Source organism: Klebsiella sp. JN_Kp127, from assembly GCF_040062505.1.
In the GTDB taxonomy this organism is placed as follows: Bacteria; Pseudomonadota; Gammaproteobacteria; order Enterobacterales; family Enterobacteriaceae; genus Klebsiella; species Klebsiella quasipneumoniae.
In genome coordinates, this window is sequence record NZ_JBEAHS010000003.1 from 1 (window position 1) to 57,671 (window position 57,671).

Below are 57,671 nucleotides of genomic sequence, written 5' to 3' on the forward strand. Positions count from 1 at the left end.
CGCTTTCCTCTTTCAGAGTCAACCCGTTTTTCAGGATTTTTCTCTTCAACCGAACCGGCTGTTTGTGTGAAGTGATTCACATCTGCCGTGTCAGTGGGAGCGCATTATAGGGAGTTCGTCGGAAGTAGCAAGGGTTAAAATAGAAAAATCTTATCGACCGCTCATTATTTGAACTTTTCGCTTATTCCTCTTCCTACCATTAAAGCCGCCATCCCAGTGTTCATGCGGCCTGCAGCGTAGCTAACTCGAAAATTGGTTTTTGGCAAAAATGTGATTATTCTCTCTTACCCAACGCCATTATCGCGCCGATGGTGAATTAAGCGCCACTCTTGACCCACGACAAAGCGCCCGCCCAGCCCCCGTTTCTATAATCAGGCCCGTTTCTTCTTACTGGTAATAATCGATGGCTTATCAACTCAACATTAACTGGCCCGAGTTTTTAGAGAAATACTGGCAAAAGCAGCCGGTGGTTTTAAAAAACGCGTTTCCGGACTTCGTCGACCCGATTACCCCGGACGAGCTGGCCGGGTTAGCCATGGAGCCGGAAGTCGACAGCCGGCTGGTCAGTCTGGCCAACGGTAAATGGCAGGCCAGCAATGGACCTTTTGAACATTTCGATGGCCTGGGCGAGACCGGCTGGTCGCTGCTGGCCCAGGCGGTAAACCACTGGCATATGCCGGCCGCCGAGCTGGTGCGACCGTTCCGCGTACTGCCGGACTGGCGTCTGGACGACCTGATGATCTCCTTCTCCGTCCCCGGCGGCGGCGTCGGGCCGCATATCGATCAGTATGACGTCTTTATTATTCAGGGCATGGGCAGCCGCCGCTGGCGCGTGGGCGATAAGCTGCCGATGCGTCAGTTCTGCCCGCATCCCGCGCTGCTGCACGTCGACCCGTTCCCGCCGATTATTGATGAGGATCTGCAGCCGGGCGATATCCTCTATATTCCACCTGGATTCCCGCACGATGGTATCACCCACGAAACCGCGCTGAACTACTCCGTGGGTTTCCGCGGGCCAAACGGGCGCGACCTGATCAGCAGCTTCGCCGACTATGTGCTGGAGAACGATCTCGGCGGCGAGCACTATAGCGATCCGGACCTCACCTGCCGCGAGCATCCGGGCCGGGTTGAAGAGTATGAACTCGAACGTCTGCGCGGCATGATGATCGACATGATTCGCCAGCCGGAAGACTTCAAGCAGTGGTTCGGCAGTTTCGTCACCACCCCGCGTCACGAGCTGGATATTGCGCCGGCGGAACCACCGTATGAAGAAGAGGAAGTCGTCGATGCGCTGCTGGGCGGCGAAAAACTTTCTCGCCTGAGCGGCCTGCGCGTTCTGCATATTGGCGACAGCTTCTTCGTGCATAGCGAACAGCTGGACACCACCGATGCCGAAGCGCTGGATGCATTATGCCGCTATACCTCATTAGGCCAGGAGGAGCTCGGCAGCGGCCTGCAAAACCCGGCGTTTGTGAGCGAACTGACGCGCCTGATTAATCAAGGCTACTGGTACTTCGAAGAGTAAGCCGCGGTACGACTACGGGCAGCCGCCTGGCGCTGCCCGCTGGCTATCAGCCGTTATTGCGCCTGTTTCGGCAGCACCACAATAAACCGCGTCGAGCGCAGATCGGACTGCGCCGCCACGCTGCCGTGGTGGGCGCTGACGATGGATTTCACAATCGCCAGGCCGATGCCGCTGCCCTCCCCTTTGCGCTGGCGCGAGGGGTCGACGCGATAGAAACGGTCAAACAGCCGCGGCAGATGTTCGGCGGCAATCGGCGTACCGGGGTTCTCCACCACCAGGCGGATCGTCTCCGCGCTTTCGCTCAGCGCGATCGTCACCGCCTGGCCAGCCGGGGTGTAGCGGATCGCGTTCGACAGCAAGTTGCTGATCGCCCGCCGCAGCATCAACGGATCGCCCGTCACCCGGCAGGGGCTGCCGTCAAAGCGCAGCGCTACCGCTTTCTCTTCCGCCCACGCCTCGAAAAACTCAAACACCTTATGCACCTCCTCAGCCAGATCCAGTTCCCGCTGTTCGGGGATCAGCTGGTTGTTATCGGCCTGGGCGAGGAACAGCATATCGCTGACCATCCGCGACATGCGCGAGAACTCTTCAAGATTGGAGTAGAGCACCTCTTCCAGCTCCGGCTGGCTGCGGCTCTGGCTTAAGGCGATTTCGGTTTGCGTCACCAGGTTGGTGATCGGCGTGCGGATCTCATGGGCGATATCGGCGGAGAAGTTCGACTGGCGGGTAAAGACATCCTCCATTCGCTCCAGCATATGGTTAAAGGACAGCGCCAGCCGCTCCAGTTCGATAGGCACCGCCTGCGGGTCGAGGCGCACGTCGAGATCCCGCGAGGTAATATTCTGGATCTGCCGGCTGATCTGGCGGATAGGCTTATGCCCCTGATAGACCACAAACAGCACGATGGCGATGATCAGCAGGCTGATTATCGACGCGGCGGAAATCAGCTTCGCTTTCAGCTCATTAATATAGTGCAGGTGAAAATCGATGGATAAGGCCATCAGCAGATGGTACGCCGGCTTGCCATCCGCCTGCTTGCCCAGCGGCAGCATGATCAGCCGCCAGGCACGGGTCTCCATTTGATGATTATCGTGCGCCATTGCCCGCGGCTGCGGGTCGGTCCATGAAATCACATTCCCGTCGCGGAGCTGCATCGCCAGGCCTGGCGTACTCAGCATATGGCTGAGATCCGGCCCGTTGGGTGACTGGAACAGAATATTGCCCTGCCCATCGTCCAGGCAGATAAAGACGTTGGCGTAGCCCGCAATGATATTCTTCACGATCTCCAGCCGCCGCGCCTGCGGGTAGTCAGCGTGGTCGAGGACCGTCTCCAGGGTGGTGCTGAGCTGCCTGAGATCGTGAACGTCGCGCTCTTCAAAATGCGCCTTCACCGAATGGATCATGATCCAGGTGAAGGCAAAGAAGGCGATGATGGTGGCGAGGCTAATAAAGAAACTCAGCCGGGTAGCCAGGGAAAAGGGGCGCTTAGCGACCATCCGGCACCTCAAGCATATAGCCGACGCCGCGCACAGTCTGGATCAGCTTCGGCTCGAAGTCGTTATCGATTTTGGCGCGCAGCCGCTTCACCGCCACATCTATCGCGTTGGTATCGCTGTCGAAATTCATATCCCACACCTGCGAGGCAATCAGCGAACGCGGCAGCACTTCGCCCTGATGGCGCAGGAAGAACTCCAGCAGAGTGAACTCCTTGCTGGTCAGGGTGATGCGGGTGGCGCCGCGCGTCACCTTACGGCTGACCAGATCGACGCTGAGATCCGCCGCCTGAAACTGGCTTTCGACAATGACCGCCGCCCCGCGACGCAGCAGCGTCCGCACCCGCGCCAGCAGTTCCGCAAAGGCGAACGGCTTCACCAGATAGTCGTCGGCGCCCAGCTCCAGCCCCTTCACCCGATGCTCAATGGTGCCCAACGCGGTAAGCAGCAGGATCGGCATGCCTTTCCCGGCGGCGCGCAGCATGCGCACGATATCCCAGCCGTTCACGTCCGGCAGCATGATGTCGAGGATAAGCAGATCATAGTCGCCGGTCATCGCCAGGTGATAGCCGTTAAGGCCGTTATCGGCCAGGTCGACGACGAAGCCAGCCTCGGTAAGCCCTTTGGTCAGGTACTCCCCGGTTTTCTTCTCATCTTCGACAATCAAAATCTTCACCGCCGGCTCCTTCACGCGCGTTCTGTGCGGGTATTCAATTTTAGAGGAGCGCCTCCGGATAGCAATGAAATATCAGGAAAATGACAGCTTTGTCATTTTCCTGTCACGTCCTGAACAGAGGCCGCTACGTAAAGTAGCCGCCATGGATAAATCGTCGAAAACGTCTGCCGCCATGCGCCCAATAACGCTTCTTACCCTCAGCGTGATACTCGCCTTAACCGGCTGTGTCTCGCTCGCTCCGGACTACCAGCGCCCCGCCGCGCCGGTACCGCAGCAGTTCTCTCTCAGCCAGAACAAGCTGGTTCCCGCAACCGCGAGCTATCAGGAGACCGGCTGGCGAACCTTTTTCGTCGACCCGCAGGTGAAAAGCCTGATAGGCACCGCGCTGACCAACAACCGCGATCTGCGGATGGCGACGCTGAAAGTGCAGGAAGCCCGCGCCCAGTATCGGGTGACCGATGCCGACCGCTACCCGCAATTGAACGGTGACGGTAGCACCACCTACGGCGGCAAGCTTAAAGGCGACACCACCACCAGCAACGATTACGCCGCCGGGCTGAATCTCAACTATGACCTCGACTTCTTTGGCCGGCTGAAAAACCTCAGCGAGGCCGACCGGGAGAACTTCTTCGCCAGCGAAGAGGCACGGCGCGCAGTGCATATCCTGCTGATTGCTAACGTTTCACAAAGCTACTTCAACCAGCGGCTGGCGGCAGCGCAGCTGCAGGTGGCCAACGACACCCTGCAAAACTATCAGCAGTCTTACGCGTTCGTTGAAAAACAGCTGCTGACCGGCAGCACCACCGTCCTGGCGCTGGAGCAGGCGCGGGGGATGATCGAGAGCACCCGCGCCGAGATCGCCAGGCGGCAGGGCCAGCTGGCGCAGGCTAATAACGCTCTGCAGCTGTTGCTCGGTAGTTATCAACATCTGCCGGACGATAGCGCCAGCAGCGCCGTCGACCTGCAAGGCGTAACCCTGCCGCCGTCGCTCTCTTCAGCGATCCTGCTGCAGCGGCCAGATATTTTAGAGGCCGAACACAGCCTGCGGGCGGCCAACGCCAACATCGGCGCCGCGCGGGCGGCCTTCTTCCCGTCGATCACCCTGACCAGCTCGCTCTCCGGCAGCAGCAGCGAGCTCACCAGCCTGTTTAACGCCGGCAGCGCGATGTGGAACTTCATCCCCAAAATCGACATTCCGATTTTCAACGCCGGGCGCAATCAGGCCAACCTCGATCTGGCGGAGATCCGCCAGCAGCAGCAGGTGGTCAACTACGAGCAAAAAATTCAGTCCGCTTTTAAGGAAGTGGCCGACGCGCTGGCCCTGCGCCAAAGCCTGGCCGATCAGATCGCCGCCCAGGAGCGCTATCTCGCTTCACTCAATATCACCCTGCAGCGCGCCACCGCGCTCTATCGCCACGGCGCGGTCAGCTACATCGAAGTGCTGAGCGCCCAGCGCGACATTTTCACCACCCGACAAACCCTGCTGGAACTCAACTATTCCCGTCAGGCAAATGAAATCACCCTGTTCACCGCCCTCGGCGGCGGCTGGATGGAATAACCCGAGGAGTCTTGATTATGAATTCACTGTCTAAAGTCGCCCTGTTCACTCTGATTTCTGGCGCGGTGTTCGCCGCCCAGGCCGCCGACCCGCACACCGGCATGGCGATGCACGAACAGCCCGCCGCCGCGCAGACGCAAAGCATCAGCGGCAAAGGGGTCATTAAAGCCATTGATATGGATAGCAAAAAAATCACCATTGCCCACGAAGCCATCCCGGCGGTGAACTGGCCGCCGATGACCATGCGCTTCACCATCACCCCGCAGACCCAGCTCAACAATGTGAAGGACGGCGACAGCGTGGACTTCACCTTCGTTCAGCAGGGCAATCTGTCGCTGTTACAGGATATCCGCGCCCACTAATGGCCCGGCGACGGTAGGCTCCTCAACAACTGAATGGACGACACATGGCATCCCTGACACTGAAAAACACGGCGCTGATCCTCGGCAGCATGGCGATCGGCGGCGCGCTCACCGCAGCGCTGTATACCCGGATGGCGCCGCCCCTCGACGCTGCCGCCGCCGCCCCGGCGGCCGAGCAGCAGCGAAAAGTGCTGTTCTGGTACGACCCGATGTACCCGAACACTCGCTTTGATAAACCGGGTAAATCGCCGTTTATGGATATGGACCTGGTGCCGAAATACGCCGATGAGGAGAGTGCCGCCGCCGGTGCGCCGGGGGTGCGTATCGACCCGACGCAGACTCAGAATCTCGGGGTGAAAACCGCCGCCGTCACCCGCGGGCCGCTGCGCTACGCCCAGACCTTCCCGGCCAACATCAGCTACAACGAGTACCAGTACGTGATTATGCAGGCGCGGGCGGCGGGCTTTATCAATAAAGTCTATCCCCTGACCGTCGGCGACAAAGTGCAACAAGGTACGCCGCTGCTGGAACTGACCATCCCGGACTGGGTGGAAGCGCAGAGCGAATACCTGCTATTGCAGGAGACCGGCGGCACCGCCACCCAGGTCGAGGGGATCCTCGAGCGGTTGCGTCTCGCCGGAATGCCGGACGACGATATCCGCCGCCTGAAAGCCACGCGCAAGATCCAGACCCGCTTCACCCTCAAGGCGCCCATCGACGGGGTGATCACCGCCTTCGATCTGCGCGCCGGAATGAACATCGCCAAAGATAACGTGGTGGCGAAAATTCAGGGCATGGACCCGGTGTGGGTCAGCGTGGCGGTCCCCGAGTCCATCGCCTGGCTGATTAAAGACGCCTCGCAGTTCCGCATTCAGGTTCCCGCCTGGCCGGACAAAACCTTCCGCATCAGCAAATGGACGATTCTCCCCAGCGTCGATAGCGCCACCCGCACCCTGCAGCTACGCCTGCAGGTGAACAACCCGGATGAAGCGCTGAAGCCGGGGATGAACGCCTATCTGCAGCTGACCAGTGACAGCGAACCAATGCTGCTGATCCCCTCCAAAGCGCTGATCGACAGCGGCAGCGAGCAGCGGGTGATCACCATGGATAACGAGGGCCGCTTCGTGCCGAAGCAGGTCCAGGTTTTCCATGAATCCAATGGCGTCACGGCCATTCGCAGCGGGCTGCAGGAGGGCGAGAAGGTGGTCGCCAGCGGCCTGTTCCTGATCGACTCGGAAGCCAATATCGCCGGCGCGCTGGAGCGCATGCGCGCGCAGGCCCCTGATGCCGCTGCCGCCCACGCGCACTGAGGAACGGAACAATGATTGAATGGATTATCCGCCGCTCGGTGGCCAACCGCTTCCTGGTGATGATGGGCGCGCTGTTTCTCAGCCTCTGGGGGACCTGGACCATCGTCCACACCCCGGTGGACGCCCTGCCGGATCTCTCCGACGTACAGGTGATCGTCAAAACCAGCTATCCGGGGCAGGCGCCGCAGATTGTCGAAAACCAGGTCACCTGGCCGCTAACCACCACCATGCTGTCGGTGCCCGGCGCCAGAACGGTGCGCGGCTTCTCGCAGTTTGGCGACTCTTATGTGTATGTGATTTTTGAAGACGGCACCGACCCTTACTGGGCGCGCTCGCGGGTGCTGGAGTATCTCAACCAGGTGCAGGGCAAACTGCCCGCCGGAGTCAGCGCCGAAATGGGCCCGGACGCCACCGGCGTCGGCTGGGTCTTCGAGTACGCGCTGGTCGACCGCAGCGGCAAGCACGATCTCGCCGAACTGCGCTCCCTGCAGGACTGGTTCTTAAAATATGAGCTGAAAACCATTCCTAACGTCTCGGAAGTGGCGTCGGTGGGCGGCGTGGTCAAGGAGTACCAGATAGTTGTCGACCCGATGAAGCTGACCCAGTACGGCATCAGCCTCGGCGAGGTGAAATCGGCGCTGGACGCCTCTAACCAGGAGGCGGGCGGCTCTTCGGTCGAACTGGCGGAAGCCGAATATATGGTGCGCGCCAGCGGCTATCTGCAGACCCTCGACGACTTCAAAAACATTGTACTGAAAACCGGCGATAACGGCGTGCCGGTCTATCTCGGCGACGTCGCGCGGGTGCAGGTCGGCCCGGAGATGCGCCGCGGCATTGCCGAACTGAACGGCGAAGGCGAAGTGGCCGGCGGCGTGGTGATCCTGCGCTCCGGCAAGAACGCCCGGGAAGCGATCTCGGCGGTCAAAGAAAAACTGGCGTCGCTGCAAAGCAGCCTGCCGGAAGGGGTTGAAGTGGTCACCACCTACGACCGCAGCCAGCTTATCGACCGCGCCATCGATAACCTCAGCCACAAGCTGCTGGAAGAGTTTATCGTCGTCGCCCTGGTCTGCGCCCTGTTCCTGTGGCACGTGCGCTCGGCGCTGGTGGCGATTATCTCCCTGCCGCTCGGCCTGTGCTTCGCCTTTATCATGATGCATTTCCAGGGGCTCAACGCCAACATCATGTCGCTGGGCGGGATCGCCATTGCGGTGGGGGCGATGGTCGATGCCGCCATCGTGATGATTGAGAACGCCCACAAGCGGCTGGAGGAGTGGACGCATCAGCATCCGGGAGAGAAGCTCGGCAACGACAGGCGCTGGAAAATCATTACCGATGCCTCGGTGGAGGTTGGCCCGGCGCTGTTTATCAGCCTGCTGATCATCACCCTGTCGTTTATCCCCATTTTCACCCTCGAAGGCCAGGAGGGCAAACTGTTCGGCCCGCTGGCCTTCACCAAAACCTGGTCGATGGCCGGAGCGGCGCTGCTGGCGATCATGGTGATCCCGATCCTGATGGGCTTCTGGATCCGCGGCAGGATCCCGGCGGAGAGCAGTAACCCGCTGAACCGCTTTTTGATCCGCATTTACCATCCGCTGCTGCTGAAGGTCCTGCACTGGCCGAAGACCACCCTGCTGATCGCGCTCCTGTCGATCCTGACGGTTGTCTGGCCGCTTAACCGGGTCGGCGGCGAGTTTCTGCCGCAGATCAACGAGGGCGATCTGCTGTATATGCCGTCAACGCTGCCCGGGATCTCCGCCTCGCAGGCGGCGGATATGCTGCAGAAGACCGACAAGCTGATCATGACGGTGCCGGAGGTGGCGCGGGTGTTCGGCAAAACGGGTAAGGCAGACACCGCTACCGACTCAGCGCCGCTGGAGATGGTGGAGACCACCATTCAGCTTAAACCGCAGGATCAATGGCGGCCGGGGATGACCATGGAGAAGATCGTCGACGAACTGGACAAGACCGTGCGCCTGCCGGGTCTGGCGAACCTGTGGGTGCCGCCGATCCGCAACCGCATCGACATGCTCTCCACCGGCATCAAGAGCCCGATCGGCATTAAAGTTTCCGGCACTAACCTGGCCGATATCGACGCCATCGCCGGGCAAATTGAGGGGGTCGCGCGCAGCGTGCCGGGCGTGACCTCGGCGTTAGCCGAGCGGCTGGTGGGCGGGCGCTACCTCGACATTGATATTCAGCGTGAGAAGGCGGCCCGCTACGGGATGACCGTCGGCGACGTGCAGCTGTTCGTCTCGTCCGCTATCGGCGGGGCGATGGTCGGCGAAACGGTGGAGGGGGTCGAGCGCTATCCGATCAACATCCGCTATCCGCAGAGCTACCGCGACAGCCCGCAGACCCTGCGCCAGCTGCCGATCCTCACCCCGCTGAAGCAGCAGATCGTCCTCGGCGACGTCGCCGAGGTGAAGGTGGTCAGCGGGCCATCGATGCTGAAGACCGAGAACGCCCGCCCCACCAGCTGGATCTACATCGATGCCCGCGACCGCGACATGGTGTCAGTGGTGCACGATCTGCAGCAGGCCATCGGCAAGGAGGTGAAGCTGAAGCCGGGCATCAGCGTGTCGTATTCCGGGCAGTTTGAGCTGCTGGAGCGCGCCAATCAGAAGCTGAAGCTGATGGTGCCGATGACGCTGATGATTATCTTTGTGCTGCTGTACCTGGCGTTCCGCCGCGTCGGCGAGGCGCTCCTGATCATCGCCAGCGTGCCGTTCGCCCTTGTGGGCGGGATCTGGTTCCTCTACTGGATGGGCTTCCATCTGTCGGTGGCCACCGGCACCGGCTTTATCGCCCTGGCCGGCGTGGCCGCGGAGTTTGGCGTGGTGATGCTGATGTACCTGCGCCACGCCATCGAGGCGGAGCCGGCGCTGGAGAACCCGCAGACCTTCAGCGCCGGGAAGCTCGACGAGGCGCTGTATCAGGGGGCAGTACTGCGCGTGCGGCCGAAGGCGATGACCGTGGCGGTGATTATCGCCGGCCTGCTGCCGATTTTATGGGGCACCGGCGCCGGGTCGGAGGTGATGAGCCGCATCGCCGCGCCGATGATTGGCGGAATGATCACCGCCCCGCTGCTGTCGCTGTTTATTATTCCGGCGGCGTATAAGCTGATGTGGCTGTCCCGGCATCGGGGCAAGCGCGGCCGCTAGCCCACCGCGTTTACGCCGGTCCGGGAAATTGGCTATAGTGGCGCCATTCTTCTGGCCGGCGTGAACGTCCCTATGAATCTGAACCTGGTATGTTATTCCCTGCTGCTGCTCACCGCTGTGGGCAGCGCCCTGCTCCCCTACCCGCTGGCGATGTGGTTTTTACTGAGCAGCCTTCTGACATGGCTTATCTATGGCGCCGACAAGCTGGCGGCGCGCAAAGCCTGGCGACGGGTGCCGGAAACCACGCTGCTGGTGCTCGGCCTGGCGGGAGGCTGGCCGGGGGCGATCCTCGGCCAGCAGTGTTTTCGTCATAAAACGCAAAAGCAGCCCTTCCGGACGTGGTTTTTCATCAGCGTGGCGCTGAACGTGGCGGCGCTGGCCGGGCTATATGCGGCTTACTCTGGCATGCTCAGTCGCTAAGGGGCGAGGCTAGCGCGGCGTCTGGCGGATCCACACCAGTCGATCGACGTCAAAGCCCAGTTCGCGCGCGGTATTCAGGTAATCCTGCTTCACCGCCGCCGGAATGGTGGGGGTACGCGACAGGATCCACAGATAGTCGCGGTTGGGGCCGCTGACCAGCGCATACTGGTAGTCGTCGTCCAGACGGATCACGTTATAGCCGCCGTAGAACGGCCCGAAGAACGACACCTTCAGCGCCGCGGTGGTGGGGGCGCCGGTGAAATAGGCTTTCCCGTCGCTCTCATTCCAGCGTTTTTTGACCGGGTCATAACCGCGATTGACGACGCTGATCCCCCCGTCGCTGCGGGCGCCGTAGGTGGCGGTCACCTGCTCCAGGCCTCGCTCGAAGCGATTCTCCAGGCGGGCGACCTCATACCATTTCCCGAGGTAACGGCTGGCGTCAAACCCGCTAATCGGCTGAACGCCCTTCGGCGGGGTGGGCGATTTGCAGGCCACCAGGGTCAACGCGATAGCGACGCCAGTGACAACAGGCCATAGCTTCATGAGAACTCCTTTCATTTACGCGGTTGGGAAAAGTGTAGTGCAAAGCCGCTACACTTCACGCCAGCCGACGTGATTCGTAGTATATTGAGAATATTCTTTGTTAACAGGTGGCCTCCATGCCTTACTCCATCGGCGAATTTGCCCGACTTTGCGGGATAAATGCGACCACGCTTCGCGCCTGGCAGCGCCGCTATGGCCTGCTCAAGCCGCTGCGCACCGATGGTGGACACCGTCTGTACAGCGATGACGACGTCCAGCAGGCGCTTAAAATCCTCGACTGGGTGAAAAAAGGGGTGCCGGTCAGCCAGGTGAAGCCCCTGCTGTCGCGCCCCGGCGCGCGGCGCACCAACAACTGGCTGACGCTGCAGGAGACCATGCTGCAGCGGCTGAAAGAGGGAAAAATCGAGTCCCTGCGCCAGCTGATCTACGATGCCGGCCGCGAATATCCGCGCCAGGAGCTGGTGACCGAGGTGCTGCGTCCGCTGCGCAGCCAGGTCTCCGCCAACGTGCCGGCCATCATGACCCTGCGCGAAATCCTCGACGGCATCATCATCGCCTACACCTCGTTTTGCCTCGAAGGCGACAAGAAGGCGCCCGGGGACAACTTTCTGATCACCGGCTGGCACCTGACCGACGCCTGCGAAATCTGGCTTGAAGCGCTCAAACGCACCGGCCAGGGCCATCGCATCGACGTCCTGCCGGTGCCTCCCGCCGCCCTGGCGCCGGAGATTTTCCCCCAGCGCAACTGGCTGCTGGTCACCAGCGGCAAACTCTCCGCCGCTCGTCAGAGGCAGGTCGAACTCTGGCAGCAGCAGGTCGTCTCCCTCGAGGTGATCCCGCTCTAACCCCCGGTTTTCACTTACCCCACTCTCTGTTCCGCCTGCGCCCGGCGGCGCGGCGGGCGCACGTTTGCCCTTCGTGCAACCCGCGTTTTTCGCCCTTTAAGACACTAATCATAACAACATGATTTTAAACATAAATAAAATATATTTTTCCACAAACTTGGACAAATAATTTTATTTGTGTAAGTTTTAAGTATGCCATTACGCCACCGTGTTTAGCCAGGATGTGATCCATGAGCACCACGCCGTCCGTCATTCGTCGTTTCGTTGAGTACTACGCCGGGCTGGATGCGCAGCCGCCCACGGCGCTGGCCGCGCTGTACCATCCGGACGCGACGCTGAGCGATCCTTTTGGTCAGCACCAGGGGCTGTTCGCCATCCAGCGCTACTTTACCCATCTGCTGGCCAACGTGGAGCAGTGCCGGTTCACCATCGACGCGCCGCTCTGCGACGGTCAGCGGTTCGCCGTAACCTGGACCATGCACTGGTCGCATCCGCGTATTGCCGGCGGAGAAACCCTGGCCCTGCCGGGCTGCTCGGTGGTGGACATTGCCGGGGAGCAGGTTCTCCACCAGCGCGACTACTACGACGCCGGGGAGATGATCTACGAGCATCTTCCCCTGCTGGGCTGGGCGGTACGCGGCGTGAAACGGAGGGTGCGCTCATGATGACGGTGCTTATCACCGGCGCCAGCTCCGGGATTGGCGCCGGCCTGGCGAAATCCTTCGCGGCGGATGGCCACCTGGTCATCGCCTGCGGGCGCGATGCGTCGCGCCTGACGGCGCTGCAGCAGTTCAGCCCCAACATCAGCGCGCGCCTGTTCGATATGACAGACAGGGACGCCTGTCGCCAGGCGCTGACGGGCTGTTTTGCCGACCTGATCATTCTCTGCGCCGGCACCTGCGAATACCTCGACCACGGGCAGGTGGATGCCGCCCTCGTGGAGCGGGTGATGACCACCAACTTCCTCGGGCCGGTAAACTGCCTGGCGGCGCTGCAGACGCAGCTGGAGGCAGGCGATCGGGTGGTGCTGGTCAGCTCCATGGCGCACTGGCTGCCCTTCCCGCGCGCGGAAGCCTATGGCGCCTCCAAGGCGGCGCTGACCTGGTTTGCCAATAGCCTGCGTCTGGACTGGGAGCCGAAAGGGGTCGCCGTCACGGTGGTCTCTCCAGGCTTCGTCGACACCCCGCTGACGCGCAAAAACGACTTTGCCATGCCCGGCCGGGTGAGCGTCGATCGGGCGGTGGCGGCGATCCGCCACGGCCTGGCGAAGGGCAAAAACCACATCGCCTTCCCCACCGGCTTCAGCCTGGCCCTGCGGCTGCTGGCCAGCCTGCCGTCAGGTATACAGCGCCTGCTGTTGCGCAGGATGGTGCGCTCATGAACATCGCCATCATCGGCAGCGGCATCGCCGGGCTGACCTGCGCCTGGCGGCTGGCCGGACACCATCAGGTGACGCTGTTCGAAGCGGGCGCCGCGCCGGGCGGCCACACCGCCACCGTGGATGTCGCCACGCCGCAGGGCACCTGGGCCATCGATACCGGATTTATTGTCTACAACGATCGCACCTATCCGCGCTTTATGGGCCTGCTCAGCGAGCTGGGGATCGACGGGCAAAAAACGCAGATGAGCTTCTCGGTCCACAACCCGGCCAGCGGCCTGGAGTACAACGGCCACAGCCTGACCTCGCTCTTCGCCCAGCGGCGCAATCTACTGAAGCCGGCCTTCTGGGGGCTGCTGAGCGAGATCGTCCGCTTCAACCGGCTGGCGAAACTGGCGCTGACCGAGGCGCTGGATCCGGGGGCGACGCTGGAGAGCTTCCTCGCCCGCCACCGCTTCAGCCCCTTCTTCGCCCGCCACTATATCCTGCCGATGGGGGCGGCCATCTGGTCGTCGTCGCTGCAGGAGATGCGCCGCTTCCCGCTGCCGCTGTTTTTGCGCTTCTTTGAACACCACGGCCTGCTGGACATTCGCGATCGCCCGCAGTGGTACGTAGTGCCCGGCGGTTCCCGGGAATACGTTCGCGCCCTGCTCGCCAGGCTCGGCGACCGCCTGGACCTGCGGCTCAACGCGCCGGTGCAGCAGGTGGAGCGCCACTCGACAGGGGTTACCCTGCGGCTGGCGTCCGGGGAGGCGCAATTTGACCAGGTGATCTTCGCCTGCCACTCCGCGCAGGCGCTGGCGATGCTGGCGGCGCCCACCGACGCCGAACGCGAAGTTCTCGGGGACATCGGCTGGCAGCGCAACGAGGTGGTGCTGCACAGCGATCCGCGCTGGCTGCCGGCGCGTCAGCGCGCCTGGGCCAGCTGGAACTATCGCCTGAGCGATGGGGATCGGGCCCGGGCCTGCGTCACCTACAACATGAATATTCTCCAGGGGCTGCCCGCGGGCGCGCCGCTGTTCTGCGTCACCCTGAACCCGGACGCGCCGGTGGACGAGCGCTACGTCTGGCAGCGCTTCGTCTATGAGCATCCGCTGTTTAACCCGCAAAGCTGGTCGGCCCAGCTGCGGCGCGACGAGATTAACGGCCAGCGGCGGAGCTGGTACTGCGGGGCTTACTGGTACAACGGCTTTCATGAGGACGGGGTGCGCAGCGCGCTCGACGTGGTGCAGGGCATCGCCGCGGCGGAGGGCAACTGAAATGAACAGCTGCCTCTATCAGGGCGTCCTGCGCCACCGTCGCCTGCAGCCGAAGGCGCACCACTTCGTCTACCGCCTGTTTATGGCCTGGCTTGACCTCGACGAACTGGACAGGCTGCCTGAGGCGGGCATCCGCCGCAACCGCCTGGCCGCCGCCGCCTGGTACGACGCCGATTATCCGCTGGGCGCGCCGCTGAAGGCTCAGGCGCTGAACCGGCTGGAGAGCCTGACCGGCTGCCGCCCGGCGGGACGCGTGATGCTCCTGACCCAGCTGCGCTACTTCGGCTTCCATTTTAATCCGGTCAACTTTTACTACTGCTATGACGAGGCCGACACCCTGCGCTGGGTGCTGGCCGAAGTGCGCAACACGCCGTGGAATGAGCGTCATTACTACGCGGTGGACGGCCAGCAGGCGCGCCCGCTGGAGAAAGCCTTTCACGTTTCGCCGTTTAACCCGATGGACATGGTCTATCACTGGCGCTTCAACGCGCCCGGCAAAACGCTGCACATGCACATTGAAAACCATCAGGCCAGCAAGGTGTTCGACGCCACGCTGGCCCTGAGCCGCGTGCCGTTAACCCGCGCCAACCTGCGCGGGCTGCTGCTGCGTCTGCCGATGATGACCCTGAAAACCGTCCTCGCCATCTACTGGCAGGCGCTGCGGCTGTGGCTGAAGCGCGTGCCGCTGTACAACCATCCTGTCAGCAGGAGTGAACGCTCATGACCGATCCCGTCTTTGCGCTTGAACCCGATGTGCCGCGCAACGTGCGGCTCGCGCGCTGGCTGCTCTTTCGTCTGTTGAGCGGCCTCCGCGAAGGCTCGCTCACCGTGCGCGAAGGGGCGCAGACTTTTCATTTTGGCGACCCCGCCGCCGCGCTGCGCGCCGAGGCGCGGGTCTGCACGCCGGAGGTGTACTGGCGTCTGCTGACCGGCGGCAGCCTGGCGGCGGCCGAGGCCTGGATGGACGGCGACTGGGAAAGCCACCAGCTGACGGCGCTGCTGCAGATCCTTGCGCGCAACGGCGAGGTGCTGGGGCGTCTGGAGCGCGGCTTTCGTCTGCTGGGCAAGCCCGTCGCCCGCCTGCGCCACTGGACCCGCCGCAACACCCGCGCTCAGGCGCGGGAGAACATCGCCGCCCACTACGACCTCGGCAACGAATTTTATGCCCACTTTCTGGATGACGATCTGCTCTACTCCAGCGCGCTGTTTGCCGACGACCAGCAGGATCTGACCCAGGCCCAGCGGGCCAAGATGGCGCGCCTGTGCGACCAGCTGGCGCTCACTCCCGGCGATCATCTGCTGGAGATTGGCACCGGCTGGGGGGCGCTGGCCGAGTACGCCGCCCGCCATTACGGCTGCCGGGTCACCACCACCACCCTCTCCCGGGAGCAGCACCGCTGGGCTACCGAGCGCATGGCCCGCGCCGGGCTGCAGGATCGCGTCGAGGTGCTGCTCTGCGACTACCGCGATCTGCGCGGCGAGTACGACAAACTGGTGTCGGTGGAGATGATTGAAGCGGTGGGCCAGCGCTACCTGCCGGCCTTTTTCCGCACCTGTCAGGCGCGCCTGCGCCCGGGCGGCAGAATGGCCCTGCAGGCGATCACCATCCAGGATCAGCGCTATCGCGACTACAGCAAAAGCGTCGATTTTATCCAGCGCTATATCTTCCCGGGCGGCTTTTTGCCCAGCATCACGGCAATGAGCGAGCTGATGACCCGCCATACCGATTTTGTGGTGCGCAACCTGTTCGACATGGGCCCGGACTATGCCCGCACCCTGGCGCACTGGCGGCAGCGTTTTACCCACGCCTGGCAGGATATTGAAAAGCTCGGCTTTGATGAGCGCTTCCGCCGGATGTGGCTCTACTACTTCGGCTACTGCGAAGCCGGATTTAACGCCCGCACCATCAGCGTGGTGCAGCTCACCGCGGAGCGGGTATGACACGCCCGGCGCAGCACCTGCTGATGGCCCTCGCGTTCGATGTTTACTGGACGCTGGTGGTGATGTTGCGCGAGCGCGGCCTGCTGATCTGGCTGACGCTGGCGCTGTTCGCCTGGCTGCGGTTGCCGGCGGCCAGTCGTCCGCCCGCTCTGCTGTTGGCCGCGGCGGGCTGCGGGCTGGACGCCTGCTGGGCGCTGGCGGGGCTGATTGATTTTCCCGGCGACAGCCTGCTGCCCCTGTGGATGGTGGCCCTGTGGCTGATGTTCGCCGTCGTCTGGACCCGGCTGACCCGCACCACGACGCTTCCCGGCTGGGTGCTGGCCGCGGCGGCCACCGTCGGCGGCCCGGTGGCCTACCTGATCGGCGCTCGCCTCGGAGCCATAACCCTGCTGGTACCGACGGCGCTTGCCGTGGCCGCCATGGCCTGCGGCTGGCTGGTGCTCATGCTGTTGTTCCATCTGGGGATGGGGAGGCAAAAATGAGATTCGCCCTGTTACTGCTGTGGCTGAGCGCCCTCGCCCCGGCGGCCCACGCCGCCGACTGGCTGACGTGGCGCCGCGTCGGCGAGGCGACCCTCACCTGGGGGCCGTTCACTGTCTATCACTCACAGCTGCGCACGCCCAATGGCCGGTATGACGGCCCGCAGCAGGATCGGGCGCTGATCATCACCTACCGGCGCGACATCGATCGCGAGGCGCTGGTGGAGGCCACCCGCGACCAGTGGCAGGCGCAGGGCATTCTGCAGCAGGAGCCGCGCAGCGAAGCCTGGCTGCGCATGCTGCAGGGGATCTGGCCGGACGTCGCGCCGGGCAGCCAGCTGGCGTTCGTGGTCAGCGGCGGCGAGGGGCAGTTCTGGTACCGCGCCAGCGCCGCGCAGACCGCCTTTACCCCGCTCGGCCCGCGCCAGTCGGCGGCGTTCAGCACCCGCTTTCTCGCCATCTGGCTCGATCCGCGCACCACTTATCCCGAACTGCGTCAGCAGTTGATCGGAGGTACACCATGAAACGCATTCTGACCCGTGGCCTGGCGCTGCTGATGCTGATGCTCGCTGGCTGCAGCACCGAGGTCACCGAGTACCGGCAGCAGCAGCCCGCCCTCGACATCTTCCACTATTTTCAGGGCCGAACCGAGGCGTGGGGGATGGTGCAGGATCGCAGCGGCAAACAGCTGCGCCGCTTCCATGTCGCGATCGATGGCGACGTCGTCGGCGACACCCTGACGCTCCATGAGCGCTTTGTCTATGACGATGGCGAGAAACAGCAGCGGGTGTGGCGCATTCGCCGCACCGGCGATAACCGTTATCAGGGCACCGCCGGGGATATCGAAGGCGTGGCCAGCGGCCAGGCGGCAGGCAATGCCTTTCACTGGCGCTACAGCATGAACGTCGAGGCCAGCGGCAGCCGGTGGCTGCTGCACTTTGACGACTGGATGTTCCTGCAGGACGGCAGCCATTTGTTTAACAAAACCGAGATGAAGAAATTCGGCATTACGGTGGCCACCGTGACCCTTTTCTTTACCCGAACCACAGCAGAAGAGAGGACAGCGCCATGAACACGCAACCTGTCATTGGGATCAGCGGATGTTTAACCGGCTCAGCCGTGCGATTCGACGGCGGGCATAAGCGTATGGGCTTTGTGATGGATGAGCTCGCGCAGTGGGTGGCGTTTAAGCCCGTCTGCCCGGAGATGGCGATCGGCCTGCCCGTTCCCCGCCCGGCGCTCCGGCTGGTGCAGACCCCGGTCGGGGAGATCCGCATGCGCTTCAGCCACGCCCCGCACGAGGATGTGACGGAGAAGATGGCCGATTTCGCCAACGCCCATCTGGCAACCCTGGGCGAGCTGTCGGGCTTTATCGTCTGCGCCAAATCGCCGAGCTGCGGGATGGAGCGCGTGCGGCTGTATGACGAAAAAGGCAATCGCGGGCGTAAGGAAGGCGTGGGGCTGTTTACCGGCGCCCTGATGGCGCGCTACCCGTGGCTGCCGGTGGAAGAGGATGGCCGGCTGCACGATCCGCTGCTGCGGGAGAATTTTGTCGAGCGCGTCTTCGCCCTGCATGAACTCAACGCCCTGCGCGCCCGCGGCCTGACCCGCCACGGCCTGCTGGCCTTTCACAGCCGCTACAAGCTGCAGCTGCTGGCTCACCACCAGGCGGGCTACCGCGAGATCGGCCCCTTCGTCGCCTCGCTGCATGAATGGGAGGATCTGGAGGCTTTCTTCGAGGTCTACCGCGAGAAGCTGATGGCGATCCTCAAGCGGCCCGCCTCGCGGAAAAACCACACCAACGTGCTGATGCATATTCAGGGTTATTTCCGCGACCAGCTGAACAGCCGCCAGCGCGGCGAGCTGCGGGAGGTGATCCTCAACTATCGCGCCGGGCTGCTGCCGATCCTCGCGCCGCTGACGCTGCTTAAGCACTATCTGGCCGAGTATCCGGATCGCTACCTGCAGGCGCAGAACTATTTTGACCCCTACCCGCAGGATCTTGCCCTGCGCCTGACGGTGAACTGAGGGAACCTGGGCCAGCTGCCCGGCGGCGCTGCGCTTGCGCGGGCCAACGGGGGAAGGCGGTTTTCTGTAGGCCGGATAAGGCATTTATGCCGCCATCCGGCACTACCGCCGGTACGGCGCCTGACCGCCCGGCGGCGCTGCGCTTGCGCGGGCCTACGGGGGGTATCCCGCAGGCCTCCTCAGAAACGTAGGCCGGATAAGGCATTTATGCCGCCATCCGGCATAAATGGAGCGCACCAGTCGTAGCCCGGCTAAGCGTAGCGCCAGCCGGGAACGCTCCTTCGACAACGCTATCGCATCAGAACCACGCCTCAAACATCCCGCCGACGTTCAGCGAATCCAGCTGCTGGTCTTTGGTGCCGTTGACCTTCGCGGTATGCTCGTTGTCCACCTGACCGCCGGTCACGTAGAAGCGCAGCATCGGACGGAACTCCGGCCCCATGCCGATGGCGATGTTCTGCGACAGCGTCAGCTTCCAGCCGTGGTTATCCCCGCCCTGGTCATAGTCCACGCGCTGGTAGCCCGCTTCCAGCCAGGTGGAGTGCACGTCGTTCCAGAAATACATCGGCCGCACGATGGCGCCGTAGTTTTTGCGGTTGTCGGTATTATCTTTGCCGTTGTCATAGTCGTGGAAGGCCAGCAGATATTCCACCTGCGCCTGCTGGGTGAACTTATGGCTGCCCTCGAAGCTGGCGTAGACCGTGGTCAGGTCGTCGGTTTTGTTGTAGACGCTGTTATCCGAGTTGTCGGAGTAGCGCAGGATCACCTTGTTCACCCCGCTGTCGTTGGTGTGGCTCAGCACCAGGCCGCCCTGCCAGGCTTCGAGACGCGCGTCGCTGTCCACCGCCTTCGAGTCAAAGCCGTAGTTGGCGTACACCTCGACGTCGATCGGCCCGGCCTTGATGTTGTGGGTTTTGGTGGTCAGCGCGTAGTGGCCATTGTCGCCGGTGTCGGAGCTGCCGGTACAGGTGATACGCGACGGGTTGGTCTCGTCGGCCATTACTTCCGGGCTACAGGATTTCACCTGCGACACCGCCGCCACGTCGAACTGCACGCCGCCGATATCAAAGTTCTTCACCCCGGCGCCCTGGCCGTCGTGGTTCATCCAGAAGTAGTCGTTGATCCCCTGTTGCGGACGCTGGTGGAAGTCGCGGCCGGCCCAGATATAGGCGTTGGGGTTGGATTCCAGCACGTTGGTGACGCCGACGTAGGCCTTCTTCAGGTTAACCTCGTCGCTCCAGTGGTCGAACATGACGTTGAGATCCCAGATAGCCCCCTGCGCGCTTTTGAAGGCTTTGCTGATCTGGAATTCGCCGCCGTTGCTTTCGTTGCCCAGACGACCGATCGCCGAGGCGCCGTTATAGGAGCCGTCGACGCCGACATATTTCTGGTCGCCGGTCTGGAAGTGGGCGCCATAGCGGGCATAGCCGCTGAACTTGAGGCCGAACGGAATCGCCACATCCGGCGAGGCGGCGGTGGTCTGCGGGTTGGTAATGACGTCGACCTTTTTGTCGGCCGCGGCGTCAATTTTCGCCTGGCGGTCGGCCAGCGCTTTATCAACGGCTTTGGCGACAATGGCGTCGATCTGTTCCTGAGTAAATTCTTGCGCCATTACAGAGGTAAGCGGAAAAAACGCGGCGATAACCGCCATGGTTAATGGAAGTTTTTTTATCATTGTCATGAGTTTCTCAATATAGGTTAATTTTATTCAGACAATAACCAGCCTATTCTGAGCTGACAGAATATGTCGCTATCATCAGAACAAGTTATTTTTTATTTTGTACGGTCACAGAGGTATTACACAATTATCGCTACTCGCCCTCCCTCACTGATATTAAAAAGGTGGCACAATGGCAGAACCATCCGCGCGGCGGATTGTTCCTCTATAGACAGTCAAACAGATAGCCTTTCGGCACAGACAGCATAAATACAACACGAACAAATAAACGCTATTTCCCGGCAGCGGGCACACGGCGGAATACATGCCCCCGCAGGGGCATGTCAGCCAAATTTAACCAAAGATATAGGTATTGACGAGATTTTCGAGTAATTCCTGACGCCCGCTCTGATGCTGCGGATTCAGATTATGCTGCTCAGCGTACCGGGCAATATTATCCAGCGACATGCGGCCGGCCATAATTTGCTGCCCCAGTTCGCCCTGCCAGCCGGCATAGCGTTTTGCCAGAGCCCGATCGAGCTTGCCATCCTCAATCATCCGCGCGGCCAGCTTGAGAGACAGCGCCATCACGTCCATGGCGCCAATATGGCCATAGAACATGTCGTATTTGTCGGTGCTCTGCCGGCGAACTTTGGCGTCAAAGTTCAGGCCGCCGGTGGTGAATCCCCCGGCTTTGAGGATCTCGTACATCACCAGGGTATTTTCTTCCACGCTGTTCGGGAACTGATCGGTATCCCAGCCGAGCTGCGCATCGCCGCGGTTGGCATCAACGGAGCCGAAGATCCCCAGCGCGATGGCGCTGGCGATTTCATGGTGGAAAGAGTGCCCCGCCAGGGTGGCGTGGTTGGCTTCAATGTTCACCTTGATCTCATTTTCCAGACCAAACTGCTTCAGGAAGCCATACACCGTCGCGACATCGTAATCGTACTGATGCTTGGTGGGCTCCTGCGGTTTCGGCTCGATAAGCAGCGTGCCGCCAAAGCCAATCTTATGCTTGTGCTCCACCACCATCTGCAGGAAGCGGCCAATCTGCTCGCGCTCCTGACGCAGGTCGGTATTCAGCAGGGACTCGTAACCTTCGCGACCGCCCCACAGAACATAGTTTTCGCCGCCGAGCTGGTGGGTGGCGTTCATGGCGGTCACCACCTGCGTGGCCGCCCAGGCAAACACCTCCGGATCGGGGTTGGTCGCCGCCCCGGCGCCGTAGCGCGGGTGGGTAAAGCAGTTGGCGGTGCCCCACAGCAGTTTCACGCCGGTTTGCTGCTGTTTCTCCGCCAGCACCTCGGTCATCACGGCGAAATTGTGCAGATATTCTTTCAGCGACGCGCCTTCTGGCGAGACGTCGACATCGTGGAAGCAGTAATACGGCACGTTGAGCTTGTAGAAAAATTCAAACGCCACGTCCGCTTTGCGTTTGGCCATTTCCAGCGCATCGCCCGCGGCCTGCCAGGGACGCTCAAACGAGCCGGCGCCAAACATATCCGCGCCATTCCAGCAGAAGTTATGCCAATAACAGGCGGCAAAGCGCAGATGATCTGCCATGCGTTTTCCCAGCACGATTTCATCCGGATTATAGTGGCGAAACGCCAGAGGATTATCGGTTTTAGGTCCGGCAAAAAGAACGCGTTCGAGCTGGTCAAAATAAGTTTGCATGATGAACTCCGAAATTGAGGAAGCCGAAAATTAACAACTGTGACACATCGTGTATTCTCATCGTCGGTTGCTCAATTACGTTATTTCACTCAGCGATTGAGAAAATGCTCAAATGTGAGCCATCTCGCAAATAAAACTATTTTAAATATCTCGCTTCGCGCGCGTATAGAGTACACTTCCTGGGGAATTCAGGTGGACATAGCGAATTAAAATGCCGGTTTTGTCACATTGCCTGTCTGCCAAAAAATTAGCGGCGGATGGCGACTCAACGCAGGTGATACAGGCCTTTGCTTCGAGGATCACAGAAGTAAAAAAACATAATTACTTAATTTAAAAACGTAATAGATTCTTCCATGTCAACTGTGTCAGAAAGTGTTTCACCTACACAAAACAAACCGGAGTCTGCTTAGAATGAGTAAAAACATAATGCACAGTCGGCATGATGAATATCATAAATTAACCCGTGGAGAACGAATTGGTTATGGCATGGGCGACTTTGCGCAAAACCTGGTTTTCGGCACAATTGGGGGTTTTCTGGCTTTGCATATGCTGACGGTAAATACCATCAGCACGGCAACGGCAGGCTTTATTTTTCTTTTTGTCCGCATAATTAACGTGTTTTGGGATCCGATGGTCGGCACCTACGTGGATAAACGAACCTCGAAAGCAGGGAAATATCGTCCGTGGCTGTTACGAGCCGGCGTGCCGCTGGTGATCCTCTCGGCATTACTGTTCGCGCCCATCCCCGGAGTGAAAGGTTCGGTGGCTTTCGCCTTTATTATTTATCTGGCGCTGGACCTGGTTTATTCCTTAGTCAATATTCCCTATGGCTCGCTGAATGCGTCGCTGACCCGCGACCCGGAATCGATCGATAAACTCACCAGTACCCGCATGATGCTGGCCAACAGCGCCAACCTGCTGGTCTATACCCTGTTCCCGATGTTTGTGCAGATGGCGGCGCCGAAAGATCGCAGCCTAAAAGACACCGGCTTTTTTGGCCTTGAGCTGAATCTGGGGAATTATGCCGATCCGTCGGCAAATTACGCCTGGTTTGGCGTGTACGCCATCTATATGATCATCGGCGCGGTGGCTCTGTTTATCTGTTATAAATTCACCAAAGAACGCGTTGTCGCGACCGCCGAGCAGACCGCCAACGTCAAAACCACCGACCTTTTCCACGAGCTCCGACATAACCGCCCGCTGGTTATTCTGGGTATGTTCTTTATGCTGGCCTTTACCTTCATGTTCTTCATGAACACCGTTAACGGCTTCTTCAACCAGTACGTCGTCGGCCACTCCGAATGGATGGGCGCGGTGGGTCTCGTCGCGTCTATTCCCGGCATCGCCTTCCCGATTTTCTGGCCGAAACTGAAAAAAATCTTTGGTAAAAAAGGCTTCTTCCATCTGTTCCTCGCCATGTTCATCGTCGGCGAACTGCTGACCTACGTCTGGTCCCGCGAAGGGATGCACGACGCGCTGTGGCTGGCCTACATCGCCACCTTTATAAAACAGTGGGGCTTAACTTCCGCCACCGGCTTTATGTGGGCGCTGGTACCGGAAGTCATCGCGTACGGCGAATTAAAATCTGGCAAACGCAATGCCGCCATTATCAATGCCATTATGGGACTCTTCTTCAAGATCGGCTTCACCATCGGCGGCGCGATCCCGCTGTGGCTGCTGGCGGTGTATGGCTTTAATGAAAGCGGCGCCGTGCAGAGCGCCAGCGCCATCGACGGGATTATTATGACCGCGGTGTGGATCCCGATCGCGCTGGCCGCTATTTCGATGGTGATTATCCAGGTTTATCCGATCTCCGATAAACATGTTACCGACATCAACCGTCAGCTGGATGAGATCCGCGTGTAGTTAAAAAAATTATAAATCAGACCGATTCGTCACTTTCCATTTTAAAAGGTGTAATGAAATGTCACTTATTCAAAACCCGATATTACGCGGCTTTAATGCCGACCCCAGTATTATTCGTGTCGAGGATACGTACTATATTGCCAACTCGACGTTTGAGTGGTTCCCCGGCGTGCGTTTACATGAGTCGAAAGACCTGAAAAACTGGAACCTGCTGCCTTCACCGCTCTCCACCACCACCCTGCTGGACATGAAGGGCAACCCCTCCTCCGGCGGCATTTGGGCGCCGGCGCTCTCCTGGGCCGACGGGCAATTCTGGTTGGTGTATACCGATGTGAAGGTCACCGAAGGCGCCTTCAAAGACATGACCAACTACCTGACCACCGCAAAGGATATTCGGGGCCCGTGGAGCGACCCGATCAAGCTGAACGGCGTCGGGTTTGACGCCTCGCTGTTCCATGACGACGATGGCCGGAAATATATCGTCCAGCAAACCTGGGATCACCGGGAGTACCATCACCCCTTCGATGGCATTACCTTAACGGAGCTGGATACCAACACGCTGAAGTTAATGCCGGAAACCGCGCGCACCATCTACCGCGGCACCGCCGTGGCGCTGGTCGAGGGGCCGCACCTCTATAAACTGAACGGCTACTACTACCTGTTTGCCGCCCAGGGCGGCACCGTGTTTACCCACCAGGAGGTGGTGGCGCGGTCGAAAACCCTCGAGGCCGACAGCTTCGAAACCGAGCCGGGCGACGTGTTCTTAACCAACGTCGACACCCCGGACAGCTACATCCAGAAACAGGGCCATGGCGCGCTGGTCTCCACCCCGGAAGGCGAATGGTATTACGCCTCGCTCTGCGCCCGGCCATGGAATCGCCCGGGCGAATCCATCTACGACCCGCGCGGTTGGTCAACCCTCGGCCGGGAAACCGCGATCCAGAAAGTGTACTGGGATGACGAGGGCTGGCCGCGTATTGAAGGCGGTCACGGCGGGAAAACCTTCGTCGAAGGGCCGAAAGACGCCATCTTCACCGAAAGCGCCAGCGATAATAGCCAGCAGGATGACTTTACGTCGCCGGCGCTCGACCCGAACTGGAATACCCTGCGGGTGCCGTTTACGGCCAAAATGGGCGCCACCGGTAACGGCAAATTAACCTTAATCGGCCAGGGTTCGTTAGCCAATACGCATGACCTGTCGCTGATTGCCCGCCGCTGGCAGGCCTTCTATTTTGACGCCGCGGTGAAGGTGAAATTCGAGCCCTTCAGCTACCAGCAGATGGCCGGGTTAACGAATTACTATAACGACCGCCACTGGAGCTTCGTCTTCCTGACCTGGAATGAAATTAACGGCAAGGTCATCGAAGTCGGCGAAAATAACCGCGGGAAATACACATCGTACCTGAAAGATAACGCCATCAAGGTGCCGGACGGCGTGGAATACGTCTGGTTCCGGACCAAAGTCCGCAAGCAGACCTACAGCTATGAATACAGCTTCGATGGCGTGACGTTCACCGAGATCCCGGTCCAGCTGGATGCCGCGGTGCTGTCCGATGACTATGTGTTGCAGAGCTACGGCGGGTTCTTTACCGGGGCGTTCGTCGGCCTGGCGGCGGTAGACTACGCCGGGTACGGCACCCAGGCTGAGTTTTATCAGTTCGAGTATCAGGAGCTGGGCGATAGGTTAGCGGCCGATGGGAGCTATAGCTGGGAGGCTGGCGAGACGCGGGATAAGTAAAAGAGAGCGGGCCCACGCTACCGGTAAGGTAGCGTGGGTTTTGTGGTGTGTGATGTAATTAAAGCGAGCGCTGTCGGATATCAGTCTGTGGGGCGCAGCCGGGCCTTCAGCTCTTCTGGAGTAAACGGCGGATCTCGCCGGTGCAGCATCGCATGGCAGTTGGGACATACCGGGATCAGATCGGTTTCAGGGTTCAGACGGTAGTCCTGCTTGATCCCGGCCAGCGGGATGAGATGGTGGATATGGATAAAGCCCTGGCCGATATCGCCATAGCGGCTGGCCATATCCAGACCGCATACCTGACACTGGCAGCCATGCAGGCGAAGCGCCGCCTGACGAGCCTGACGGTCGCGCTCATAGCGATTGACCACTACCTGCATCGCCGCCCCTTCCACGTACTCCATGGTCGTCTGCCCCTCATCGGGGAAAAGCGCAACCTCGTCATCGCCAGCGCCCTGCGACGCGATCGTAAATCCTTGCTCCAGTAACAGACGCACGCATTTGGATTTAATCCCTCCGCTGAAATCCGCCGGGGTAAATTCCGTCCCCGTCGCAAGCGTGGCCGCTAACCCGACGATGGCTTTTGAAGGATACCGACGCCCCTCAAACTCGATCTCATACAGACGCGCGCTTTTAAACTGATGCGCAACGCCTGCATCGTAAGCGCGAATGGCGGCGATGATGCATTCCCTGGATAAATGGTCCGGTAGTTTTTTCATAAGACATAGCTATCTGATGGCGCGAAGCTTGAGTATAAATAGAAAGCTATGGGCTTTTCGAACAAATAACTGGCAGTGATAATTAAATCGCGATCCACGTAGAATCGCCGCATCTGGTAGGTTGATCGGCAAGGATTTTGCGAGCATCATCGCATTTATTTAGCTGCCAATGTAACGCTATGCCCTCCAGCACGACCCTGCAACACGCGATCGAGAACATCACCATCTGGCGCAAAGGCGAACAGCGTGCGCCGCATAAGCCACTACTGCTGCTGTACGTCCTCTCACAGTACCAGCGCGGCCATGCGCGGATGTTCGACTACGCCTCGGAGATACGCGATGAGCTGCATAGCCTGCTGGAACGCTTTGGCCCGCAGCGCCGCCAGTACCGGCCGGACATGCCCTTCTGGCGCCTGAAAGGCGACGGCTTCTGGGAGTTGCACAACAGCGAACAGTGCTCAACCCAGGGCAGCCGACAGCCGCCCGGCAAAGAGCTGGAGCTCTGTCACGTCGCCGGCGGCTTCGATGAGCCGCATTTTGCGCTACTCAACAGAAATAAGAAGCTGATCAATACCCTCGCCCATCAGATCCTCGAAGCGCATTTCCCGGAGAGTATTCAGGAAGAACTGGCTGAAGAGATGGGGTTTGATCTGCAGCAGATCCGTAAAGAGCGCGACCCGCATTTTCGCCAGCAGGTGCTGCGCGCCTATAACTATGAGTGCGCTATCTGCGGCTTCAATATGCGCCATGATAATACCTCTGTCGCCCTGGAAGCGGCCCATATCAAATGGAAGCAGCACGGCGGCCCCTGCGAAATCCCTAACGGCCTGGCGCTCTGCGCGATTCACCATAAGGCCTTTGATAAAGGCTCCATTGGTCTGGATGAGGATATGCGCATCCAGGTTTCGCCGGCGGTGAACGGCGGGGGCATCGTTGGCAGGCTGTTCTGGGATTTTGATGGTAAGCCGATTACCTTGCCGCTGGGGAAAGAATGCTATCCCCAGGAGGGGTTTGTGGCGTGGCACCGGCGGGAGGTGTTCAGGGGATGAGGGGTGTGGTGTGTGGGAGATTAATGGGAAGCGTGGGGTTTAGGGATTTTGAATGTGTTTCGGAGAGGATTTCGTGGTTGATCAATGATTGGTCGTGGCTAGATTAAAGGACTTATTTATTGGTTGTTTTGATATTGATGCGAAGGCCGGACTCGAATTCCAACATTAATCAACTGAATTTTAAGAAATTAATAACCAATACATTGATAATGTATACTCAGTTGTATACTCAACTACTTTCTTTTGAAAATCAGCTAATAACAAAATATCTAAACCAACTCAATGATGATGCGGCAATTATACTCGATAGCATCATTTCAGCCAGGATGTTTTAACTATCGGGAGGATGCCCGCAAGTTTCACTTTGCTGTAGTGTGATTGCGGCCTCGTAACAACCCCATGTCCCGACGTGCTCGCAGAATGTCTACAGCTCGCAGGTATGGAGATGATTCCTGCCAGCTAAATCCCCTGTGGTCGACACGGACCAACTCGTACTTCTCCACCAGAAAATTAACGGCATCAACAAGCGTGATGCCAGCTTCGATATGTCCCTTAATAACAGCTTCATCGCTGAATGGTGTGTCATTTAACGTCAGGCCGTAGTGTTGCTCAAGTAGTCGGGCAAGCAGCATTTGCCAGACAACCACGGGCGATGGGTATGACTGAACAGCCCGTAGGTTTATTGCAGGTAAAGTATTCATGAGTTGTTCTCTTAAAAATGAGTACTAAAAGTCGGTTAGCTTTGGGTGGGATAAATGGCGATATAAACGTAACCGCAGGATCCCAGCGTATCAGCTTCGCAGGTTAGCCCCTTCGCATAAAGCGTGACGCAGTGCTGGTGTCGTGGATTCAGTTCGCCGCAGGTAAGCATGAGCTCCACCTGCTTCAGCAGTACCGGGAACACCTGGTCAAGATGGAGTAAATCCGCTTCATTGAACTGGCCTGTTAAGCTGGCGCGCTCAGCCAGGTAATGCAGGCGATTACCTTCCTGAACCAGACGTGCGCCAAAACAAGGGATGACGTTACGACTCAAACCCCACCAGGGCTCAGCAGTATCATCATTCACTGTCAGTGTCTTATTCGACATCTGAAGCTCCTTTTATAAGATTAATTGAGAGTGACGCTGCGCAGACAGACATAAGGTCCGTTCCGGTCCTGGCGTCGCTCGGCAAAGACAGCCAGAACACCATTGATATCCTGAACTTCACGACCGTAGTAATGGCAGATGCTCCCGGACCAGCGATATTTCCCGGTACAGAAGCGAAACAAACGGGATTCAGGATGCAGACGATAAATTACCATCGCCTGACGTTTACTGATGATTTTCATTAGTCCTTCCTCTTCTTATAGCCATCCATGCTCAGCAAACGACAACGCTTCACCATCACCAATGATGAAATGATCCAGTAGCCGAACCTCAATCAGACCCAGCGCCTCTGTAATCCTGGACGTAATGACTCTGTCAGCCTTACTGGCATCGGTAATGCCAGATGGGTGGTTATGAGAGACGATCACCGCAGCAGCATTATGACGCAGTGCAGATTTCACAATTTCGCGAGGATGTATTTCAGTATGGTTAATCGTGCCGAGGAAAAGCGTTTCATGCTCCAGCAGACGATGTTGATTATCGAGATAGATAACAACAAAGACTTCGCGCTCCTGCTTTGCCAAATAGAGCTGTAACCAATTTTTCGCGAAGCTAGCGGCAAGAAACGACTCACTGGGCTGCCGCTGATATTTCTCCAGTAATCGCAGGGCACGACGGATGGTACGTTGCTCATTCATCGGGAAGACCGAAGGTAAATTCAGTTCGGACATGATGGATCCTTAAAAGAAAAAACCCCATAACTACCAGCTACAGGGCTATACACACACACGGAGATATCGTTCATGAGGCGAGTTGCAGCATATTTTCAGCCATTACCCACAGCGCACGGTTCAGCTTCACATCACCATCAATACCTTTAATTGCGCGGGTATGTGTGCGTCCTCCTTTTGCATTGCGACCGTTCAAACCACCTTTGATTAGGTTCTCCTGAATACGCTGATAAGTTGTCCAGAGATCTCCGGACTCGTCCTGCCAACGACGAGGGGCCAATAGCTGTGATTCCGTCACGGGCTGATGCTCCTCGCCAAAGCGATATGTCAGTGCAGCTTTTGCCAGTGCCTGTTGTGCTGGTGGCGGAAGCATAAGTGATTGCATGGCATCCCGCTTTTCTTCCACACGATCAAAAATCCCCAGAACCTCGTAAGCCCCTTTGATAACCCTCTCCACCACGTTGCCTTTATGTGGTACTCGCACTTCGCCAAACGACTCACCGCAGACCAGACCATTGCTACAAACTGCCCGAAACAATCCCGGCAACATCTGATAAGAGCTGGAACCATCATGGCTGTTTAGCAGGATAATTTCCGGCACCTGTTTGCCGGTGATTTGTCCTTCCCGGCGCAGGCGTAGCATGTGTTTTGTATGCTCACGTTTGCTTTCATCGCGAACGCGGGTCTGACAGGCAAAGAATGGACGAAACCCCTCACGCTGGAGATTATCCAGCAGGGTAATCGTAGGAATGTAGGTGTAGCGTTCACTTCTGGACTCGTGCTTGTCTTCACTAAAGACGCTGGGTACAAATTGCATCAGTTCTTCATGGGTTAACGGGCGGTCGCGACGGACCTGATTTATTCGGCCAAAGCGGCTGGCTAGTTTCATGGGCAATTCCTTCTAAGCGATATAAAAACAAAAAGCCATGCGTCCCGAAGGAGGCATGGCCCGAATAAAAGTGGTTGGTTGACTATGTGAAGACGTTAGAGAGAGCTAGCGACCAGCATAGATAATTTCAGCGCCAGCTACACCACCATCGACATTAACTAAAACATGAATACGCTAATAAGCCCCGTTAGCAGGGTCCATCACGGTATATTCGAGTACATGGAGTTTATTACCGGGTATAACCGGGTCACTGATATCTTTTAACTGTTTAGGTGTCTCCCAGCGGGCATCCGCTGCTGCACCATTACCCAGTATGGCATCATAGATCTTCTCAGCAGTTTCCAGCGCTGACAGTTGATCCTGCTGGTTAAGCGCAGCATGCACTGTTGGTGATGTAAAGAGCACCATTGCCAGCGCCATACCTGTAACCATTTTATATTTCATTTATATTCCCCTGTATCCCTACTGTGTTGCCGTCAGGCTGCGTTTATGCCATTGACCATCAGGCCCCTGCTCATATCCCATCCGCTTCATATCCCGCTTTAATGTCTCCTGCGGGTCATTTTCTGCAACCTGTTGTTCGATAATGGCAGCACAGACTTTAGAAAAATCTACTGTATTTACAGAAAAAGCGCCGCCAAAGGTATTCACAGAAACCGAGTCAGATTTACTGAATGATTTAATGATCGACCGGATATCTTTGGTCGCCATTGTCGTTTGCACTGTGTAGAACTGCGTCTGGGCATTGCACATCACGCTGGAGGGGTACACTGTATCGTTAACACCAAAATTACTGCCGGTCAGTCCAAAAGCACCGCGCCCATTGCATTGGGGCTTCATTTCAATCAAGCCGACAGTCGAGGGTTTAACCCTGACAATCACACGCCCGTCATCACTATTCGCCTGGCAGAACGTACCGTTTACTGTCCAGGCTGCAGAGACATTGAAAGCTGCAAGACTGAGTACGCCAGCAAGCAGTGTTCTCTTTTTTGAAAAGCATTTATTCATTCGTGTTTCTCCTTAGCGTAAGTATTAAACGGAAAGCGGACACGCTTTCCTGGCAGATTTACTGCCGAAAGGTGTTGATGACATCGTTAATAAACGGGAAATGCGGTAGTGCGGTGATAAAGCCCTCACCGGAAATCAGGCTGCTGATATCATCCCTTTGGATGAACTTTTCTGAAGCCACTGTGACTGCACCGATAGTAGTCAGAGCAAACACACGGATCTCACTGGACTGACATGCAACCAGATACCATTCTTCTCCGTAGTAAATGAGTCGATAAGGCTCCAGCGAGAGATACCGATGTCCATCAGCAAGCACTGTAATTTGCTGGCTTTGACAAATTGCCTGAACCAGACGGATGAAAAACTCGGGAAACGTGACATGAGGTTTCAAAGGAGCATGCCAGATAAGGCAAGGAGATACCCTGCTCTCGTCAATCAGCATGTTTACCAACTGCTTATCCTGGATGGGTAGTATCCGGGCGATACCTGATGCCCGGATAAATGAAAGCGCACCGGGAGAACGATCGCGCATCCTGCTCTCACTTAGCCGGTAAATACCATCATCATTGCGTATATCAAGATGTATCAGGCGCTGATGTAGATCCCTGCGAAGAGTGCGCTCAGAGACACCAAACTCCTCTGATAAAGATTTCAGTACCAGCGCCTCACCACTCAACAACCGACTGATAATGACTGAAAGTCTGACTGCCATCCGATCATGACGCGAGTCTGATGTTGGCGATTCCATACAGTCTCCGCTGGTGATAAATAGATTGATATTTCATGAGGTTATTATGCCGGAGGAGTTGGACAGGTTATGTCCAGAAGAAACCGGTGAAGTGAAATAATCTTCCAGGCTTAATTCATTGTTTATAAATGAGTAAGCCTGTTATAGACCAAATGTTCCCCCTGTCGATGACACACCCTGTCCAGGTGAACGCATTCAACCAAAGATCCTGTCCCAAAGCCGCTCAGCGAGACGGACTAATTTCCGACGAAGCCGCCTGAGTAAAACAGCCCAGCCAGAAGAATACGCATCGGGGTTAAATACCGTATCGAATGCAGTCCCAGCGACATCACCAAAAGCCTTACGGACAGCGGCTTCAGCCTCTTCTGTCTTATGTTCTGACTTTAACTGACGATAAACAGCACTACTGGCCTGTCCCGGCAAGGCATGCACCATCAGCTCAACAAGTGCTGGCAGGTTGTAGCCGGTGTGCGATGAAACAGCCATTATTGGAAATGAAGAGGGGAATTGCCCTGCCGTCTGCGAGCTAAGTATCGCCAGCGATATCACCTGCTCTGGTGAAGGCAATAACATGCTGGTGGTGGGTAGCGGAGTGACACGATCGGCTTGCGTCAAAACAAACAGAAAACGAGATGGCTCAGCCCCATATTCAATCAATACACGATATGTATCGATATCTGTCGTTCTGGCACGATCGTCGGCACGTAGCACCCAGATAATCAGATCAAGCTCGTTCAGTAAACTGCGATAGAGGGACTGATATTCTTCATCGTATTCAGGTGTTTCACCTACACCAGGTAAATCAACCAGCGTAATACCTCGTTCACCCACTGTTAGTTCAAGGCGCTGCGGTTCACGAGTACAGGCGGTTAAATCATGAGTCAGGCAAACAGGCTGCTGAAACAGCGCATTACAGAGAGAACTCTTGCCTGAGCCAGTCTTACCCATAATGCCGATCACAGGTTCGTAGTGGATGGTTTTACTAAGGTGGAACAGGATTCTTTCAGTTGCTTGCGGAGGCAGCAGTCTAAGACTGTTGCGCAGAATATTGCATGGATCATGCTGAGGTTTGAGGATATTGGACATCGATTACTCCTGTAAAAAGATGCCGAGAGATTGATCTCTGGCTATTCACATGAGGTAATATAGGCATGAGACATTCTGGAATATATGGACTATTAGATGGCGAAGAATACAGGAACATGTAAAAACAAAAATTGTCACAGCCCTATATCAGAGCATGGAGATGCAAACACAAAGCGTTACTGCGAAAAACATTATGAATTATGCAAAGAAAAAACAAAGAAGATATTCGAATCACGCATTAGTAAAATAGCAGACAACTTCATATCATCTAAAAAACTTACAAAAGTGCAGAGGTTAATTGATAATAATAAAGTTAGAGAGGAGATCGTCAGAAAAAAAGTAAAATACGAATGGATATCACAGAGCATTAGAAGAAAAAGTAATTTCAACGATATACTGAAATCAAGGGAGTGGAAAAATACGCAGAAACTGATGAAAGGGAAAGTCATTTTGTGCAGCAAGAAAGAATTAAAAAAATACATTCAAAATGCGTGCCAGATATATTTACTGAAACTATTATACAGCAGGAAGTATCTTGATAAAAATAATACACACCAAAGATACATTATATCTCCAAAAGGCGAGGCAAACCCAATTATAACATTAAACCTCGAAGTTGCTTACTCATTCAATCCATTTTCTAATGTTAGCACAAGTAGCAATGATATTATTTTAATTCCTACGAGAATCAGGAAATCCTTCGCCCTAAAAAAAACGTTACTTAAAAACAAGCTTACCCACGCTAAAAATCACAGCCATAAAAACAACAATTCCATAAAAAAAAAGATATGGGTTTTACAGTATAATTAAATCTGAGAACACGCCTGCCGAAGTCGATGCATTTATGGATACCATGAGAGTCAAGTTAACGCCTCCATCTTCACCATTTATCCGATACCCACCATTTCTATACTGTAATATTGAAGACTTATTACCTCTATTCCATCTAGCACAAATGGAATATATAAGAATCCATAAAAAAGAAGAATCACATATCTTTATAAAATTAAAAAAGATGCCCACCATTAACTGGATTTACCTTGAGGCATTTGCACTAATAAGTTTTCATGCTTTGATGGCTAGAAATGGAAAAGATATATTAAAAAAAGCATCATCATGGATTAAAAATGAGTCTTCAAATGATATCCAACAATTTTACATAATTAAAAAGCAAATTGAAGAAGATTTTAAAAACACATTCAATGTAGATATGTCCGAACAACCTGAATTCATTAAGATTTATAATTCATGTTTCAGTGAAAATGTGGTCGAGCTCCACCCCACTTCAAAAACAATAATCTCGATAAGAAAAAACATATTTAAAAAATAATTTAATAACTCAAATAAACTTAATTTTTTATTTCTCATGATATTAAAAAGCAAAAAACACCTACTTTAGACCCTATGCTTTCTGGTTCAATGATGAAAGTGACTTTGATGCTAAAAAATTTACTAAGTCGCCTCCTTCATCATTGAAAAAAATAGATATCACTTAGCTTACTTGAGCTGGATGAAAGCATATTGATTACTAAGGGGTAATCGAAGCAGGGTAATGTCATGGCAGTAAATTTTTACATTCAACGTTATGGTATGAGAACGATGCCTGTTCACCTTCATTGACCACTGGCATCGTCTCCCGAATCCACTCACTACGGGAGCTTTTATCATGACAACAACAAATGAATTAGCAGAAAACAATAAAACGGACGTTACGTCATTACTGGATGACCAATTGGTGGACATGGTGTTCATCACGAGATTTACAGGAATGACGGATAAGTGGTTCTACCGGTTGATTTCTGAGGCACGCTTTCCTGCCCCCATCAAACTGGGCCGCAGCTCGCGTTGGCGTAAAAGCCAAGTTGAGGCGTGGCTGCTGGAAAGGATGAAACTCTCTTAGGATTAAACGGGTAAGAATAGGCTGTTCTACACGAGGAATGTAACGTGGCAGACAAACAAAAATTAATTTGGGTTTTTTAATTTAATTAATACTTAATCCCTCTATTAGATATTATCTATTCATCCGCTAACTCTTGGTTTATTACGCCATCAGAATAATTAATTCAGCCCACAACTAACGATGAGTCTGACTATGAACATCTCAGATAAATATACTCCCAACTATACTTCAGACTGGTTCCTGACATCACTTCTCAGAAATCATACCTGTGAAATGATAAATCGGTACGCCTGCCTACGGGCTTTACGTGTTGATTTATTTTACAAGTGTAATTCCTTCCGTTTTCAGAAATCTGATTGTCGACAACTGGAATATGACGTACGGGTTCTGATGCAGGAAATGATGAAAAAAAAAGGCGTTGTTGGGTATTTCTGGGTAATTGAATGGACAATGGATCATGGCTGGCATGCGCATGTAGCATTCTGGTTAGATGGCCACATAACACAAACCACCTGGCCAACGGCAGAAAAAGCGTCAGTCATTTGGAAATCGATAACCGAACAGGAAGGTGGCTTTCACTGGTGTAAATTCAAAGAAAACTACCAGGCCGATATCAATATCCCGGTTTGCTATAACGATCCATACAGTATTGAGAACATCCATCGGGTCCTCGGCTATCTGGCTAAAGAAGAGCAGAAAGACGGATTTTACCTCCATGGCTGCAATGATGTTCCTCCTCGCCCTACATCAGGACGTCCGCGAAAACCTCAATAACCTGCTTCTTCTCGGGTGTAATACACTCTGCAACTAATGCTGATGTAAAGGTAAGGTATAACGGCGGGACACCCAGCCCTGGATTGTCTCACCGTTATATTCAACTTCAACGGCCAGCCACTGACGATTTGATTTATCCGTAATTAGAAGAAGCGTATTCATCGGGAGCATTTCCAGTATCGCTGTACTCTCTGATGGCCCTGTGCGTAAATGTACGTTGTCTCTGGTTACCAGCCTGAAGTTTTTCAGATTCTCCCAGCGATTTTCTCCACTGACAATGTTCTGGATCTCTTTACGCGTCTGCCTTGAACTGCATTCGCCAACAATTGATTCAGGAAGGTGACATTTAACAATGTCCTTTACTATGTCATTGGCTATTCCGCCAACGATCGCTATAAGAAGCCACCGAATCAGGATCGCATTTATGGCCTTTCTGGCATAACCGGATAGCTTGCTAAGCCATATCTGAACGTTGGTTTTTTCAAGCGCTTGGTCTATTGGTAGTTGTAGCAGTTCCTGAGGCAGTTCAGGTAACGTTGCATTATCGGCTGAAGTATCAACGTCCGCGTCCGCATCAATGCTCAATCCGTAGCGTCTTGCGAGTAGCTCCCCAATACTCTCGTGGGTATTTAGCCCGAAATACCGTTGTTGCAGAATCTTTTCGACTGCGGAAGAACGGGAGTTCAGCAGCTCAGCAAAAGTATGGTGTTGAAGCGAACGAACCAGTTCTACTTGAGTATTAAGTGCACACCATGAAGTGGAGGCCTTAGTACTTCTCATCATAGCCGTTTGCCTGACGAAGCCATTTTCTAGAGCAAATGAACGGAATGTGTTGGCTATTTTCATCTGCTCAGTCATCAGTGACCTATTCAACGTTGTCGGCAGGATGCTGCTGGCCTGACGGTTAAGACGGGTAATAGCCTTAACGGTTTCGTTGACGGAGAGTTTCTGAATTTGTGCTGAAAATGCTGACCCAGAAACCATTTCCAGGTTCCTGAGTGTTTGCTGTAGCGGTTTTAGGGCCTCACAGGTCCTGAGCAGTGATGAAACCGACTGCTGTGTCTTTAAAAAAGACTGCAATTCTTCGTGTGTAAGGGACATAGCCACGGACCTTCTTTGATATTCCATGCAAATCCTACCATCAAAATGGTTTCCAGAGCCGCTGAATCCTCCCGATCATGTTGATTTTATGAAAAAACTCTGCATTTTTTACCAATAATCCTTAGCCCCAAGGGCGGACAGACCTCATTCTGATTCACCGTATTGCGCCCTCTTTATCTCAATAGTGCCCCTGTACATCTGTTTTCCTCTAAAAATTAATTTAGTGCATCAGACGACAACGACCTTTCAAAACCCCGGGGGAGATATAGGCTTTCGCGATCCATGAAAAATACGCAATAGACGAACATGCTAAGATCCCTCAATATGGACCATATCCCCTGTGCAGCGTCGGACCCACAGTGGTACTACGTAACATATCTGGATAACGTGTTTGTAACATAACGAAAAGTGAATCAGAGATGGTTATTCCGCTAAAAAAAAGTACAAAGGATGGAGAGCCCTACTACCGTCGCGATGAGATAGAAGCACTTCTGAAAGAACTGAATCCCCTCGCAGCGGATGACCTAGTTGCACGGCTCACATGTCCAGAGAACCCCGCTCCCTTTGAAGTATTAATGTATTACTTACGTCACAGTGACATCGGCCTGACAGAAAAATACTTAAAGCCCATCTTTATTGCTTTTCATAACCGACTCGAATCTGCACTGTGCAAACAAATTCCAGATTCGCGATATACCCAGGCAGATTCTATTCGCAATGAGATAACCGATCAGTTATACGAAATGATCGCACAGGATAGGAATTCTCAGAATGACAGAATGTACTACTGGGAAGTGAACTTTAACCATGCCCTAGAACGCTTTCGACAAGACGTACTCAGGCGTGTCGGTCCTGCCCGTGCAACGGATCCTCTCATCAACTATGACCCCTTGATGAGAGGAGATGAAGAAGAAATCAGTACCGAAGTTGAGTCTGCTGCTGAAAATTTCTTCAATTCAAACACTTCATTATTAGATAATGAATCTTTCCGGTTATGCCTGATGGATGCGATTAACAGGTTACCAGAAGATGAAAGACGTGTAGTTGGGTTATTCTTACAGGGTATGCAGACAGACTCTCTGGACCCGAAGGTAATGACGATTGCAAAAGCGTTAGCTTGCTCAGACAGAACCGTTCGTAACAGACTGAAGCGAGCTTATGAACGACTGCGAACCCAGCTGCAGACGGAGGGCTATTATGAAAGCTAAAAGCAAAGCGTCCAGAGAAGCCGTTTTACATGCGTTCTCAAAGGAAGCAAATCGCAATGAAGACACATTAGCGAACTACCTGGAATGCTATCCTGAATACCGGGAATCGATTATCGACTTGTCAGTAGAGCTACTGACAACACCCGCTTTTGAAAATTTATCAGATGAAGCGCACGCTGATGAAAGGGCCAAGAAGGCATGGTTAACATTTCAATCCATGCTGAACCCGGAGGATCCGGCTTCTGCAGCGACTCAAAGTACCATAAATCCTTTAGCCAGAATTGATGCTGGCAAATTCAAAGCGCTGGCGGTGCATTTAAATGTCTCACGCCGTTTCTTATCACGTTTGCGTGACAACGCGATTCAGGTAGAAACCATACCTAAGCAATTTCTTGAGTTACTTGCGCAGCAACTAAGAGTCTCTGTTGAAGTTTTACGAACAACTTTAACTGCGCCCTCAGCGATTGCGGCGGGACAACGTTTTAAGGCTTCGGGAAAACCCGTCGCGGGTCAAAAAGTTACTTTTGAGGACGCGTTAGCAACATCTGGGCTGACTGAGTCACAGCAGAATATATTAAGGACGATGAAGGATTAATTAAACAATGGATGCCATCGAATCCGCTCGACAAACAGCCGAAAGCCTACACCAGTCAGCGATGAATAGCGGATGCGATACCGGCGATCTGCTGAGTTACGTTCTGTATGAGGCAGGACGGCGAGATATTGAAGTTTATGCAGTGCCCGATAACGATCCTCAGCTTAATGGGGGACGGGCACTCTTTGACAGTCAGGCAGAAATGATCCTCTACGAGGACACAGGGAGTGTCTTCGAAAAAGCATTCTTGATTGCTCATGAAATCGGCCACCTGGTACTTGAAGGCCCGACTGAGGACAATTTTACAAACTATATTGAATATGACCGGGCTTCTGAGGCTCATGCTGCCAGCGCTGAAAGTATGGTTGATTATGGCAGTCGTGAGCGCCGAGAAGTCATTATGGATTTGTTTGCTCGAGAACTTTTACTTCCCCGCTACCTGATGAGACATCTGCATGTCGATGAACACATGTCTTCACCCGATATAGCAGAGGCATTTCAGGCACCTTTGAATGTTGTTCAGCAACAACTTATTGATGCACTTTTACTTCCGCACAATAACTCAGGATCTAATGGTGGTTCTAGCCATCACTCGCTGGTTAAACCGGATGATTCGCAACGAATTGCTGCATCACATCGTGGCAGTCCCTTCTTGCTCCAGGCGGGTCCCGGAACGGGCAAGACCCGGGCATTGGTACATCGCGTAGAATCTTTGCTTGATGAAGGCGTAAATCCTGGAACTATCCTGATACTTACGTTTTCTAACAAAGCGGCCGGAGAGCTAAGGGACCGTATATCCGTTAAGTACCCAAAAGCGATCGCAACATTATGGATTGGTACTTTCCATTCTTTCGGCTTAGATGTGATACACCGTTTCCATGATCGCCTCGGATTGACCGAAAGACCCAAACTGATTTCACGTGATGAAGCGATAGAGTTGCTTGAAGAGCGACTTGCATCGCTGAACCTTAAGCACTTCCGCAATCTTTATGATCCTACGCTGGATCTGAACGACATGTTGTCGGCAATCTCGCGGGCTAAAGATGAGGTAGTCAGTGCCACTGAATACACATCACTGGCAGAGGCTATGCTGGCTTCTGCGGTAGATGACGCCCAAACAGTGCAGGCTGAAAAATGTCTGGATGTTGCACATCTGTATCAGGCCTATGAATTATTACTGAAGCAAAACAACAGTATTGATTTTGGCGATCTTGTTTCTCTTCCTGTGAGACTGGCAGAAGCAGATGCAGAAGTCAGGCGATCGCTTTCATTGCGCCATCAACATATTCTGGTCGACGAATATCAGGACGTTAACCGAGCCTCTGTTCGCTTACTTAAAGCTATATCAGGTGACAGCAAGCAACTTTGGGTTGTTGGTGATGCCAGACAATCGATCTACCGGTTCCGGGGGGCATCATCGACGAACATAGGAAGATTCCCATCTGATTTCGATGGCGCAACAATAAAAAAACTTGATATTAATTACCGCTCTGCAGGTGAAATTGTTGACCTTTATCGCCGCTTTTCTGAAAGCATGAAGGCGTCGGAAGGGGCATTGCCGCTCAATCTCAAGGCAAACCGAGGTAATCTGGGAAAATCCCCGGAACTGAAAATAGCGACGACCACAGATGACGAAATTTCATTGATTGCGGCAGCAATTAAAGAGAAGTATGCAGAGGGCGTTGGTTATAACGAGCAGGCTATACTTTGCACATCAAATAAGCGTCTCAGTGAAATCGCATCCCGGCTTGAAAGGCTGGAAATACCGGTTTTGTATCTGGGAAGTGTGTTTGAACGCAATGAAATAAAAGACTTACTTTCACTATTGTCGCTAATCACTGATAAACGTGCAACGGGGCTCATTCGTGCTGCAACAATTCCAGGTTATGAGATGCATTTGGAATTCGTGCTCGGAATACAAAAGCGCCTTAAGGAAGTTGATTGTCCGCCTCAAAACTGGGCGTCGTTGATAAACGAAGACGACATGCTTGATGAAGAATCGGCTAAATCATTCACGCACCTTTCACGGATTATCGGTGAGTTTCAGCCCCATACCGCCCCTTGGGCAGTACTGACAAGTCTGGTTATTGATCATCTGGGATGGGCAAGGCAAATTTACCAGGCCGGTGATATACAAAGCCAAATGAAAGGTATCGCGATATGGCAACTCCTTAATTTTGCCCGCGTGTACATAAGAGGTAGCGGTCTCCCGGTTGATCGGATGTTATCACGGATCCGACGTGTCATTTTGTTGTCTGAAGACCGTGAAATGAGGCAATTACCCCAGTCAGCGTTCGGCATAAGTGGTGTGAGATTAATGACCATACATGCCAGTAAGGGACTGGAGTTCCGGATAGTTCATCTTCCGGGGATGATTGCTGGTGCATTACCCGGTCCTAACAAACCGTCTCGATGCATTCCACCCGATGGTTTGATTAACGGTTCTCAGGGACTAACCGGTCTTGAGGCGATAAAGATGGGTCATGATGAAGAGGAAGAATGTAAATTCTTTGTCGCGACCTCACGTGCACAAGAAGGTTTGTTGCTATACGCGTCGTCTGTTCAGGCGAACGGTAAAAATCGAAATCGTTCAGTGTTTATTGACCGTATAGCATCTTCCATTATTACCAGGGAGGCATCTCCCCGGGTCCCTCTCCCTGACACCGTGCCTGAGCGCCTGGCGCTCAGTAAAGGCGCGTTTTTTCTGACTGATAAGCAAATTAGTTTGTACGACAGGTGTCCACGGCGTTTTCTCTACACCCACATGCTGGGTTTATCAGGGAAACGTAATGAAAGTGGCTTTATGAAGATGCACAGTGCCATTTATGAGATTTTAGACTGGCTTAAAGATAATTATAGTATTGCTACACCAGATACGAAGGTGCTCGAAGCTCAGTTTGCAGAATCCTGGCTTAGGAAAGGGCCGGTGGATCATAGCTATAAGGATGAGTATTTACGTATAGCGCAGCGTTTTGTTCAGTTTCTTCTGGAGACACGTCAGGGGCGTAAGCTTGTGAAGCCAGAGGAATTACTCCTGCCCTTTCCGGGGGGAACGATCACCGTACTGCCTGATGAGGTTACGCTGGACGAGGATGGGACCTATTGCATTCGCCATATTAAAACAGGCAAAAAGCGGGGTGATGAATTTGATCTCATCGAATATACGATCCTCTCCGAGGCAGCTAAACGCCATTACGGCAAAGGGACCCGGGTGGAAGCTGTGCATCTAGCCGGTGAGACTCAGGAAACGGTCACAGTGAGCGCGGCTAAGCAAAAAACACGTCTGGATAAAGTAAGAACTTTTATCAACGCTATCACCTTCGGGTCCTTCCCATCAACTTCTGATAGCCGCACATGCCCACAATGCCCGAACTTTTTTGTCTGTGGCAAAATCCCGGCAGGAAATTCAGGTAAAAAAAATTAATTTTGCTTTCCGGTTGAGAAATTTCCATCGATTAACCTCTTGAACGGCTATGAAACCGCATGGTGCGGTTGGCCATCAAGAGGACTGTTTAATATGAACGATGTAAATTCTCCAGAGCAGGCGCTCGTTGAGCGTGAAGATATTGCACTCTCTCGCCGCAAAGGACGCCCGTTACGCCCGGCTAAACATTATCTGATCGAAGTTCTTGACGTTATCGGTCACGGTTCTGTCATCGAAATTACTGATCCTGTCCCGACAGGGCGTCAGATTTTGACTGCCGCAGGTAAAAACCCGGCAGAACAATTTATGCTTCTCATGGTGGATGAGAAAGGTGTTCTTAAGGAAGTAAACCTTGATGAACAAGTTGATGTGTACAATCAGGGTGTTGAGCAATTTATTGCCTTCGAGAGCGATCGCCTTTTCTATGTTTCGCTTAATGGTCAGCGTTTTCCCTGGGGGCTCAGTTATATTCAGGAAAATGTTCTGCGTAAAATCGGGAAAGTACCTGCCAATTACTCGATCTGGCTGGAACGCCAGAGCCGACCGGATGAGTGTCTTGAAGATGGACAAAGTGTGAACCTTGACGAACCGGGCCTAGAGAAACTGTATACCCGGGTTAAGAGCTGGCAGCTTAACGTTCAAGGCGTCATGGTCAACTCAGAACAGCCAACAATTATCGCCAGAGATGCACTCGAGGCAGCAGGCTTTAATCCTGCTAAGGGCTGGATTTTAGTTCTCAAGGTACGAGGAGAACCAAAACAGGTCATCAATATGGATGATGTTATCGATCTGAGAACCCCGGGTATTGAAAAACTGCGCCTCACTCCGGCAGAAATTAATAATGGTGAACAACCCGCAGCGCGCTACCAGGAATTCGCATTACTTGAAAAAGATACTGCTTATCTGTGCCAGCAGAACTATGAGTGGGAAACTCGCGTTGCCGGCGCCCGTCGCTGGCTTATCATCCATGGCTACCCCCTTCCAGGGGGGTATAACCACAATCAAATCGATTTGGCTGTCGACATTCCGGGAACTTATCCGGACGCGCAGTTAGACATGTTCTACGTCTTCCCGGCGCTTACATTAGCCAATGGGAAAGGTATCAGCCAGACCCAGTGTCAGGAAAATATTCTCGGCAAAAGCTATCAGCGTTGGAGCCGTCATCTGAATGGTTCCACGCGCTGGGATCCCCTGAAGGATAGTGTGACGACCCATCTTGCTGTAGTGGAAGAATCAATTCTGCGGGAGGTGGAATAATGAACGGCGTACATCATGATGCCCACGTCAGGCTCGCTCTGAGCGAAAAACATCACAAGATACTTCGTAAACATCTGTTTCCCGGCGATGGCCTTGAAGCCGCAGCTATTATACTGTGTTCACAAAGTTCAGCCTCTCGATATGTGGTCAAAGATATATTGCCGGTGGATTATTCCGCGTGTCGCAGTCGAACCAAAGACTTCATTAGCTGGCCTGGCGCCAGTATTGAAAATGCAATCGATATGGCTGAAGCAGACAATCTGTCAATCGTGTTAGTGCACTCACACCCAGGAGGGATGCTGGCATTTTCGGATATGGATGACGACAGTGACCGTAATGTCATACCCGCCTTATTTGAAGCCATTGAATCCTCAGATGTTCTTCACGGCTCTGCCATTATGACGCCTGACGGAGCGATTCGTGCACGATTGTATAGCCGCCAGCTGGATATGATCCCCGTTAATTCAGTGCATTGTGCAGGTGATGAGCTGATGTTATGGCAACTAACAGATTCAGATAGCGTACGGCCACATCCCATGGCCTTTTCAGCGCAAATGGGGATAGATCTGAAGTCTCTCACAGCCTGTGTGGTCGGTGTGTCAGGCACAGGCTCTATCGTCGTTGAGCAATTGGCTCGCCTTGGAGTCGGGCGGCTCATCCTGATCGACTTTGATGAAATTGAATATAAAAATCTCAATCGTATTATTAATTCCACGATGGAAGACGCGCGCAGTCATACTGCAAAAGTCATCAGTATTGCTAATGCACTGAACACATATCGCGACGACCTTGAAGTGGTTACCGTTAAAGCTAGTCTGGCAACGCGTGAAGGGATTATTTCAGCCGGTATGGCTGATGTCATGTTCTGCTGTGTGGACAGTTTTGAAGGTCGACATATGTGCGATCGCGTCGCCGCGGCATTCCTTCAGCCGTTGTTTGATGTTGCCGTTACCATTCCCACTCGACAGACTGAAAGTGGCGTGACAATTGGAGATGTATGCGGCCGTGTAGATTATGTGAAGCCAGGTGGAAGTACACTTGCCGACAGAGGGGTCTATACACCGGAAACATTGCGCAGAGAATACCTTCAGAAGGTCGCTCCAGATATACTTGATGAGCAAGTTGCCGAGGGTTATATCAAAGGTATCGCTGATGAGGCGCCATCAGTCATAACGCTGAACATGCGTGCTGCTAGCGACTGTGTTATGGAGTTTATTGCCCGTAAGTATCCATTCCGTCATGACCCAAATAGCAAACGAGCGCGATCGGTTTTCTCGCTTGCGGCCAGCGATGAAGATTTCATGAGTGAATCAGACTTTGCGTGTGCGCCGAATCCTCATCTTGGACGCGGACTCATTGAGCCTCTGATGGGCATGCCATGTTTTAACAACAAGGAGATGGGAAAATGAGGTGGCCACGGTGGATTTTGGAACTGAAAGAATTCATGATGCCTCCCCGGCGGGTTCTTATAATAGAGGGGGACACCCCTCCGTTAAAACTTCCATGGCGCGATATAGTCCTGGCGAGGGAAGGGGATGAGGACTGGGCCGTAGCATTTCGCTGCCCTTGCGGGTGTGGCAAGCGGCTTGAATTGCTACTGCTAAAGGAAGCTAAACCTCACTGGTCAATCATGATTGACCAAAAAAACATTCCGACGCTTCATCCTTCAGTCTGGTTAAGAAATGACTGTAAATCTCATTTTTGGTTGCGAAAGGGAAAAGTCAAATGGGTTTGAGTGATATGAATTATGAAATGGTCTGGACTAACCCGGACAGGACAGTAATGAGACAAGTCGTCAGACCCTTCTTGAGTCACTCGCATCGGTGAGAAGATACCTCGCATGAAGGCGCTTCCGGCAACCGACGGGTCCAAGGCAGGACACAAAAGGTCTATCGCTGTGTGAGTCAGGATGCGGGAAGGTCTTCACTGCATCAGTAATCACGCCAATCGGGTTAAACGGCAAACTGAGTGGTGGTAAAGACTGACACCGGCATTATTACTGTCACTGTGGAACATCACCCCGGCTGGTTTCCGGCATAATTTGTCCTATCAGACGGTAAAAACTCTACTATGGTTGTGTTCTGCAATATGACACAGCTCATGCTGGATGACGTAATCAATGCACTCACGCGGTGATTAATTGTCATAATTCCATCAAGTTAAGATGAACCTCATTGCTCCGAAACGCTTGATAAACTCACCCATTAATACATTAATTTTTATATATAAAACGCGAATGAAAGGAGCACCTACCAGCCAGTCATTTCAAATTAAAACCCGCGCATCCCATTGATAAACGTTTCAATCACATCGCGCACACGGTCGTAGACACGTGCCCGCACGTTCTTGCGTTCCAGAATCTTCGGCGTCCAGGTTAGCGTTTCTGCCACTTCATCCTCTCGCGGCATCACGTCGGTAAAGAGGTAATTATCCAGTAAGCCGGTCAGTTTGATGGAATCGAGTCGCTCTTCGCTACACAAGGCTGCCAGCGCCTTACCTTTTTCCTGTTCGACATAGGCTTCAAACACCTGAGTGATATCTTCGTCATGCGAGGCATGCAGCAAGTTTTTTTCAATAAAGTTATCGATAAGCTCACGTTTACTGCGCAACGTGACGTCGCTATCGACAATATCCATGATCTTTTTCTTCTGCTCCTGCTGCTCTTTTGGCGGCATCGCCTGTATGCCCGCTAGCAGGCGCAGAATGTAACCAACGTTAATTTCGTCGCGATGAATCAGCGAGACTTCAAAATCCACGTCTTCAAGAATCGAGACTTTCTCTTTGCTGGAGTGCTTTTTCACCTTGTCGTGAATATCGAGGTACTTACTGGTGAAATCTGCCAGCGTCTGGTCCGACAGCGGTTTCGCCGCATCATCAAAGTCGGCAAAACTTTCGAGGATGTTTTTCAAACGCATCACATCACGGAACGCCGTTACAAACGCCAGTTGTGCTTCTTCATCCGGTAAATCGTCCACGCTTTCCACCGTTGGCGTCAGCGTTAACAAGCGATCGACAGCGTCCTGATAATCCCCGAAGTACTCGTCAAAGGGTTTGACCAGGACGGTAGAAGAGGCATCTTTATTCGAGAACAAAGCAATAGCATCGTCGGTGGCTTTCTTCAGATTACGGAAGCAGACAATATTCCCGTGGGTTTTCTTTTCGTTAAGGATGCGGTTAGTGCGGGAAAACGCCTGTACCAGGCCGTGAAAACGCAGATTTTTATCAACATACAGCGTGTTCAGCGCCGGGCTGTCGAAACCGGTGAGGAACATATTCACTACCAGAAGAATATCGATGCCTTTCTCTTTGGTGCGCTGGGCAATATTTTTGTAGTAATTGTAGAAGCTCTTAGAATCATTGGCCGAGTAGCTGGTGCCATACAGCTCGTTATAATCCTCGATAAAACTATCCAGATGATCGCGACTCGAGGTGTCAACTTTCGCCCCCTGCGGCAGGCTGATATCCTCTTCATCCAATAGACCGTTTACCGTCTCTTTATCACTTTTGTCCGCTTCATTGGCAGCGTAGGTGAAGATGGTGGCAATCTTTAACGGCTTGTAGTTGGCATCCGCCGCCTGCAGTGCGGCCTGTTTTTCTTTAAAGAGTTTGTAGTAGGTGATCAGCATATCGACTGATCCGACGCAGAACATCGCGGTGAACTCGCGATTGCGAGTCTTGGCGTTATGGTGGGCAAGGATGTAGTCGGTCACTTTGCCCAACCGAATGTCGCTTTCCATCACCTCTTTGGTGTCGATATCCTCCACATCGATATCGATCTCATTGTTGCTTTCTTTGCGCTTGTAAGTACCGACATATTCCACGGCAAAGCGCAGAACGTTTTCATCCCGGATGGCGTCGACAATCACGTATTTATGCAGGCATTTATCGAACAACAGTTCGGTGGTCTGCTTGACACCATTGGTGATATTGACGTTATCGGCAAAGATTGGCGTCCCGGTAAAACCAAACAGCTGCGCGTTCTCGAAGAAGTTCACGATCGCTTTATGCGTATCACCGAACTGGCTGCGGTGGCATTCATCGAAGATAAAGACGATGCGCTCTTTGCGCAGGTGAGCGAGCTGCGCTTTGTAACCTTCATGGGTGATGGCGTTATTCAGCTTCTGAATAGTTGTCAGGGTCAGTTTGGAGCTGCTTTGTTTGAGATGTTTTATGAGCGTACTGGTGTTGTTGGTAGTGTCCACGCTGTCTTTAGCAAAGCCGTTGAACTCTTTCGCCGTCTGATAATCCAGATCCCGGCGATCAACCACAAAAATGACCCGATCCACTTCCGGCATTTCCATGATCACCTGGCTGGCTTTGAACGAGGTCAGCGTTTTACCGGAGCCAGTGGTGTGCCAGATATAGCCGTTCTCCGGACGTCCCTGCTTGTGGAGATTATCCTTCACATGGCGGATCATCGCCTCACAGGCATAAAACTGGTAAGGGCGCATCACCATCAGGCACTTACGGGTTTCATTCAGCACCGTGTAGTGGGTGATCATTTTGGCGATGTGACAGACTTTCAGAAATGCGTCGGTGAATTTCTCCAGCGCTTTGAGCGGGTTATTCTTTTCATCGGTCCAGAAGAAGGTCTGCTCGAAGTGGTTGGCGCGGTTGTTGGCGTAGTACTTGGTGTCCACGCCGTTGCTGATAATAAAGATCTGCACATACTGGAACAGGCCGCTGCCTACCCAGAAGGCATCCCGATGGTAACGATCGATCTGGTTAAAGGCCTCTTTCAGCCCCAGGCCGCGACGCTTAAGTTCGATCTGCACCAGCGGCAAGCCGTTAATCAGCAGCGTGACGTCGAAGCGGGTTTTGCGTGTGTTTTGCTCGGCATTGAATTGCTTCACCTGGCTCGTCACCTGAAACTCGTTCTGGCACCACTCCTCTTTATTGATAAAGTTGAGCCACTTCTCGGAGCCGTCATCACGCAATAACTGATAGCGATCGCGCAGGATCTTAGCGCGATCGATGACTTCATTACCTTTTGTCAGGTGCAAGAAAATACGGTTAAATTCGCCGTCGGTGAGTGGCGCAGATTCCAGTCGGTTATGGATTTCAATCTGCTTTCGCAGATTGGCTTTCATACTGGTTTCGTCGGTGACATTCACCCGTTCGTAGTGCATGCCCACCAGCTGTTCCACCAGCTGCGTTTCTAACTCGTATTCGCTTTGCGTTGCCATCAGTGTGTAGTGCCTTTAAATATTGTGCAGGCCCGGAGTACTTCGGGCCGGATTATTTTTATACAAACATTTGCTGGAGCAGGCCTTGCTTCCAGGATTTTAACTTGTCCAGCTCTGCTTTTTTGGTAGTGATTTTATCGTCCATTGCAGAGAGAAGATTGGCAATTTTGGTTTGCTCTTCCAAGGACGGGCACATAAATTTTGTTTTCTTAGCATTCTCTATCGTATAGGTCCCAACAGTTGTAATTGCAGCATGATCAACGATCTGTCTGAGAACTTTTGGACTATTAAACACATGGTAGAAAAAATCCGAACTTATTTCATTATTTTTCTTGAACCATAAGACATTTCCATCCTTAAAATAGAATGGGTTATCATTTTTAACTTGATAAATCACACCTAATGTTCCAACCCCGCTAACCAGAAAATCACCGACAGCGGGAACTCCATATTTATCTTTTAAGTAAGTATAATTATCTTCAGTTATGAATATTTCACTTTTAAACTTCTTTTTCTTAGATAGGCTTACAAGCTCTCTTGTTCTATAAAATGGAACTCCTTCATTTACCCAATCATCCTGTAAAACTCGTTTACTAGATCCAATAGTGAAGAAGTCGGAGAATATCCTCATAGTCCATTTTGGAAAACCCCTTCCATTTTTATCCTTAAATCGCACTTCCTGACTAAATATCTTTTGCATCAAACCTTTTTTGTACTGGCATAGCAGTTCGTACTGCTTGTTCAGTAGCGCCATTTTTTCATCAACAGAGGATAAGAAATTAGCAATTTTTTCTTGCTCTCTAATTTCAGGAAAAAATGCAGTGACCTTCCCAAGAGAATCCTGCCCAATGTTATACCTTGTACTACCACCACTTCTTTGAGTTATATCCTTTCTCAAAGCATCAGTTTTCAACTGAAAATTTAAAAAGGTACTATTTATATTAATTAATGGTCTGGCTCTAATCACAAACCCGCCAAACAAAACTGTTTCGGAGTCAGCGTACACGTTAGCTTGTCCAACTTCATCTCTAGTTTCTGAACTCCTTTGAAAAACAATATCCCCTTGCCTTACTTGATAGGCGGATATTTGTTCATTTGTTGCTTCCACGCTTTCTTGAATAACATCAAAAGTTATTTTTTCATTATTAATGATATCCAAAACATTAATAAACTTAATGCCTTTACCATACATCTCCTTGCTGGCATTAAGTCCATTCTTAAATGAAAAAACATTTTCTAACTTTTTAACTGCCCAGTTTTTATTAAATCCTTCGAAACGCAGCTTCGGCACCATCACTTATTTCCCTCCACCACTGCAAACGGCGCGTCAATCCCCAGCTCCTTACAGAACCCGGCAATGGTCTTATCAATCTCTGCCACTTTCCCTTCCAGATCGCGGATTTCCTGCGCCACGGCGTTGAGGTTAATCTCTTCTTCCGCTTCAAAAGTATCAACATAGCGCGGGATATTGAGGTTGTAATCGTTATTACGGATTTCCTCTAGGCTCGCGATATGGCTGTACTTTTCTACCGCTTTCCAGTCGTTATAAGTATCAGCAATCTTGTCGATATGTTCCGGCAGCAGGCGATTCTGGGTTTTCACCTTCTCAAAGTCATTACTGGCGTCGATAAACAGAATGCTGTCGTTGTGCTTACGGCATTTACGCAACACCAACACACAAGTCGGAATACTGGTACCGTAGAAAATATTGGCAGGAAGGCCGATCACCGCATCAATGCAATTCAGCTTCTCAATCATAAACTGACGTATATGGCCTTCGGCGGCTCCCCGGAACAGCACGCCATGTGGTAGAACCACCGCCATGGTGCCGTCATCTTCCAGATGATGGAACATATGCTGTACAAACGCCATATCTGCTTTGCTCGACGGCGCCAGTTTGCCGTATTGAGCAAAACGGTCATCGTTCATAAATAGCGGACTAGCGCTCCACTTGGCGGAGAACGGTGGGTTGGCGACGATGGCGTCAAACTTCAGATGCGTATGCTGCGGGTGCTCCAACGTATCTTCCTGAATGATCTCAAAATCTGCATAGTGAACCCCGTGCAGAATCATGTTCATACGCGCCAGGTTATAGGTAGTACGGTTCATCTCCTGACCGTAAATTTTACCCACCGACGAGGCTTCGCGTTTCACGCGTAATAACAAAGAGCCAGAGCCACAGGTCGGGTCATATACGTTTTTCAGCTTCAGCTTGTGGGTGGTTACGATTTTAGCCAACAGGGTGGAAACCGGCTGCGGGGTGTAAAATTCACCAGCTTTCTTACCTGCGCCTGAGGCGAACTGGCCGATCAGGTACTCGTAGGCATCACCCAGAATATCGGAACTTGCTTCGCTCAGGTTAAAGCTCAGTTTATCGAGTTCAGTGACGACTTTGCCGATCAATTCGTTTTTCGCTTTCGCAGTGTTACCAAGCTTACTGGAACCTAAGTCTAGATCTTCAAACAGGTTGCTGAAGTCATCCGCGGAGTCGGTACCCAGCGTGCTCTGTTCAATGCTGCGTAGGGTAGTGGCAAGGTCTTCCAGAATAAAACCGGCACCTGTGCCTTTGGGGTCTTTAGCCACGCGTTCTGCCATGGTGTGGAACAAATCCGTTGGTGGCAGGAAATAGCCTAAGGTCTGGATACTGTCCTCTTTTACCGCATCAACGATGTCCTGATACGCCGGATGTTCTGCAGTCAGTTCATTGTACTGAATACCATCTTCCGCCAGGATTTTGTTCGCATACGTGACAAATTTTTCTGACAGGTATTTATAGAAGATAAAGCCTAGGCAGTAGTCGCGGAATTCATCGGCATTCATCTTACCGCGCAGGGTATCGGCGATATTCCACAAGCGGCCTTGCAGTTCACTTAAATTTTGCGCTTCAATCTGAGGAGACATAAAAAACCTTAATCATTGATTATTTTGATAAATCTTCTATTTTGGCAAAATAATATTGTTGCTTTAATTTCATCAAGTTGTACTCGTAGTAATCTTTCATCCTGAGATGAAGATACAGCTCACCTATCGCTTGTTGCTTTTTTAGTCCAGGTAAATCGAGTTCAAATTGACGAACCATTTGCAGAGTTAACTTAGGTACAGTAGACCCCTGTAGAACAAATGATTTTTGTTGGGCTATGGCTTTGCTCTCATTGAAATGCCAAATCCAAAACAATGGAGAGACTCTGCTAACATCCAACTCGACCTTAACAAAGTTATTGCCCAATATTCGCCCTGCATGCTTCTGCTGAACAAGAACAGCTTTAGCGTTCGCTAAGTTAATAATGACATCATTTTCTCTTGTCACTTTTAGTAACGACGTACTCTTAACCACCTGTTCTTTATCAGAAACTATCACTTCAGGTTGCCAGTCATCGATCTGATGCAACTGTGCTGTATAAAAGCGATACGCTTTACCTGATTCTTCTGACTCTATGCGTGACAGGTTTACTCCGGGGATAAAATTTGCAATGTCGCTATAGACGATTTTTCCCATTTTTATCCTCGTAAAATCGGGGGCTACGCCCCCTTTAGCTTAGTTAATGGCACCAGCAGTTGGCGCTTTCACTGTCGAAAAACTCGACAAGCAAATCTTCACCAAACACCGCTTTTAATTTCCCTTCAATTGCATCACAGCCAGAGGTATCAGTGCCGTACACTGAAACCGCCACCCTTGATGGACGACTTTTTTTAAGTGCATCGAGTATATGGCTGTCATTTTCCCCCATACTCCATCCATAGATCACAATACTTTCCTTTTTCTCTGGTAGTACTTCACGGTAGACAGTGTCAAGATAACGGCTACGAGCTATCGCACTTAGTTTTTGCTTACTTGTCCCTTCAGAAACAAAAACTGGCGAAACTGTTGCAGAACTCCATTGCTGAGAAATTTGTTGGAGATAATTTCCGTCACCACGAGGGTTAGTATGTAATTTGGACTCTTGACCACTGAAGTCTTGGGCCAAAATCAAAGAACCATGTGGGTAGAAGACTAAGCTTGTCGTCTTGTAACCTTTATCGCGATCCTTCCAATGTAAGTCTCTAAATTCACTCCAATCAAACTGTTCATTAAACAAACGGTTGATGAAGCAATCCTTTAATTTTCCAGTAGTTGTATCCTCAAGCAAAGATGCCCAGTACACAATAAGATCGTAATTCAGGGATAAAACCGTCTTGAATTTGCCTATAAAAGAACGAATTTTAACTAGCACATCCGATATCTCATGATGCTCAGGATGATTTTGGCTCACACATTGAATCAACAGATTTCTAAGTAACTTATACCCCTCAGTCGTTGCATTCTCAGGCACATCGAGCTGTTGGTTTACTTGAGTTGCAATCCACAGACGATGCAGAATCAACTCAAAATCTTGCGTATCAAATAGTTCGAACAAGGCTGTCAGCTGCCCATCTGAACTGAGCTCGGTCAACTTCTGACATAAGCTACGATAGGCAAAATCGCTATTAACAGCGATACTTGCACCATTCCCCAAAAGTAAAGTATCATCGTAATTGGCCTTGATATCGGCCCATTGTTTAATTGTCACCATGTTTCAACCCTCGCTTTCATATTTTAGATTTGTGGGTATTCCGCCAAGAACTCACCCACTCATGTTCAAATCAGTAATTTTTAAAAATTACCGAATCTGAAGCTGAGGCCATTAAACAATGAGGTTGTGTTGCTGTCAATTCTTTTCTATGTAATTTTTAAAAATTACACATAAAACAGTCCATCTCAAGCGCTAAATAACACTTTAAAGCTTTGTATTTTCAAGGGGTTATAATACTTAAAAGGGTTTATCTTACTCCTTGCTTTGCAAAATCAAATGGACTAACTCCCTTCTCTCTATTCGCATCCAGATAATCAGCCCACCACTGCAGCATCAACCTACGCTCATCCAAATGCTCAGCCTTATGAATGTAAGCCGCACGAACTGAGCTACGTTCCATATGGCTCATCTGCCGCTCTACCGCATCCCTCGACCACAGCCCTGATTCAATCAACGAACTACAGGCCATAGTCCTGAAGCCATGCCCACATACCTCGACCTTCGTGTCATATCCCATTACGCGCAGCGCCTTGTTCACTGTGTTTTCACTCATGGGCTTACGAGGATTATGATCGCCAATAAAAACAAAATCACGATTCCCGCTGAGCTTATGAATCTGTTTTAGTATGTCGACTGCCTGCCGAGATAATGGTACCAGATGTGGGGTATGCATCTTCGAGCCACGCTGTGAATGCTTCACACCTTCGATAGCTACTCGTTCAGCCGGTATCGTCCACATCGCCGTTTCAAAATCTATTTCAGACCAACGAGCAAAGCGCAATTCGCTAGAGCGAATGAATATCAACAAGGTGAGTTCAACGGCCAGGCGGGTCAACAGGCGTCCCGTGTAACAGTCAATTCGGTGGAGTAGTTCAGGTAGGCGTTTCAGCTCAAGTGCAGGTCGATGGATACGGTTGCTGGAAGCAACTGCCCCAGCCATCTCTTGAGCCGGGTTGTAATCAATCAAGCCACTTTGAACGGCATAACGCATGATGGCAGTTGTTCGTTGCTGAAGACGAGAAGCGACTTCAAAGCGACCTGTAGCCTCAACAACTTTAATGGGGGCAAGCAGGTCGCGAGTCTTTAGCTCTTCGATACTGCGCTTGCCAATTGCAGAAAACAGATTGTCTTCCAGACTCTTCAGCACCCGTCGGCTATGTTCTTCTGACCATTTTTTATTTGCGGCATGCCACTCTCTGGCAACTGACTCAAAGGTAATATTTTCTTTCGCCTGTTCTTCTTTCACTGCACGTTTGTGTTCGCGAGGGTCGATTCCAGCAGCAACAAGTCTCCTAGCCTCTTCTCTTTTTTGACGGGCATCAGCCAGTGAAGTTTCAGGGTAAACACCGAAAGCCATCAGGTGTTGCTTGCCACCGAAGCGAAAGCGGAACCGCCAGTATTTTGAGCCGTTGGGATGAATCAGCAAAAACATGCCATCCCCATCGACAAGGGTGTACTCCTTTTCCTGCGGTTTTGCAGAACGCACTTTAGTATCTGTCAGAGCCATAAAAGTTCTCCTTCCATGTGCCGCCGTGAGTATACAACCATTATCGAACCAGCATATATACTCGGTTCTATACTCACAAGCGACTTGATGTGGGTTGACTCAGATTGACTTCTGTTGAAAGGAAAATCGCGTAAAGCCTTGTGTAGCGCAGATTTCAGGCACAAAAAAAGACGTCCGTTGACGTCTATTGATGTTCCGATGGTGCCGAAGGCCGGACTCGAACCGGCACGTATTTCTACGGTTGATTTTGAATCAACTGCGTCTACCGATTTCGCCACTTCGGCACTGAAGGGGATGCGGAAACGTTCTGGATTATACCTGTCGGCGGCGGCCATGCAAGCGACAGCGTGCCGTCATTGCGCTAAGTGTTGAAAAAAACAGCGCTATCCTGCGCGGTGTCACCTTTTAACGCCGTTCCATAGCGCGACGGCCACCAGCAATCTTCCTCTCACCCTCCCGCAAACCCAACCCCACCAGCCAGCCGTTCCCCCTTCCCGCTCAATAACACCCCAAAACCACTCAAACTTATCTCAAATTTTTCTCACCACGCTCTCACCTGCATCCCCATCACAATCCATCTCTCCCCAAACAAATCCCCAAAATCCACTCCCCAACTATTCTCCCAACCCCTCCCACCATCATTCCCACATATTCCAGAAAGTTTTAGCCAATGCCTTTTTGTTATTCACTCGCCCCGCAGTCAAATATTAATTTCATCAATATTTTTATAACTTTACATTAATGAAAAGTTTTCTTTTTGCCGTTTATTCCAGGATTTTCCTCAGGCGTGAAGGGTTCCGGTAAACACTATTTTTACTAGTCGCTGTACGAGTCTTGATGGACATATTCACTCGATGAATTAACTCAGGAGAATACTTGTGACGACGTTAAAACCTTTGCTGGCCCGCAACCGCAGCTGGGCGCTGCAGAAGTGTCAGCATGACCCGGACTATTTCGAAAAATGGGTCGACGGGCAGCGGCCCCACTCGCTGTGGATCGGCTGCTCAGACAGCCGCGTTCCCGCCGAGGTGCTCACCGGCAGCCAGCCCGGCGAGCTCTTTGTCCACCGCAATATCGCCAACATGCTCAATCCCGCCGACGACAACGTCATGAGCGTCCTGCAGTATGCCCTCCACTACCTTGAGGTGGAGCGGGTGGTGCTCTGCGGCCACTACGGCTGCGGCGGCGTGCAGGCGGCGCTCTCTCTGCCCACCCTGCCGCTGGCGCAGGAACCCTCGGCGCTGGCTCGCCGCATCGGCCAGCTGCGCCACACCCTGCATCACGAAATTGCGCAGATCGCCGATGGATGTGGTGTTGCGGCCTCCCCCGGTGTTGGCGCCAGCGCCAGCACCGACACGGAGCCCTCTCGCCATGCGCTGGACGCCCTGGTGGAAGCCAACGTTCGCGCCCAGTTCGCCCGTCTGCTGGAGAGTGAACCGGTGCAGACGGTGCTCGCCAGCAGGCGGCCGCTCAGCCTGCACGGCTGCGTCTACGATCTGGCTTCCGGCCATTTAACCACCCTCGTCGAACACCTCTCACCGCAGGAGCACGCCCCATGAACACACTTCGTCAGGACTCCCTCGCCGGCATCGTCGTCTTCCTTGTCGCCCTGCCGCTGTGCCTCGGCATCGCCCAGGCCAGCGGCTTACCGCCCTTCGTTGGCCTGCTGACCGGCATCATCGGCGGCCTGGTCGTCACCGCCCTCAGCCCCTCCCGCTTCGCCGTCAGCGGCCCCGCCGCCGGACTGGTCACCATCGTCGTCGCCGCCATTGAATCCCTGGGTTCCTTCTCCGTCTTCCTGATGGCGCTGGTGCTGGCCGGCGTGCTGCAGCTGCTGTTCGGCATTCTGCGGGCCGGGCGTTTTATCTCGCTGGTTCCCGCCAGCGTCATCAAAGGCATGCTGGCGGCGATCGGCATCCTGCTGATTATGCAGCAGATCCCCGTCGCGCTCGGTACGGCGGAAGAGACCGGGCTTGCCGATGTGGTTCAGGGCAATGCCGCTTTCTCCGTCACTGCGATTGCCGTCGCCGCGGGCGGCCTGCTGGTGCTCTGGCTCTGGGGCTCGCCGCTTATCCGCCGGGTGAAGAGCCTGCGCTGGATCCCCGGGCCGCTGATCGCCGTCCTGCTCGGCTGCGTGACCACCCTGCTGCTGACCCATTTTGCGCCGCAGCAGCTGGCCGCCCTGCCGCGTATTACCCTGCCGGCGTTCGGCAGCCTCGGCGACCTGCTGGGCGAGCTGGAGTCTCCGGCGTGGAGCGCGTGGCGCAATCCGTCGGTGTGGATGGTGGCGGTGACCCTGGCGCTGGTCGCCAGCCTCGAAACCCTGCTCAGCCAGGAGGCGCTGAAAAAGCTGCGCCCGCAAAATCCGCCCCCTTCGCCGAACCGCGAAATGGTCGCCCAGGGCGTCGGCAACCTGCTCTCCGGCGTGCTGGGGGCGATGCCGATCACCGCGGTGATCGTCCGCAGCTCGGTGAACGTCAGCAACGGCGCGCAAAGCAAACTGTCGATCTTTATCCACGGCGTGCTGCTGTTGATCTGCGGCCTGTGGTTCAGCGGCCTGCTGACCCTGATCCCGCTCGCCAGCCTCGCCGCCGTGCTGCTCTATACCGGCTATAAGCTGGCGACGCCGCGGCTGTTCATCGAGCAGTTCCGCCAGGGGGCGGCGCAGTACGTCCCCTTCCTCGCCACTATCGGCGGGATTATCGCCTTCGGCATGCTGGCGGGGATCGGGATTGGTCTTGCCACCCAGATGGCGTTCAGCCTCTGGCGCAGCCATCGTCACTCGCTGCAGCTGGCGCGCTACGATGACCACTACGTGCTGCGCATCCAGCAGAATCTGACCTTTATGCACAATCCGCATCTGCTGGCCCTGCTGGCGAAAATTCCGGAAAAGAGCGTGGTGATCGTCGAGCACGACAGCGTCGGCTACCTCGATCCGG

General features: G+C 53.5%; 53 protein-coding genes, 1 tRNA gene and 1 pseudogene (1 of these 55 running past the window's edge). 31 read left to right on the top strand and 24 right to left on the bottom strand.

Annotated features, from left to right (window positions below):
* Window positions 1-403: 403 nt before the first annotated feature.
* Window positions 404-1,525 carry a cupin domain-containing protein gene (locus ABLV04_RS01810; RefSeq protein ID WP_023291817.1) on the top strand — a complete coding sequence of 374 codons (1,122 nt, stop codon included), beginning with the start codon at window positions 404-406 and terminating at the stop codon, window positions 1,523-1,525.
* A gap of 53 nt (window positions 1,526-1,578) precedes the next feature.
* On the opposite strand, the gene ABLV04_RS01815 is transcribed toward ABLV04_RS01810, so the two are convergent.
* Together ABLV04_RS01815 and cusR are read right to left on the bottom strand one after the other, a co-directional pair.
* Window positions 1,579-3,021, bottom strand: a complete 1,443-nt coding sequence (locus tag ABLV04_RS01815) for a Cu(+)/Ag(+) sensor histidine kinase (protein WP_023291816.1) — start codon at window positions 3,019-3,021, stop codon at window positions 1,579-1,581.
* Window positions 3,011-3,694, bottom strand: a complete 684-nt coding sequence (cusR, locus tag ABLV04_RS01820) for a copper response regulator transcription factor CusR (protein WP_004206716.1) — start codon at window positions 3,692-3,694, stop codon at window positions 3,011-3,013. Before cusR ends, ABLV04_RS01815 begins: the two co-directional genes overlap by 11 nt.
* Window positions 3,695-3,866: 172 nt before the next feature.
* On the opposite strand from cusR, the gene ABLV04_RS01825 reads away from it, so the two are divergent.
* From ABLV04_RS01825 to ABLV04_RS01845, 5 genes are all read left to right on the top strand, one after another.
* Window positions 3,867-5,252 carry an efflux transporter outer membrane subunit gene (locus ABLV04_RS01825; protein WP_348815315.1) on the top strand — a complete coding sequence of 462 codons (1,386 nt, stop codon included), beginning with the start codon at window positions 3,867-3,869 and terminating at the stop codon, window positions 5,250-5,252.
* Window positions 5,253-5,269: 17 nt separating this feature from the next.
* Entirely contained in the window at window positions 5,270-5,614 is a 345-nt protein-coding gene (cusF, locus tag ABLV04_RS01830) for a cation efflux system protein CusF (RefSeq protein ID WP_348815283.1), read from the top strand.
* Between the two features lie 44 nt (window positions 5,615-5,658).
* Entirely contained in the window at window positions 5,659-6,924 is a 1,266-nt protein-coding gene (locus ABLV04_RS01835; protein WP_132136523.1) for an efflux RND transporter periplasmic adaptor subunit, read from the top strand.
* 11 nt (window positions 6,925-6,935) lie between these two features.
* A complete protein-coding gene (locus ABLV04_RS01840; RefSeq protein WP_065813361.1) occupies window positions 6,936-10,085 on the top strand; it encodes a CusA/CzcA family heavy metal efflux RND transporter in 3,150 nt (1,049 codons plus the stop codon).
* A gap of 72 nt (window positions 10,086-10,157) precedes the next feature.
* Window positions 10,158-10,505 (top strand): DUF1294 domain-containing protein, encoded by a 348-nt coding sequence (locus ABLV04_RS01845; RefSeq protein ID WP_048336542.1) that lies wholly within the window; start codon window positions 10,158-10,160, stop codon window positions 10,503-10,505.
* A 9-nt stretch (window positions 10,506-10,514) separates the two neighbouring features.
* Here the strand turns inward: ABLV04_RS01845 and ABLV04_RS01850 are convergent, their stop codons facing one another.
* On the bottom strand, window positions 10,515-11,048 hold the full coding sequence (locus ABLV04_RS01850) for a lipocalin family protein (RefSeq protein WP_002887259.1): 534 nt from the start codon (window positions 11,046-11,048) through the stop codon (window positions 10,515-10,517).
* A gap of 116 nt (window positions 11,049-11,164) precedes the next feature.
* On the opposite strand from ABLV04_RS01850, the gene ABLV04_RS01855 reads away from it, so the two are divergent.
* The 10 genes from ABLV04_RS01855 to ABLV04_RS01900 all read left to right on the top strand — a co-directional run bounded on the left by ABLV04_RS01855 (window position 11,165) and on the right by ABLV04_RS01900 (window position 18,978).
* Window positions 11,165-11,893: a MerR family transcriptional regulator gene (locus ABLV04_RS01855; RefSeq protein WP_002887258.1), complete on the top strand. Its 729-nt coding sequence runs from the start codon at window positions 11,165-11,167 to the stop codon at window positions 11,891-11,893.
* 230 nt (window positions 11,894-12,123) lie between these two features.
* Window positions 12,124-12,558 carry a nuclear transport factor 2 family protein gene (locus ABLV04_RS01860; RefSeq protein ID WP_023291810.1) on the top strand — a complete coding sequence of 145 codons (435 nt, stop codon included), beginning with the start codon at window positions 12,124-12,126 and terminating at the stop codon, window positions 12,556-12,558.
* Window positions 12,555-13,274 carry an SDR family NAD(P)-dependent oxidoreductase gene (locus ABLV04_RS01865; RefSeq protein ID WP_044525257.1) on the top strand — a complete coding sequence of 240 codons (720 nt, stop codon included), beginning with the start codon at window positions 12,555-12,557 and terminating at the stop codon, window positions 13,272-13,274. Before ABLV04_RS01860 ends, ABLV04_RS01865 begins: the two co-directional genes overlap by 4 nt.
* Entirely contained in the window at window positions 13,271-14,530 is a 1,260-nt protein-coding gene (locus tag ABLV04_RS01870; RefSeq protein ID WP_262963338.1) for an FAD-dependent oxidoreductase, read from the top strand. The genes ABLV04_RS01865 and ABLV04_RS01870 overlap by 4 nt, the downstream gene beginning before the upstream one ends.
* Window position 14,531: 1 nt before the next feature.
* On the top strand, window positions 14,532-15,254 hold the full coding sequence (locus tag ABLV04_RS01875) for a DUF1365 domain-containing protein (protein ID WP_004888758.1): 723 nt from the start codon (window positions 14,532-14,534) through the stop codon (window positions 15,252-15,254).
* Window positions 15,251-16,471: a cyclopropane-fatty-acyl-phospholipid synthase family protein gene (locus tag ABLV04_RS01880; protein WP_050534324.1), complete on the top strand. Its 1,221-nt coding sequence runs from the start codon at window positions 15,251-15,253 to the stop codon at window positions 16,469-16,471. Before ABLV04_RS01875 ends, ABLV04_RS01880 begins: the two co-directional genes overlap by 4 nt.
* Complete coding sequence (locus tag ABLV04_RS01885; RefSeq protein ID WP_104466855.1) at window positions 16,468-16,953, top strand: DUF2878 domain-containing protein; 486 nt, start codon at window positions 16,468-16,470, stop codon at window positions 16,951-16,953. The genes ABLV04_RS01880 and ABLV04_RS01885 overlap by 4 nt, the downstream gene beginning before the upstream one ends.
* Complete coding sequence (locus tag ABLV04_RS01890) at window positions 16,950-17,474, top strand: hypothetical protein (protein WP_049015229.1); 525 nt, start codon at window positions 16,950-16,952, stop codon at window positions 17,472-17,474. Before ABLV04_RS01885 ends, ABLV04_RS01890 begins: the two co-directional genes overlap by 4 nt.
* A complete protein-coding gene (locus tag ABLV04_RS01895) occupies window positions 17,471-18,022 on the top strand; it encodes a DUF3833 domain-containing protein (protein WP_048336535.1) in 552 nt (183 codons plus the stop codon). Before ABLV04_RS01890 ends, ABLV04_RS01895 begins: the two co-directional genes overlap by 4 nt.
* Window positions 18,019-18,978 (top strand): DUF523 and DUF1722 domain-containing protein, encoded by a 960-nt coding sequence (locus tag ABLV04_RS01900; protein ID WP_004206730.1) that lies wholly within the window; start codon window positions 18,019-18,021, stop codon window positions 18,976-18,978. Before ABLV04_RS01895 ends, ABLV04_RS01900 begins: the two co-directional genes overlap by 4 nt.
* 298 nt (window positions 18,979-19,276) lie before the next feature.
* Here ABLV04_RS01900 and ABLV04_RS01905 read toward each other — a convergent pair whose 3' ends face one another.
* Together ABLV04_RS01905 and xylA are read right to left on the bottom strand one after the other, a co-directional pair.
* Entirely contained in the window at window positions 19,277-20,659 is a 1,383-nt protein-coding gene (locus ABLV04_RS01905) for a carbohydrate porin (protein WP_023291803.1), read from the bottom strand.
* Between the two features lie 330 nt (window positions 20,660-20,989).
* Entirely contained in the window at window positions 20,990-22,309 is a 1,320-nt protein-coding gene (xylA, locus tag ABLV04_RS01910; RefSeq protein WP_023291802.1) for a xylose isomerase, read from the bottom strand.
* 426 nt (window positions 22,310-22,735) lie between these two features.
* On the opposite strand from xylA, the gene ABLV04_RS01915 reads away from it, so the two are divergent.
* Window positions 22,736-24,175 (top strand): MFS transporter, encoded by a 1,440-nt coding sequence (locus ABLV04_RS01915; protein WP_072199169.1) that lies wholly within the window; start codon window positions 22,736-22,738, stop codon window positions 24,173-24,175.
* 58 nt (window positions 24,176-24,233) lie between these two features.
* Entirely contained in the window at window positions 24,234-25,913 is a 1,680-nt protein-coding gene (locus ABLV04_RS01920) for a glycoside hydrolase family 43 protein (RefSeq protein ID WP_180266428.1), read from the top strand.
* An 80-nt stretch (window positions 25,914-25,993) separates the two neighbouring features.
* On the opposite strand, the gene ABLV04_RS01925 is transcribed toward ABLV04_RS01920, so the two are convergent.
* Window positions 25,994-26,632 (bottom strand): HNH endonuclease, encoded by a 639-nt coding sequence (locus tag ABLV04_RS01925; RefSeq protein ID WP_065813409.1) that lies wholly within the window; start codon window positions 26,630-26,632, stop codon window positions 25,994-25,996.
* Between the two features lie 179 nt (window positions 26,633-26,811).
* Between ABLV04_RS01925 and ABLV04_RS01930 the strand changes: the two genes are divergently transcribed.
* Window positions 26,812-27,681 (top strand): phosphorothioated DNA-binding restriction endonuclease, encoded by an 870-nt coding sequence (locus ABLV04_RS01930; protein WP_180266429.1) that lies wholly within the window; start codon window positions 26,812-26,814, stop codon window positions 27,679-27,681.
* 359 nt (window positions 27,682-28,040) lie between these two features.
* Here ABLV04_RS01930 and ABLV04_RS01935 read toward each other — a convergent pair whose 3' ends face one another.
* The 9 genes from ABLV04_RS01935 to ABLV04_RS01975 form a co-directional block, all read right to left on the bottom strand.
* Window positions 28,041-28,382, bottom strand: coding sequence for a TA system toxin CbtA family protein (locus tag ABLV04_RS01935; RefSeq protein WP_094354591.1), 342 nt, complete (start codon window positions 28,380-28,382; stop codon window positions 28,041-28,043).
* Window positions 28,383-28,417: 35 nt separating this feature from the next.
* Window positions 28,418-28,768, bottom strand: coding sequence for a type IV toxin-antitoxin system YeeU family antitoxin (locus ABLV04_RS01940; RefSeq protein ID WP_251901579.1), 351 nt, complete (start codon window positions 28,766-28,768; stop codon window positions 28,418-28,420).
* 20 nt (window positions 28,769-28,788) lie between these two features.
* A complete protein-coding gene (locus ABLV04_RS01945; RefSeq protein WP_094354593.1) occupies window positions 28,789-29,010 on the bottom strand; it encodes a DUF987 domain-containing protein in 222 nt (73 codons plus the stop codon).
* Window positions 29,011-29,025: 15 nt separating this feature from the next.
* Window positions 29,026-29,499, bottom strand: coding sequence for a DNA repair protein RadC (radC, locus tag ABLV04_RS01950; RefSeq protein ID WP_094354594.1), 474 nt, complete (start codon window positions 29,497-29,499; stop codon window positions 29,026-29,028).
* Window positions 29,500-29,569: 70 nt separating this feature from the next.
* Window positions 29,570-30,388 carry a DUF932 domain-containing protein gene (locus tag ABLV04_RS01955; protein WP_094354595.1) on the bottom strand — a complete coding sequence of 273 codons (819 nt, stop codon included), beginning with the start codon at window positions 30,386-30,388 and terminating at the stop codon, window positions 29,570-29,572.
* Window positions 30,389-30,562: 174 nt separating this feature from the next.
* A complete protein-coding gene (locus tag ABLV04_RS01960) occupies window positions 30,563-30,832 on the bottom strand; it encodes a hypothetical protein (RefSeq protein WP_348815285.1) in 270 nt (89 codons plus the stop codon).
* An 18-nt stretch (window positions 30,833-30,850) separates the two neighbouring features.
* On the bottom strand, window positions 30,851-31,396 hold the full coding sequence (locus tag ABLV04_RS01965) for a hypothetical protein (RefSeq protein WP_094354596.1): 546 nt from the start codon (window positions 31,394-31,396) through the stop codon (window positions 30,851-30,853).
* A gap of 58 nt (window positions 31,397-31,454) precedes the next feature.
* Window positions 31,455-32,144: a WYL domain-containing protein gene (locus ABLV04_RS01970; RefSeq protein ID WP_094354597.1), complete on the bottom strand. Its 690-nt coding sequence runs from the start codon at window positions 32,142-32,144 to the stop codon at window positions 31,455-31,457.
* A 195-nt stretch (window positions 32,145-32,339) separates the two neighbouring features.
* Complete coding sequence (locus ABLV04_RS01975; RefSeq protein ID WP_251901578.1) at window positions 32,340-33,230, bottom strand: GTPase; 891 nt, start codon at window positions 33,228-33,230, stop codon at window positions 32,340-32,342.
* A gap of 96 nt (window positions 33,231-33,326) precedes the next feature.
* Between ABLV04_RS01975 and ABLV04_RS01980 the strand changes: the two genes are divergently transcribed.
* The 4 genes from ABLV04_RS01980 to ABLV04_RS01995 all read left to right on the top strand — a co-directional run bounded on the left by ABLV04_RS01980 (window position 33,327) and on the right by ABLV04_RS01995 (window position 35,904).
* The gene (locus ABLV04_RS01980; protein ID WP_348815286.1) at window positions 33,327-34,040 is read left to right on the top strand and encodes a hypothetical protein; all 714 of its coding nucleotides are present in this window, start codon (window positions 33,327-33,329) and stop codon (window positions 34,038-34,040) included.
* A 34-nt stretch (window positions 34,041-34,074) separates the two neighbouring features.
* Window positions 34,075-34,560 carry a hypothetical protein gene (locus ABLV04_RS01985; RefSeq protein ID WP_148412629.1) on the top strand — a complete coding sequence of 162 codons (486 nt, stop codon included), beginning with the start codon at window positions 34,075-34,077 and terminating at the stop codon, window positions 34,558-34,560.
* A 336-nt stretch (window positions 34,561-34,896) separates the two neighbouring features.
* Window positions 34,897-35,130, top strand: a complete 234-nt coding sequence (locus ABLV04_RS01990) for an AlpA family phage regulatory protein (protein ID WP_049591334.1) — start codon at window positions 34,897-34,899, stop codon at window positions 35,128-35,130.
* Between the two features lie 192 nt (window positions 35,131-35,322).
* On the top strand, window positions 35,323-35,904 hold the full coding sequence (locus ABLV04_RS01995) for an inovirus-type Gp2 protein (protein WP_094354600.1): 582 nt from the start codon (window positions 35,323-35,325) through the stop codon (window positions 35,902-35,904).
* A 33-nt stretch (window positions 35,905-35,937) separates the two neighbouring features.
* On the opposite strand, the gene ABLV04_RS02000 is transcribed toward ABLV04_RS01995, so the two are convergent.
* Window positions 35,938-37,005 (bottom strand): SH3 domain-containing protein, encoded by a 1,068-nt coding sequence (locus ABLV04_RS02000; RefSeq protein WP_135715353.1) that lies wholly within the window; start codon window positions 37,003-37,005, stop codon window positions 35,938-35,940.
* Between the two features lie 419 nt (window positions 37,006-37,424).
* Between ABLV04_RS02000 and ABLV04_RS02005 the strand changes: the two genes are divergently transcribed.
* From ABLV04_RS02005 to ABLV04_RS02030, 6 genes are all read left to right on the top strand, one after another.
* Window positions 37,425-38,213 (top strand): hypothetical protein, encoded by a 789-nt coding sequence (locus ABLV04_RS02005; RefSeq protein ID WP_094354602.1) that lies wholly within the window; start codon window positions 37,425-37,427, stop codon window positions 38,211-38,213.
* Window positions 38,203-38,808: a hypothetical protein gene (locus tag ABLV04_RS02010; RefSeq protein ID WP_117387333.1), complete on the top strand. Its 606-nt coding sequence runs from the start codon at window positions 38,203-38,205 to the stop codon at window positions 38,806-38,808. Before ABLV04_RS02005 ends, ABLV04_RS02010 begins: the two co-directional genes overlap by 11 nt.
* A gap of 7 nt (window positions 38,809-38,815) precedes the next feature.
* A complete protein-coding gene (locus ABLV04_RS02015; RefSeq protein ID WP_094354604.1) occupies window positions 38,816-42,232 on the top strand; it encodes a UvrD-helicase domain-containing protein in 3,417 nt (1,138 codons plus the stop codon).
* A gap of 93 nt (window positions 42,233-42,325) precedes the next feature.
* Window positions 42,326-43,489, top strand: a complete 1,164-nt coding sequence (locus ABLV04_RS02020; protein ID WP_094354605.1) for a multiubiquitin domain-containing protein — start codon at window positions 42,326-42,328, stop codon at window positions 43,487-43,489.
* Window positions 43,489-44,898, top strand: coding sequence for a ThiF family adenylyltransferase (locus ABLV04_RS02025; RefSeq protein ID WP_094354606.1), 1,410 nt, complete (start codon window positions 43,489-43,491; stop codon window positions 44,896-44,898). The genes ABLV04_RS02020 and ABLV04_RS02025 overlap by 1 nt, the downstream gene beginning before the upstream one ends.
* 38 nt (window positions 44,899-44,936) lie before the next feature.
* Window positions 44,937-45,224, top strand: coding sequence for a DUF6527 family protein (locus ABLV04_RS02030; RefSeq protein ID WP_226484468.1), 288 nt, complete (start codon window positions 44,937-44,939; stop codon window positions 45,222-45,224).
* A gap of 267 nt (window positions 45,225-45,491) precedes the next feature.
* Here the strand turns inward: ABLV04_RS02030 and ABLV04_RS02035 are convergent.
* The 8 genes and pseudogenes from ABLV04_RS02035 to ABLV04_RS02070 all read right to left on the bottom strand — a co-directional run.
* Window positions 45,492-45,616, bottom strand: a pseudogene (locus ABLV04_RS02035) (M48 family metallopeptidase); the annotation flags it as partial.
* Window positions 45,617-45,759: 143 nt separating this feature from the next.
* Window positions 45,760-48,675: a type I restriction endonuclease subunit R gene (locus ABLV04_RS02040; protein ID WP_094354608.1), complete on the bottom strand. Its 2,916-nt coding sequence runs from the start codon at window positions 48,673-48,675 to the stop codon at window positions 45,760-45,762.
* Between the two features lie 58 nt (window positions 48,676-48,733).
* Window positions 48,734-49,969: a restriction endonuclease subunit S gene (locus ABLV04_RS02045; RefSeq protein ID WP_094354609.1), complete on the bottom strand. Its 1,236-nt coding sequence runs from the start codon at window positions 49,967-49,969 to the stop codon at window positions 48,734-48,736.
* Window positions 49,969-51,576, bottom strand: coding sequence for a type I restriction-modification system subunit M (locus ABLV04_RS02050; protein ID WP_094354610.1), 1,608 nt, complete (start codon window positions 51,574-51,576; stop codon window positions 49,969-49,971). Before ABLV04_RS02050 ends, ABLV04_RS02045 begins: the two co-directional genes overlap by 1 nt.
* Before the next feature lie 19 nt (window positions 51,577-51,595).
* Window positions 51,596-52,171 carry a restriction endonuclease subunit S gene (locus ABLV04_RS02055; RefSeq protein WP_094354611.1) on the bottom strand — a complete coding sequence of 192 codons (576 nt, stop codon included), beginning with the start codon at window positions 52,169-52,171 and terminating at the stop codon, window positions 51,596-51,598.
* Between the two features lie 43 nt (window positions 52,172-52,214).
* Window positions 52,215-53,225 (bottom strand): DUF4917 family protein, encoded by a 1,011-nt coding sequence (locus ABLV04_RS02060; RefSeq protein WP_094354612.1) that lies wholly within the window; start codon window positions 53,223-53,225, stop codon window positions 52,215-52,217.
* Window positions 53,226-53,472: 247 nt separating this feature from the next.
* A complete protein-coding gene (locus ABLV04_RS02065) occupies window positions 53,473-54,732 on the bottom strand; it encodes an integrase arm-type DNA-binding domain-containing protein (RefSeq protein WP_094354613.1) in 1,260 nt (419 codons plus the stop codon).
* Between the two features lie 199 nt (window positions 54,733-54,931).
* Window positions 54,932-55,016: transfer RNA gene (locus ABLV04_RS02070), tRNA-Leu, on the bottom strand.
* Between the two features lie 594 nt (window positions 55,017-55,610).
* Between ABLV04_RS02070 and ABLV04_RS02075 the strand changes: the two genes are divergently transcribed.
* Window positions 55,611-56,291 (top strand): carbonic anhydrase, encoded by a 681-nt coding sequence (locus ABLV04_RS02075; protein WP_348815292.1) that lies wholly within the window; start codon window positions 55,611-55,613, stop codon window positions 56,289-56,291.
* Window positions 56,288-57,671 carry the 5' portion of a SulP family inorganic anion transporter gene (locus ABLV04_RS02080; RefSeq protein ID WP_180266434.1) on the top strand. It continues 86 nt past the right edge of the window, so the window shows 1,384 of its 1,470 coding nt (coding positions 1-1,384); its start codon is at window positions 56,288-56,290; its stop codon lies beyond the right edge, outside the window. Before ABLV04_RS02075 ends, ABLV04_RS02080 begins: the two co-directional genes overlap by 4 nt.

Coding starts and splice junctions, on each gene's coding strand:
- ABLV04_RS01895 (WP_048336535.1), top strand. CDS start 17,471: ATGAAACGCATTCTGACCCGTGGCCTGGCGCTGCTGATGCTGATGCTC.
- ABLV04_RS01955 (WP_094354595.1), bottom strand. CDS start 30,388: ATGAAACTAGCCAGCCGCTTTGGCCGAATAAATCAGGTCCGTCGCGAC.
- ABLV04_RS01900 (WP_004206730.1), top strand. CDS start 18,019: ATGAACACGCAACCTGTCATTGGGATCAGCGGATGTTTAACCGGCTCA.
- ABLV04_RS01845 (WP_048336542.1), top strand. CDS start 10,158: ATGAATCTGAACCTGGTATGTTATTCCCTGCTGCTGCTCACCGCTGTG.
- ABLV04_RS02005 (WP_094354602.1), top strand. CDS start 37,425: ATGGTTATTCCGCTAAAAAAAAGTACAAAGGATGGAGAGCCCTACTAC.
- ABLV04_RS01975 (WP_251901578.1), bottom strand. CDS start 33,230: ATGTCCAATATCCTCAAACCTCAGCATGATCCATGCAATATTCTGCGC.
- ABLV04_RS01965 (WP_094354596.1), bottom strand. CDS start 31,396: ATGAATAAATGCTTTTCAAAAAAGAGAACACTGCTTGCTGGCGTACTC.
- cusF (WP_348815283.1), top strand. CDS start 5,270: ATGAATTCACTGTCTAAAGTCGCCCTGTTCACTCTGATTTCTGGCGCG.
- ABLV04_RS01980 (WP_348815286.1), top strand. CDS start 33,327: ATGGCGAAGAATACAGGAACATGTAAAAACAAAAATTGTCACAGCCCT.
- ABLV04_RS01915 (WP_072199169.1), top strand. CDS start 22,736: ATGCACAGTCGGCATGATGAATATCATAAATTAACCCGTGGAGAACGA.
- ABLV04_RS02020 (WP_094354605.1), top strand. CDS start 42,326: ATGAACGATGTAAATTCTCCAGAGCAGGCGCTCGTTGAGCGTGAAGAT.
- ABLV04_RS01920 (WP_180266428.1), top strand. CDS start 24,234: ATGTCACTTATTCAAAACCCGATATTACGCGGCTTTAATGCCGACCCC.
- ABLV04_RS02045 (WP_094354609.1), bottom strand. CDS start 49,969: ATGGTGCCGAAGCTGCGTTTCGAAGGATTTAATAAAAACTGGGCAGTT.
- ABLV04_RS01835 (WP_132136523.1), top strand. CDS start 5,659: ATGGCATCCCTGACACTGAAAAACACGGCGCTGATCCTCGGCAGCATG.
- ABLV04_RS01860 (WP_023291810.1), top strand. CDS start 12,124: ATGAGCACCACGCCGTCCGTCATTCGTCGTTTCGTTGAGTACTACGCC.
- ABLV04_RS01940 (WP_251901579.1), bottom strand. CDS start 28,768: ATGTCGAATAAGACACTGACAGTGAATGATGATACTGCTGAGCCCTGG.
- ABLV04_RS01850 (WP_002887259.1), bottom strand. CDS start 11,048: ATGAAGCTATGGCCTGTTGTCACTGGCGTCGCTATCGCGTTGACCCTG.
- ABLV04_RS02065 (WP_094354613.1), bottom strand. CDS start 54,732: ATGGCTCTGACAGATACTAAAGTGCGTTCTGCAAAACCGCAGGAAAAG.
- ABLV04_RS01925 (WP_065813409.1), bottom strand. CDS start 26,632: ATGAAAAAACTACCGGACCATTTATCCAGGGAATGCATCATCGCCGCC.
- ABLV04_RS01880 (WP_050534324.1), top strand. CDS start 15,251: ATGACCGATCCCGTCTTTGCGCTTGAACCCGATGTGCCGCGCAACGTG.
- ABLV04_RS01990 (WP_049591334.1), top strand. CDS start 34,897: ATGACAACAACAAATGAATTAGCAGAAAACAATAAAACGGACGTTACG.
- ABLV04_RS01885 (WP_104466855.1), top strand. CDS start 16,468: ATGACACGCCCGGCGCAGCACCTGCTGATGGCCCTCGCGTTCGATGTT.
- ABLV04_RS02040 (WP_094354608.1), bottom strand. CDS start 48,675: ATGGCAACGCAAAGCGAATACGAGTTAGAAACGCAGCTGGTGGAACAG.
- ABLV04_RS02060 (WP_094354612.1), bottom strand. CDS start 53,225: ATGGTGACAATTAAACAATGGGCCGATATCAAGGCCAATTACGATGAT.
- ABLV04_RS01905 (WP_023291803.1), bottom strand. CDS start 20,659: ATGACAATGATAAAAAAACTTCCATTAACCATGGCGGTTATCGCCGCG.
- ABLV04_RS01855 (WP_002887258.1), top strand. CDS start 11,165: ATGCCTTACTCCATCGGCGAATTTGCCCGACTTTGCGGGATAAATGCG.
- ABLV04_RS01930 (WP_180266429.1), top strand. CDS start 26,812: ATGCCCTCCAGCACGACCCTGCAACACGCGATCGAGAACATCACCATC.
- ABLV04_RS01970 (WP_094354597.1), bottom strand. CDS start 32,144: ATGGAATCGCCAACATCAGACTCGCGTCATGATCGGATGGCAGTCAGA.
- ABLV04_RS01935 (WP_094354591.1), bottom strand. CDS start 28,382: ATGAATACTTTACCTGCAATAAACCTACGGGCTGTTCAGTCATACCCA.
- ABLV04_RS01825 (WP_348815315.1), top strand. CDS start 3,867: ATGCGCCCAATAACGCTTCTTACCCTCAGCGTGATACTCGCCTTAACC.
- ABLV04_RS02015 (WP_094354604.1), top strand. CDS start 38,816: ATGGATGCCATCGAATCCGCTCGACAAACAGCCGAAAGCCTACACCAG.
- ABLV04_RS01840 (WP_065813361.1), top strand. CDS start 6,936: ATGATTGAATGGATTATCCGCCGCTCGGTGGCCAACCGCTTCCTGGTG.
- ABLV04_RS01810 (WP_023291817.1), top strand. CDS start 404: ATGGCTTATCAACTCAACATTAACTGGCCCGAGTTTTTAGAGAAATAC.
- ABLV04_RS01815 (WP_023291816.1), bottom strand. CDS start 3,021: ATGGTCGCTAAGCGCCCCTTTTCCCTGGCTACCCGGCTGAGTTTCTTT.
- ABLV04_RS02025 (WP_094354606.1), top strand. CDS start 43,489: ATGAACGGCGTACATCATGATGCCCACGTCAGGCTCGCTCTGAGCGAA.
- xylA (WP_023291802.1), bottom strand. CDS start 22,309: ATGCAAACTTATTTTGACCAGCTCGAACGCGTTCTTTTTGCCGGACCT.
- ABLV04_RS01875 (WP_004888758.1), top strand. CDS start 14,532: ATGAACAGCTGCCTCTATCAGGGCGTCCTGCGCCACCGTCGCCTGCAG.
- ABLV04_RS01960 (WP_348815285.1), bottom strand. CDS start 30,832: ATGAAATATAAAATGGTTACAGGTATGGCGCTGGCAATGGTGCTCTTT.
- ABLV04_RS01995 (WP_094354600.1), top strand. CDS start 35,323: ATGAACATCTCAGATAAATATACTCCCAACTATACTTCAGACTGGTTC.
- ABLV04_RS02055 (WP_094354611.1), bottom strand. CDS start 52,171: ATGGGAAAAATCGTCTATAGCGACATTGCAAATTTTATCCCCGGAGTA.
- ABLV04_RS02050 (WP_094354610.1), bottom strand. CDS start 51,576: ATGTCTCCTCAGATTGAAGCGCAAAATTTAAGTGAACTGCAAGGCCGC.
- radC (WP_094354594.1), bottom strand. CDS start 29,499: ATGTCCGAACTGAATTTACCTTCGGTCTTCCCGATGAATGAGCAACGT.
- ABLV04_RS02010 (WP_117387333.1), top strand. CDS start 38,203: ATGAAAGCTAAAAGCAAAGCGTCCAGAGAAGCCGTTTTACATGCGTTC.
- ABLV04_RS01865 (WP_044525257.1), top strand. CDS start 12,555: ATGATGACGGTGCTTATCACCGGCGCCAGCTCCGGGATTGGCGCCGGC.
- ABLV04_RS01945 (WP_094354593.1), bottom strand. CDS start 29,010: ATGAAAATCATCAGTAAACGTCAGGCGATGGTAATTTATCGTCTGCAT.
- ABLV04_RS01870 (WP_262963338.1), top strand. CDS start 13,271: ATGAACATCGCCATCATCGGCAGCGGCATCGCCGGGCTGACCTGCGCC.
- ABLV04_RS01985 (WP_148412629.1), top strand. CDS start 34,075: ATGGATACCATGAGAGTCAAGTTAACGCCTCCATCTTCACCATTTATC.
- ABLV04_RS02000 (WP_135715353.1), bottom strand. CDS start 37,005: ATGTCCCTTACACACGAAGAATTGCAGTCTTTTTTAAAGACACAGCAG.
- ABLV04_RS01890 (WP_049015229.1), top strand. CDS start 16,950: ATGAGATTCGCCCTGTTACTGCTGTGGCTGAGCGCCCTCGCCCCGGCG.
- ABLV04_RS02030 (WP_226484468.1), top strand. CDS start 44,937: ATGCCTCCCCGGCGGGTTCTTATAATAGAGGGGGACACCCCTCCGTTA.